The organism is Phyllobacterium phragmitis (genome assembly GCF_002980495.1).
Lineage (GTDB): Bacteria > Pseudomonadota > Alphaproteobacteria > Rhizobiales > Rhizobiaceae > Paramesorhizobium > Paramesorhizobium phragmitis.
On sequence record NZ_PVBR01000014.1, the window covers coordinates 57,224 to 107,765 of the forward strand.

At 56.7% G+C, this 50,542-nt stretch carries 79 protein-coding genes (2 of these 79 cut by a window edge); 44 read left to right on the plus strand and 35 right to left on the minus strand.

The features are described 5' to 3' along the window. From C5748_RS18075 to C5748_RS18170, 21 genes are all read right to left on the minus strand, one after another. Positions 1-596, minus strand: the 5' portion of a protein-coding gene (locus C5748_RS18075) for a hypothetical protein (RefSeq protein WP_105743334.1). Its footprint begins 64 nt before the window's first position; 596 of the gene's 660 nt are visible here — the first part of the coding sequence; the start codon lies at positions 594-596; its stop codon lies beyond the left edge, outside the window. Then, a complete protein-coding gene (locus C5748_RS18080; RefSeq protein WP_105743335.1) occupies positions 583-825 on the minus strand; it encodes a hypothetical protein in 243 nt (80 codons plus the stop codon). The genes C5748_RS18075 and C5748_RS18080 overlap by 14 nt, the downstream gene beginning before the upstream one ends. Before the next feature lie 10 nt (positions 826-835). Next, a complete protein-coding gene (locus tag C5748_RS18085; RefSeq protein ID WP_105743336.1) occupies positions 836-1,465 on the minus strand; it encodes a terminase small subunit in 630 nt (209 codons plus the stop codon). Positions 1,466-1,637: 172 nt separating this feature from the next. Beyond that, positions 1,638-2,012: a hypothetical protein gene (locus tag C5748_RS18090; protein WP_105743337.1), complete on the minus strand. Its 375-nt coding sequence runs from the start codon at positions 2,010-2,012 to the stop codon at positions 1,638-1,640. Beyond that, a complete protein-coding gene (locus tag C5748_RS18095; protein ID WP_105743338.1) occupies positions 2,012-2,923 on the minus strand; it encodes a hypothetical protein in 912 nt (303 codons plus the stop codon). Before C5748_RS18095 ends, C5748_RS18090 begins: the two co-directional genes overlap by 1 nt. Further along, positions 2,916-3,218, minus strand: a complete 303-nt coding sequence (locus C5748_RS18100) for a hypothetical protein (protein ID WP_105743339.1) — start codon at positions 3,216-3,218, stop codon at positions 2,916-2,918. The genes C5748_RS18095 and C5748_RS18100 overlap by 8 nt, the downstream gene beginning before the upstream one ends. After that, positions 3,215-3,508, minus strand: coding sequence for a hypothetical protein (locus tag C5748_RS18105; RefSeq protein ID WP_105743340.1), 294 nt, complete (start codon positions 3,506-3,508; stop codon positions 3,215-3,217). The genes C5748_RS18100 and C5748_RS18105 overlap by 4 nt, the downstream gene beginning before the upstream one ends. Next, a complete protein-coding gene (locus C5748_RS18110) occupies positions 3,505-3,894 on the minus strand; it encodes a DUF968 domain-containing protein (RefSeq protein WP_105743341.1) in 390 nt (129 codons plus the stop codon). The genes C5748_RS18105 and C5748_RS18110 overlap by 4 nt, the downstream gene beginning before the upstream one ends. Beyond that, a complete protein-coding gene (locus C5748_RS18115; RefSeq protein ID WP_105743342.1) occupies positions 3,894-4,364 on the minus strand; it encodes a hypothetical protein in 471 nt (156 codons plus the stop codon). Before C5748_RS18115 ends, C5748_RS18110 begins: the two co-directional genes overlap by 1 nt. Then, on the minus strand, positions 4,364-4,546 hold the full coding sequence (locus tag C5748_RS18120) for a hypothetical protein (protein ID WP_105743343.1): 183 nt from the start codon (positions 4,544-4,546) through the stop codon (positions 4,364-4,366). The genes C5748_RS18115 and C5748_RS18120 overlap by 1 nt, the downstream gene beginning before the upstream one ends. Then, positions 4,543-4,731, minus strand: a complete 189-nt coding sequence (locus C5748_RS18125) for a hypothetical protein (RefSeq protein ID WP_105743344.1) — start codon at positions 4,729-4,731, stop codon at positions 4,543-4,545. The genes C5748_RS18120 and C5748_RS18125 overlap by 4 nt, the downstream gene beginning before the upstream one ends. Continuing rightward, entirely contained in the window at positions 4,728-4,937 is a 210-nt protein-coding gene (locus tag C5748_RS18130) for a hypothetical protein (protein WP_105743345.1), read from the minus strand. The genes C5748_RS18125 and C5748_RS18130 overlap by 4 nt, the downstream gene beginning before the upstream one ends. Beyond that, on the minus strand, positions 4,934-6,298 hold the full coding sequence (locus C5748_RS18135) for an AAA family ATPase (RefSeq protein WP_245581855.1): 1,365 nt from the start codon (positions 6,296-6,298) through the stop codon (positions 4,934-4,936). Before C5748_RS18135 ends, C5748_RS18130 begins: the two co-directional genes overlap by 4 nt. 20 nt (positions 6,299-6,318) lie before the next feature. Continuing rightward, entirely contained in the window at positions 6,319-7,296 is a 978-nt protein-coding gene (locus tag C5748_RS18140; protein WP_245581856.1) for a PD-(D/E)XK nuclease-like domain-containing protein, read from the minus strand. 14 nt (positions 7,297-7,310) lie between these two features. Next, a complete protein-coding gene (locus C5748_RS18145; protein WP_105743346.1) occupies positions 7,311-8,051 on the minus strand; it encodes a hypothetical protein in 741 nt (246 codons plus the stop codon). Next, positions 8,048-8,221: a hypothetical protein gene (locus tag C5748_RS28255; protein ID WP_158259887.1), complete on the minus strand. Its 174-nt coding sequence runs from the start codon at positions 8,219-8,221 to the stop codon at positions 8,048-8,050. The genes C5748_RS18145 and C5748_RS28255 overlap by 4 nt, the downstream gene beginning before the upstream one ends. Then, complete coding sequence (locus C5748_RS18150; RefSeq protein ID WP_105743347.1) at positions 8,218-8,502, minus strand: hypothetical protein; 285 nt, start codon at positions 8,500-8,502, stop codon at positions 8,218-8,220. Before C5748_RS18150 ends, C5748_RS28255 begins: the two co-directional genes overlap by 4 nt. Next, the gene (locus tag C5748_RS18155; protein ID WP_105743348.1) at positions 8,502-8,768 is read right to left on the minus strand and encodes a hypothetical protein; all 267 of its coding nucleotides are present in this window, start codon (positions 8,766-8,768) and stop codon (positions 8,502-8,504) included. Before C5748_RS18155 ends, C5748_RS18150 begins: the two co-directional genes overlap by 1 nt. A gap of 78 nt (positions 8,769-8,846) precedes the next feature. Continuing rightward, positions 8,847-9,203 (minus strand): hypothetical protein, encoded by a 357-nt coding sequence (locus C5748_RS18160; protein ID WP_146119559.1) that lies wholly within the window; start codon positions 9,201-9,203, stop codon positions 8,847-8,849. Positions 9,204-9,274: 71 nt separating this feature from the next. Then, positions 9,275-9,616 (minus strand): hypothetical protein, encoded by a 342-nt coding sequence (locus C5748_RS18165; RefSeq protein ID WP_105743350.1) that lies wholly within the window; start codon positions 9,614-9,616, stop codon positions 9,275-9,277. Continuing rightward, positions 9,613-9,843, minus strand: coding sequence for a hypothetical protein (locus C5748_RS18170; RefSeq protein WP_105743351.1), 231 nt, complete (start codon positions 9,841-9,843; stop codon positions 9,613-9,615). The genes C5748_RS18165 and C5748_RS18170 overlap by 4 nt, the downstream gene beginning before the upstream one ends. Before the next feature lie 46 nt (positions 9,844-9,889). Between C5748_RS18170 and C5748_RS28260 the strand changes: the two genes are divergently transcribed. Beyond that, the gene (locus C5748_RS28260) at positions 9,890-10,348 is read left to right on the plus strand and encodes a hypothetical protein (protein WP_158259888.1); all 459 of its coding nucleotides are present in this window, start codon (positions 9,890-9,892) and stop codon (positions 10,346-10,348) included. A 19-nt stretch (positions 10,349-10,367) separates the two neighbouring features. On the opposite strand, the gene C5748_RS28265 is transcribed toward C5748_RS28260, so the two are convergent. From C5748_RS28265 to C5748_RS18190, 3 genes are all read right to left on the minus strand, one after another. Next, the gene (locus C5748_RS28265; RefSeq protein WP_158259889.1) at positions 10,368-10,538 is read right to left on the minus strand and encodes a hypothetical protein; all 171 of its coding nucleotides are present in this window, start codon (positions 10,536-10,538) and stop codon (positions 10,368-10,370) included. Positions 10,539-10,601: 63 nt separating this feature from the next. Continuing rightward, positions 10,602-10,796 (minus strand): hypothetical protein, encoded by a 195-nt coding sequence (locus tag C5748_RS18185; protein WP_210204475.1) that lies wholly within the window; start codon positions 10,794-10,796, stop codon positions 10,602-10,604. Between the two features lie 724 nt (positions 10,797-11,520). Beyond that, on the minus strand, positions 11,521-11,742 hold the full coding sequence (locus C5748_RS18190) for a hypothetical protein (protein WP_146119561.1): 222 nt from the start codon (positions 11,740-11,742) through the stop codon (positions 11,521-11,523). A gap of 238 nt (positions 11,743-11,980) precedes the next feature. Between C5748_RS18190 and C5748_RS29515 the strand changes: the two genes are divergently transcribed. Beyond that, on the plus strand, positions 11,981-12,328 hold the full coding sequence (locus C5748_RS29515; RefSeq protein WP_105743355.1) for a helix-turn-helix domain-containing protein: 348 nt from the start codon (positions 11,981-11,983) through the stop codon (positions 12,326-12,328). A 259-nt stretch (positions 12,329-12,587) separates the two neighbouring features. Further along, complete coding sequence (locus C5748_RS18200; protein ID WP_105743356.1) at positions 12,588-12,947, plus strand: S24 family peptidase; 360 nt, start codon at positions 12,588-12,590, stop codon at positions 12,945-12,947. A 14-nt stretch (positions 12,948-12,961) separates the two neighbouring features. On the opposite strand, the gene C5748_RS18205 is transcribed toward C5748_RS18200, so the two are convergent. Both C5748_RS18205 and C5748_RS18210 read right to left on the minus strand, forming a co-directional pair. Continuing rightward, on the minus strand, positions 12,962-13,369 hold the full coding sequence (locus tag C5748_RS18205) for a DUF2335 domain-containing protein (protein WP_146119562.1): 408 nt from the start codon (positions 13,367-13,369) through the stop codon (positions 12,962-12,964). A gap of 354 nt (positions 13,370-13,723) precedes the next feature. After that, on the minus strand, positions 13,724-14,530 hold the full coding sequence (locus C5748_RS18210; protein WP_105743358.1) for an XRE family transcriptional regulator: 807 nt from the start codon (positions 14,528-14,530) through the stop codon (positions 13,724-13,726). Between the two features lie 38 nt (positions 14,531-14,568). Between C5748_RS18210 and C5748_RS18215 the strand changes: the two genes are divergently transcribed. Next, positions 14,569-14,790, plus strand: a complete 222-nt coding sequence (locus C5748_RS18215) for a carph-isopro domain-containing protein (RefSeq protein ID WP_146119563.1) — start codon at positions 14,569-14,571, stop codon at positions 14,788-14,790. Between the two features lie 44 nt (positions 14,791-14,834). Here the strand turns inward: C5748_RS18215 and C5748_RS18220 are convergent, their stop codons facing one another. Together C5748_RS18220 and C5748_RS27970 are read right to left on the minus strand one after the other, a co-directional pair. After that, the gene (locus tag C5748_RS18220; protein ID WP_105743360.1) at positions 14,835-15,113 is read right to left on the minus strand and encodes a hypothetical protein; all 279 of its coding nucleotides are present in this window, start codon (positions 15,111-15,113) and stop codon (positions 14,835-14,837) included. Between the two features lie 203 nt (positions 15,114-15,316). Continuing rightward, the gene (locus C5748_RS27970) at positions 15,317-15,631 is read right to left on the minus strand and encodes a hypothetical protein (protein WP_146119564.1); all 315 of its coding nucleotides are present in this window, start codon (positions 15,629-15,631) and stop codon (positions 15,317-15,319) included. Positions 15,632-16,486: 855 nt separating this feature from the next. On the opposite strand from C5748_RS27970, the gene C5748_RS18235 reads away from it, so the two are divergent. The 16 genes from C5748_RS18235 (at position 16,487) to C5748_RS18320 (ending at position 28,551) form a co-directional block, all read left to right on the plus strand. Further along, positions 16,487-16,834 carry a hypothetical protein gene (locus C5748_RS18235; protein ID WP_245581857.1) on the plus strand — a complete coding sequence of 116 codons (348 nt, stop codon included), beginning with the start codon at positions 16,487-16,489 and terminating at the stop codon, positions 16,832-16,834. Between the two features lie 32 nt (positions 16,835-16,866). Continuing rightward, a complete protein-coding gene (locus C5748_RS18240) occupies positions 16,867-17,463 on the plus strand; it encodes a hypothetical protein (protein ID WP_105743364.1) in 597 nt (198 codons plus the stop codon). Beyond that, positions 17,463-18,047: a helix-turn-helix domain-containing protein gene (locus tag C5748_RS18245; RefSeq protein ID WP_105743365.1), complete on the plus strand. Its 585-nt coding sequence runs from the start codon at positions 17,463-17,465 to the stop codon at positions 18,045-18,047. The genes C5748_RS18240 and C5748_RS18245 overlap by 1 nt, the downstream gene beginning before the upstream one ends. A 108-nt stretch (positions 18,048-18,155) precedes the next feature. Then, on the plus strand, positions 18,156-19,523 hold the full coding sequence (locus tag C5748_RS18250) for a helicase-related protein (protein WP_105743366.1): 1,368 nt from the start codon (positions 18,156-18,158) through the stop codon (positions 19,521-19,523). After that, the gene (locus C5748_RS18255; protein WP_105743367.1) at positions 19,511-20,500 is read left to right on the plus strand and encodes a DNA-methyltransferase; all 990 of its coding nucleotides are present in this window, start codon (positions 19,511-19,513) and stop codon (positions 20,498-20,500) included. Before C5748_RS18250 ends, C5748_RS18255 begins: the two co-directional genes overlap by 13 nt. Then, positions 20,497-20,787 (plus strand): hypothetical protein, encoded by a 291-nt coding sequence (locus C5748_RS18260; protein WP_105743368.1) that lies wholly within the window; start codon positions 20,497-20,499, stop codon positions 20,785-20,787. The genes C5748_RS18255 and C5748_RS18260 overlap by 4 nt, the downstream gene beginning before the upstream one ends. Further along, positions 20,778-21,431 carry a RuvC family protein gene (locus C5748_RS18265; protein WP_105743369.1) on the plus strand — a complete coding sequence of 218 codons (654 nt, stop codon included), beginning with the start codon at positions 20,778-20,780 and terminating at the stop codon, positions 21,429-21,431. Before C5748_RS18260 ends, C5748_RS18265 begins: the two co-directional genes overlap by 10 nt. Beyond that, positions 21,428-23,251 (plus strand): DNA cytosine methyltransferase, encoded by a 1,824-nt coding sequence (locus tag C5748_RS28610; RefSeq protein WP_199194830.1) that lies wholly within the window; start codon positions 21,428-21,430, stop codon positions 23,249-23,251. Before C5748_RS18265 ends, C5748_RS28610 begins: the two co-directional genes overlap by 4 nt. Next, entirely contained in the window at positions 23,248-24,723 is a 1,476-nt protein-coding gene (locus tag C5748_RS18285) for a DnaB-like helicase C-terminal domain-containing protein (protein ID WP_158259890.1), read from the plus strand. Before C5748_RS28610 ends, C5748_RS18285 begins: the two co-directional genes overlap by 4 nt. Before the next feature lies 1 nt (position 24,724). Further along, positions 24,725-25,033 (plus strand): hypothetical protein, encoded by a 309-nt coding sequence (locus C5748_RS18290; RefSeq protein ID WP_105743371.1) that lies wholly within the window; start codon positions 24,725-24,727, stop codon positions 25,031-25,033. Next, positions 25,030-25,941, plus strand: a complete 912-nt coding sequence (locus C5748_RS18295) for a phosphoadenosine phosphosulfate reductase domain-containing protein (protein ID WP_105743372.1) — start codon at positions 25,030-25,032, stop codon at positions 25,939-25,941. The genes C5748_RS18290 and C5748_RS18295 overlap by 4 nt, the downstream gene beginning before the upstream one ends. Then, positions 25,938-26,150, plus strand: coding sequence for a hypothetical protein (locus C5748_RS18300; RefSeq protein ID WP_105743373.1), 213 nt, complete (start codon positions 25,938-25,940; stop codon positions 26,148-26,150). The genes C5748_RS18295 and C5748_RS18300 overlap by 4 nt, the downstream gene beginning before the upstream one ends. A gap of 376 nt (positions 26,151-26,526) precedes the next feature. Next, entirely contained in the window at positions 26,527-26,880 is a 354-nt protein-coding gene (locus tag C5748_RS18310; protein WP_105743425.1) for a hypothetical protein, read from the plus strand. Further along, entirely contained in the window at positions 26,877-27,644 is a 768-nt protein-coding gene (locus C5748_RS27975; RefSeq protein WP_146119565.1) for a hypothetical protein, read from the plus strand. Before C5748_RS18310 ends, C5748_RS27975 begins: the two co-directional genes overlap by 4 nt. Beyond that, entirely contained in the window at positions 27,641-28,360 is a 720-nt protein-coding gene (locus tag C5748_RS18315) for a hypothetical protein (protein WP_105743375.1), read from the plus strand. Before C5748_RS27975 ends, C5748_RS18315 begins: the two co-directional genes overlap by 4 nt. Beyond that, positions 28,357-28,551, plus strand: a complete 195-nt coding sequence (locus C5748_RS18320) for a hypothetical protein (RefSeq protein WP_105743376.1) — start codon at positions 28,357-28,359, stop codon at positions 28,549-28,551. Before C5748_RS18315 ends, C5748_RS18320 begins: the two co-directional genes overlap by 4 nt. A gap of 419 nt (positions 28,552-28,970) precedes the next feature. Here the strand turns inward: C5748_RS18320 and C5748_RS18325 are convergent, their stop codons facing one another. Both C5748_RS18325 and C5748_RS28270 read right to left on the minus strand, forming a co-directional pair. Further along, positions 28,971-29,345 carry a hypothetical protein gene (locus tag C5748_RS18325; protein ID WP_146119566.1) on the minus strand — a complete coding sequence of 125 codons (375 nt, stop codon included), beginning with the start codon at positions 29,343-29,345 and terminating at the stop codon, positions 28,971-28,973. Positions 29,346-29,440: 95 nt separating this feature from the next. After that, on the minus strand, positions 29,441-29,596 hold the full coding sequence (locus C5748_RS28270; protein WP_158259891.1) for a hypothetical protein: 156 nt from the start codon (positions 29,594-29,596) through the stop codon (positions 29,441-29,443). A gap of 136 nt (positions 29,597-29,732) precedes the next feature. Here C5748_RS28270 and C5748_RS18330 point away from each other — a divergent pair, with 136 nt between their 5' ends. From C5748_RS18330 to C5748_RS18390, 14 genes are all read left to right on the plus strand, one after another. Continuing rightward, positions 29,733-30,017 (plus strand): hypothetical protein, encoded by a 285-nt coding sequence (locus C5748_RS18330; RefSeq protein ID WP_245581858.1) that lies wholly within the window; start codon positions 29,733-29,735, stop codon positions 30,015-30,017. A gap of 349 nt (positions 30,018-30,366) precedes the next feature. Next, complete coding sequence (terL, locus tag C5748_RS18335; RefSeq protein WP_342588372.1) at positions 30,367-31,482, plus strand: phage terminase large subunit; 1,116 nt, start codon at positions 30,367-30,369, stop codon at positions 31,480-31,482. After that, positions 31,479-33,005, plus strand: a complete 1,527-nt coding sequence (locus C5748_RS18340) for a DUF4055 domain-containing protein (protein WP_199194832.1) — start codon at positions 31,479-31,481, stop codon at positions 33,003-33,005. The genes terL and C5748_RS18340 overlap by 4 nt, the downstream gene beginning before the upstream one ends. A 26-nt stretch (positions 33,006-33,031) precedes the next feature. Continuing rightward, a complete protein-coding gene (locus tag C5748_RS18345; RefSeq protein ID WP_105743380.1) occupies positions 33,032-33,811 on the plus strand; it encodes a hypothetical protein in 780 nt (259 codons plus the stop codon). A gap of 108 nt (positions 33,812-33,919) precedes the next feature. Next, a complete protein-coding gene (locus C5748_RS18350; RefSeq protein WP_105743427.1) occupies positions 33,920-34,717 on the plus strand; it encodes a DUF6651 domain-containing protein in 798 nt (265 codons plus the stop codon). Between the two features lie 104 nt (positions 34,718-34,821). Beyond that, the gene (locus C5748_RS18355) at positions 34,822-35,976 is read left to right on the plus strand and encodes a major capsid protein (protein ID WP_105743381.1); all 1,155 of its coding nucleotides are present in this window, start codon (positions 34,822-34,824) and stop codon (positions 35,974-35,976) included. Between the two features lie 60 nt (positions 35,977-36,036). Then, positions 36,037-36,318: a hypothetical protein gene (locus C5748_RS18360; RefSeq protein ID WP_105743382.1), complete on the plus strand. Its 282-nt coding sequence runs from the start codon at positions 36,037-36,039 to the stop codon at positions 36,316-36,318. A gap of 5 nt (positions 36,319-36,323) precedes the next feature. Next, positions 36,324-37,640 carry a hypothetical protein gene (locus C5748_RS18365; RefSeq protein ID WP_105743383.1) on the plus strand — a complete coding sequence of 439 codons (1,317 nt, stop codon included), beginning with the start codon at positions 36,324-36,326 and terminating at the stop codon, positions 37,638-37,640. Further along, positions 37,637-38,047 (plus strand): hypothetical protein, encoded by a 411-nt coding sequence (locus C5748_RS18370; RefSeq protein ID WP_105743384.1) that lies wholly within the window; start codon positions 37,637-37,639, stop codon positions 38,045-38,047. Before C5748_RS18365 ends, C5748_RS18370 begins: the two co-directional genes overlap by 4 nt. A gap of 3 nt (positions 38,048-38,050) precedes the next feature. Further along, entirely contained in the window at positions 38,051-38,578 is a 528-nt protein-coding gene (locus C5748_RS18375; RefSeq protein ID WP_105743385.1) for a DnaT-like ssDNA-binding protein, read from the plus strand. Then, positions 38,575-38,937, plus strand: a complete 363-nt coding sequence (locus tag C5748_RS18380) for a hypothetical protein (RefSeq protein WP_105743386.1) — start codon at positions 38,575-38,577, stop codon at positions 38,935-38,937. Before C5748_RS18375 ends, C5748_RS18380 begins: the two co-directional genes overlap by 4 nt. Before the next feature lie 260 nt (positions 38,938-39,197). Next, complete coding sequence (locus C5748_RS28275) at positions 39,198-39,359, plus strand: hypothetical protein (protein WP_158259892.1); 162 nt, start codon at positions 39,198-39,200, stop codon at positions 39,357-39,359. An 88-nt stretch (positions 39,360-39,447) separates the two neighbouring features. Continuing rightward, positions 39,448-40,494, plus strand: coding sequence for a phage minor head protein (locus C5748_RS18385; RefSeq protein WP_105743387.1), 1,047 nt, complete (start codon positions 39,448-39,450; stop codon positions 40,492-40,494). Next, on the plus strand, positions 40,494-40,949 hold the full coding sequence (locus tag C5748_RS18390; protein WP_105743388.1) for a hypothetical protein: 456 nt from the start codon (positions 40,494-40,496) through the stop codon (positions 40,947-40,949). The genes C5748_RS18385 and C5748_RS18390 overlap by 1 nt, the downstream gene beginning before the upstream one ends. Here the strand turns inward: C5748_RS18390 and C5748_RS18395 are convergent. Continuing rightward, positions 40,927-41,136 (minus strand): hypothetical protein, encoded by a 210-nt coding sequence (locus tag C5748_RS18395; protein WP_146119567.1) that lies wholly within the window; start codon positions 41,134-41,136, stop codon positions 40,927-40,929. The two genes, C5748_RS18390 and C5748_RS18395, sit on opposite strands and share 23 nt — an antisense overlap. 19 nt (positions 41,137-41,155) lie before the next feature. Here C5748_RS18395 and C5748_RS18400 point away from each other — a divergent pair, with 19 nt between their 5' ends. From C5748_RS18400 to C5748_RS29520, 4 genes are read left to right on the plus strand one after another with little or no spacing between them, the layout of a single operon-like run. Further along, positions 41,156-41,572, plus strand: coding sequence for a phage tail terminator-like protein (locus tag C5748_RS18400; RefSeq protein ID WP_105743390.1), 417 nt, complete (start codon positions 41,156-41,158; stop codon positions 41,570-41,572). Positions 41,573-41,584: 12 nt separating this feature from the next. Continuing rightward, complete coding sequence (locus C5748_RS18405) at positions 41,585-42,058, plus strand: hypothetical protein (protein WP_105743391.1); 474 nt, start codon at positions 41,585-41,587, stop codon at positions 42,056-42,058. A gap of 10 nt (positions 42,059-42,068) precedes the next feature. Then, entirely contained in the window at positions 42,069-42,443 is a 375-nt protein-coding gene (locus C5748_RS18410) for a hypothetical protein (RefSeq protein WP_105743392.1), read from the plus strand. After that, positions 42,383-42,793 carry a phage tail assembly chaperone gene (locus C5748_RS29520; RefSeq protein WP_425350275.1) on the plus strand — a complete coding sequence of 137 codons (411 nt, stop codon included), beginning with the start codon at positions 42,383-42,385 and terminating at the stop codon, positions 42,791-42,793. Before C5748_RS18410 ends, C5748_RS29520 begins: the two co-directional genes overlap by 61 nt. Positions 42,794-43,314: 521 nt before the next feature. Here C5748_RS29520 and C5748_RS18425 read toward each other — a convergent pair. Together C5748_RS18425 and C5748_RS18430 are read right to left on the minus strand one after the other, a co-directional pair. Next, entirely contained in the window at positions 43,315-43,611 is a 297-nt protein-coding gene (locus C5748_RS18425) for an addiction module antidote protein (protein WP_105743394.1), read from the minus strand. 1 nt (position 43,612) lies between these two features. Next, a complete protein-coding gene (locus C5748_RS18430) occupies positions 43,613-43,903 on the minus strand; it encodes a type II toxin-antitoxin system RelE/ParE family toxin (RefSeq protein ID WP_105743395.1) in 291 nt (96 codons plus the stop codon). A gap of 472 nt (positions 43,904-44,375) precedes the next feature. Here C5748_RS18430 and C5748_RS18435 point away from each other — a divergent pair, with 472 nt between their 5' ends. Then, a complete protein-coding gene (locus C5748_RS18435; RefSeq protein WP_105743396.1) occupies positions 44,376-44,609 on the plus strand; it encodes a hypothetical protein in 234 nt (77 codons plus the stop codon). 100 nt (positions 44,610-44,709) lie between these two features. On the opposite strand, the gene C5748_RS18440 is transcribed toward C5748_RS18435, so the two are convergent. Further along, positions 44,710-45,138, minus strand: a complete 429-nt coding sequence (locus C5748_RS18440; RefSeq protein WP_146119568.1) for a hypothetical protein — start codon at positions 45,136-45,138, stop codon at positions 44,710-44,712. A gap of 399 nt (positions 45,139-45,537) precedes the next feature. On the opposite strand from C5748_RS18440, the gene C5748_RS18450 reads away from it, so the two are divergent. The 4 genes from C5748_RS18450 to C5748_RS18465 all read left to right on the plus strand — a co-directional run bounded on the left by C5748_RS18450 (position 45,538) and on the right by C5748_RS18465 (position 47,991). Beyond that, on the plus strand, positions 45,538-46,323 hold the full coding sequence (locus tag C5748_RS18450; RefSeq protein ID WP_105743399.1) for an antA/AntB antirepressor family protein: 786 nt from the start codon (positions 45,538-45,540) through the stop codon (positions 46,321-46,323). Beyond that, positions 46,320-46,679: a hypothetical protein gene (locus tag C5748_RS18455; RefSeq protein WP_245581859.1), complete on the plus strand. Its 360-nt coding sequence runs from the start codon at positions 46,320-46,322 to the stop codon at positions 46,677-46,679. The genes C5748_RS18450 and C5748_RS18455 overlap by 4 nt, the downstream gene beginning before the upstream one ends. 134 nt (positions 46,680-46,813) lie before the next feature. Continuing rightward, positions 46,814-47,479 carry a hypothetical protein gene (locus C5748_RS18460; RefSeq protein WP_105743400.1) on the plus strand — a complete coding sequence of 222 codons (666 nt, stop codon included), beginning with the start codon at positions 46,814-46,816 and terminating at the stop codon, positions 47,477-47,479. Beyond that, on the plus strand, positions 47,476-47,991 hold the full coding sequence (locus C5748_RS18465) for a hypothetical protein (protein ID WP_105743401.1): 516 nt from the start codon (positions 47,476-47,478) through the stop codon (positions 47,989-47,991). Before C5748_RS18460 ends, C5748_RS18465 begins: the two co-directional genes overlap by 4 nt. A 303-nt stretch (positions 47,992-48,294) precedes the next feature. On the opposite strand, the gene C5748_RS18470 is transcribed toward C5748_RS18465, so the two are convergent. Then, positions 48,295-48,645, minus strand: coding sequence for a hypothetical protein (locus C5748_RS18470; RefSeq protein WP_105743402.1), 351 nt, complete (start codon positions 48,643-48,645; stop codon positions 48,295-48,297). A gap of 62 nt (positions 48,646-48,707) precedes the next feature. Between C5748_RS18470 and C5748_RS18475 the strand changes: the two genes are divergently transcribed. Then, positions 48,708-50,542 carry the 5' portion of a phage tail tape-measure protein gene (locus C5748_RS18475; protein ID WP_105743403.1) on the plus strand. The gene runs 388 nt beyond the window's last position, so only the first 1,835 of its 2,223 coding nucleotides appear in the window; its start codon is at positions 48,708-48,710; its stop codon lies off the right edge, out of view.

Below are 50,542 nucleotides of genomic sequence, written 5' to 3' on the forward strand. Positions count from 1 at the left end.
GATAGATCATCGAGCGCGGATTTCGTCTGCTCGTTTTGGATGGCGGGAACGCCGACATCCTCCCATAGTATTCGAGAGCAGATGCTGTGGAGCCGGGTGAAGCGAGCCGCTATTGCTGGATATTGCGCTTCCCGCAACTCCGCCGCTCTGGCTTCGGCTGTCTCGGCGCGACCTTCCCATTTGACAATCTCGCTGGCGCTGTTTTGCAACACGCCGATCTGCTTCAAGATTTCCAAGCCTTGGCGCTTCACGGTCTCGTTTGCTATCGCGAGTTGAGCCTCCAGCGCCGCTATCCGCTCGGCGGCTTCGGGGCCGTAAAGGGGGATGTCGACTGTCCCACTCGGCACACCAAAAATAAAGCTTGATACGTGATCCTTACCTTTGAGATGATCAAGGGTGGCCTTTGTCGTATATGCCACCGGCACCAAGTCGGCGGGGGCTTTGTCCGCCGGGGTGGCGGGGGAGATTGCCGCATTGTGCCATTGCACTATCGCATCAGCTATTTCTTGACTGGCGCAATCGGCAACCCATATCGTGCCTGCGGGATCGGCCCATATTTCGTCGTCATTGATGGTGTGCCATTTAAGCGCCTGCATCGTCGCCTCCCTCTGCCAGTGCTGCGCGGGCGGACCCATAATTCCAGTCCACAGCACGGGTGTCCGGTGTAGCAAATGCAACTCTATCGGATGAAAACACCTTCATCAGCAGCTGTGACCTATGCACTTGCATATTCCAATCGCGCGCGTTCAGGTCGCTGTCCTCCCCGTAGACGACACGAATTTTGACAAGATCGCCGGGGCGCATATAAATGGTTTTCGTCGTCATCTGTCGTTCCTCAATCCTCAACGGGCCGGAATGAGGAAGGCGCCGGGGCACCCCCACCAAGACCGGGGGTGAATGCGCCTGAAATCCCCGGCGGCGCGGCGGTCGGCCGCAATCCGCGGCCTGCAATTTCGTCGTAGAGCTTTTTGAGTGGATCGCTGACGTCGTGCTCCACCTTGTCGCGGAAGGCATTGACGGTGATGTGCTTGCCGATCAACTCGATGATGCGGGTTTTGTTCTCCCACTTCACTTCCTTGACGTAGCCGACCAGTTCGCGTTCGTCGTCGACGGTCTGGAACTCTTCGCGGGTTTTGATCGAGACGACGCCGAGCCTGGTGAAGAACGCCGGCCATTCATGGATAGGTTTGAGCGTGTCGTTTTCGTTGTAGATCTGGCGAATGTCGGCGTCGCGATATTCGAGCAGATCTCGGAGCACCATGTCGGAGTCGGCCTCGACGCGCTTGATCCTCTCGGCCTTCAGCTGCTCGATGAGCGCGGCCACCTGCGGATCCTTGAGCAGCTCGGCCGCCTCGACCGAGGCTCGCTTCTCCGAAAACCCCGCGCGGATGGCCGCCTTCGTCCCGTTCAGGTCGATCAGGTATTCATGCGCGAAGAGGCGTCGTCTTGCCGTCAGATTGCCCATCGGAGTTTCCTACCTTTCGCTACCTTCTGCGCCGCTTGCGGTTACCGTCCCGATTCCATCGCAGTCCGGGCAATCCGCGACAGCTTCATCGCCGACGTCGCCGTCGTTCGGATGCATGTAACGGTCCCAATCGGTGATGATCTCCCCGTTGCCCTGGCACGTTTTGCAGGTGTCACGCATCGTTGCCCCCCTCTGCCATTGCCGCGCGGGGTGCGTCGATACACAATCCATGATCCAGACAGGGCCAGCCACCTGCACCTATGGCAATCCCATGAACGCCGATCATGCCGCCCTTCACATGGGTAAATTCGACGGTGTAGTAGCGTTCGAGACGCGGAAGGTCGCCATCCATTGTGTAGACGTGGCATTGCCATTTACCGCTGCCGATCTCGAACCCGGCTTCAGTGAGGCGGCTGTGTCCAAATCGATGCAGTCGCTCCAGCAAGCCGGACGAGATCGTCTCGTCGGTATCGTGAAGAGTATAAGGCAGTTTGCGCCCGACCATATCGAAGCGTGCTGGTCCGCGTTTCAGGACTTCGCTCTGCATCACGTCTGCCCCCCGATGCTTTCTAGCAGGGCACGAGCGGCGCGAAATCTGTTCGCATCTTTTGCGTATACCTGTTTGATATGCGCTGGGTGCTCGCCACTTTGTATCTCTTGATCGCAGACGGCTGCTCGATAATCTAACCACTCAATTAGGTCGATCTCCGGCACTTGCGGCGCGGGGTCGATACGACCTTCCGATGAAGCAGCGGCGGCCAGTCGGTCGAGACGCTCGATTTCAGCGAGGATCAGAGCGCCAGCTTTAACCAAGCTGCGGCGGTAATTTGATGGTTTCCACCATTTAAGAGGCCACGGCCACCTGTCTACATGGCCTGTTGCGTAACAAGCCGCCGCCTTCGCTAGATCTCGATGGACATAGGCGTCATCGTGTTCCGGCGTCCAGCCTTCAACATCGATCTGCCGGCGGCGCTCTGCTGAGATATCGTCGAGGGCTTTACTGCACACCTCGTCGCGGTCGATCTCCGGTACTTGCGGAGAGACATTCGCAACAATCTCCGCGCCAGACTTCCCAGATGACTCGGCGATTAGCCGAATTTCAGCGATCCCAACGTGTTTCGAAAACTCCGCAGCATACGGTTTTACCGTTTCAAGCTCATCGATATCCGCTGCCCCAAGCTCTAAATTCCCATGATTGTCATGGTAGACGTTTGCGTACCCTAATAGCTCGGTGTTGTTTTGTACTTGCGGCGCGGGGGCTTGGGGTGTGGCAAGGGCGGCGGCTATGCCTGCCTGCCAATAATGCCAGCCAGCATTGATAACCTCGTCCTGATATCCGTCGCCACAGCGCACAAGCCCCTCGACGCGGATTTCTATTTCCAAAAGGCCGCTTTCTTTCAGCCTCTCGATGACAGCCGTTTCATAAGCCGCGCGGCTATTTTCGATGGTGTCAGTCATTGGTGCGGCCCTCCGCTTTGGCTATGATTTTCAGGTGTCGGAAGCACATTTCGCAGTCGTCGCAGAAGCAGGCAGACGTTTGCTCCTTGAGGGCACCTAGCAACTCCTTCACGCGCTCGGCCAGCCTGTCCCGCTCGGCTTGGAGGGAGCGGAGCGCGGTGGCGCAAGAAGCGGCGTAATTCGGATCAACCCAAGCCCTGACGGTATCGGGGGCAACATACTGACCGCTTCTCGCGATCCTCTCCAGCCATTCGAGCAAATCCGCCACTTCTGGCGCTGTAGGGGTGGGGGTCATGACGACTCCTTGTCGTAGGTGAGGATGGCGGAGGCGATGCGTGCCGCAACGTTAGCTCTGTCCTTCGCAATGATCGGGCTTGTCTCAATTGGTAGGCTCAAGGACGAGGCGCGCAAACGATGATCCGCTGCGTTCTTCGCTATATCCGCCGCGCGCTGGTCGCGAGCCATGAGGGCGTCTGCAATGCGCCAAGCAAGGGTATCAAATTGACGCGTGTATTGATTCACGTGAAAACGCGCTATTTCCTGAGCCAGATGCATAATCTCGTGTGGGATTTCGGTCGTGGTCATGGCTTCTGCCTCGCGTTCCGGATGATAATTTCGGCCATGGTGTTGTCGCCCTTGACACCATAGATCGCCAAAGCAACTTGAAGCGGGTCGATGCCGACGCTTTGCCAATAGGCGCGCTCGTCCATGGAGTGCTGTTTGTCGTGTTCGGCGCGGCACAAGGGCACCGCCCAACGGTCATCGGCCTTTTCCGATTTCCCGCGTTCCCGCTTGCCGTATCGCGGGTCGGCGTAGGAGACGTGGGCCGGATCGACGGGACGCACGCCGGTGACGACGCATGGCAGTTCATGCAGCCATTTCAGATAGTCGGCGTCTTTCTTGGCCGGGCGCTTCCGGTCGGTTGGCGACAGGCTGAAGGCGGTTGAGGGTCGGTTGACGGCAAATCCCATCAATTCGCTCCTTTCGGTGCAGGCAAAAGCGGCTGCATGTTTCCTGTCTCGTAGGCGGAAGCAATTCGCGGCTTTACATGCTCGGCAACGGTCATCCCGTCGGGCATTTGGATATGGGCGAGGAACGCATCTTCGAATGTCTCTATCCCGGCCTCGACGCTTTCAAGCTTGGCCTTTACGCAGAGATAGAATGCCCTCCAGCGTGCTCGGCATGCTTGCTCCCATGCGCGTTCCGCTTGTTGGTCGCTGCGCGCCCATCGCCCTGTAGGTGTCTCTGTGAACTCATTGGCGGTGCGGTCAGGTAGAGGTAGTTTCAACATCACGCGTCTGCCGCGCATCTCGAACGCAATCATCGCAGCAGTTCCGCTCTCGAAGGAAGCAAAGCTCGTCGCACCGTATTTGCGGATAACGGCTTTGATTTCACCTTCCGTCTTAGACACCGGCGCGGATGTTTCCTTGGCATACGCCATCAAACTACCTCCGCCGGAAATTCATCCGTCAACACAACGTCGAGATGCGCGGCAAGCACGTCGCCCAAAATCTCATTCGTCGTCAGGTCGCGGTTAAGGCGCTCCAGCACCGTCCGCCCACGTGAGCGCGGCGGCATCGATTTGATATGACTAGTGATGTCTGTGCGGGTGAGGGCGATCATTCGAATTTCTCCTCTCCGATAAACGTCAGAAGATGCTGGGCTGCGGCGCGGATTTCAGGCGCGAACTCCATGGCGCTGGGGATGCCGACGAGTTCGTGTTCGCCGATTGTCAGGATGCCACGCCCGAGGACGTAAACGGTCACGTGCCATGGGCGGAGGGTTGGTGCTTCCTGGATCGCGCTCATGCGTCTTCACCGATGGAAAAGAGGATGCCTTCCGGGTCTTCGCAGTTTTCCCATTTGAAGAAATCGCTGTGCCAAACCTGCTTTTGCCAGCGTCCAGGCTTCTTCATCTGGCGAGCGCCGTCCGGCTTGTATGCCTTCCAGCGGTAGGCGGTGTGAACCTCTTTGACGGTGACGAAGGTTGATCCATCTTTCGGGTAATTGGTCACTCCGCGCCCTCCACATCCTTCACGTCGATCCCGGCAATCCCGCACGCATATTCAACCGCGTCACCGCGTTCCATCGTGCCTTCACAGGCCGAGATAAACTGCTTGACGATGGTCTTTGCCTTGGCGGCCGCCAACTCGCTTAGCGGCCTTCCCTCGGCTTTGACGCCTTGCGCGGTGGCGATCACCACTTGCGGGTCAGGCCCGACCGATGCGTTTAGCCGCTTGATCAGATAGGCGAGGGACTTCCGGTCATCATCGGAAAGAGTTGCAGAGGATGGCGCGGCGCTACTGGTTACCTCGCCGGGGTTGTCGCCATCCTCTGCCGTCGCGGGGAGGTCAGTCGCCGTGGGTTGATCGTCGCCAGTTGAGGCGCTGGTGAGCGATGCGATCTGATTGCGCACATGGTCAGGGTCAAACCCTTCGCCTCTCTCTGTGGTCTCTGAAATCGATTTGGCGTGCGCGAGACGTTGGCCGGGATCACCGGCACCGACATCCATAAGATCGGACTTCATCTGGTCGGCGGCTTGCGCGACTGATTTCAGTGTATCCTTGATGCGCTCTAGTCTGGCTTTGCCGGGTTTATCTAGCGCGCTCCACCACTCGGAAAGCGCCCTGACGCCGTCATTCGCGGCTTTCATTCCTTCGCGCTTGGCTGCCTCGAAAGCCTCGTCAATCTCCTTGCCGATGTCGCTCCAAGTGCGAACAACTTCACCAACCTGGGGCGTGACGCGCTTGCCGTCTGGGAATGCATGAAGCATATCACCGGGGCATTTCAGAATGGTGGGGATGTGCGTGCCTTCGGCCAGCATCATGGAGATGGTCATCTCGTAGATGAAGCTTTTCTCCTGAACCGCGACAAAACCCTCATTGACGATCTCGGTCTTGCCGTTCGCTCCCTTGGCCTGAACAACCTTTTCCTTCACGCGGCAGCAGAAAATCAGATGGGCTCGGGTCTGCAAAAGCTCGTTCATCAGCTTCTTGTGACCACCCTTCGGCTTTGCCCAGCAATGCAGCCCGGCGCGTTTGGTGGCTTGTTCGATAGCCTCGGCTTGCTCAAGAACGCCGCCGGTGCCTTCCCATTCGTGGGAAATGCTGTCGATGATGATTGCAGGATACCCGGCTTTCTCGAATTCCTTGATCGCCTCGATATATCGGCTCGACGTGAATGGCGGGTCAAGGTCGATCACGTCAAAGCCGCCTGCCACATCCGCATAGAAGCGGGAGCGCTTGTTCTCGGTATCAATGAAGCCGATCTTTCCGTCCGGTCCAACCAAACCGCGCGCATAAAGGAGGGCGCTGTAGGTCTTGCCAGATCCAGATGGGCCGGCAATCGATGTCAACGTGAATGTCTTTTCACGCACTGCTCGTTCAATCCGCATGATTATGCAGCCTCCGCCGGGATCGAGGGTTCGTTCTCGATCTGCTTTTCAAAGAAATCGGATGGGGAAGCGGTGTACCCGCTGGAATAATAGGTGGGCCAAAAGCCCTTGCTCATGCAATCGGCGAAGATGTCGAGGGCTGCGCGGTTCTGGCGCGCGCCGTACCAGATGTATTGGTTATCGACCGGCTTGATATTGTAAGCGTATGGCCGCTTCGGCTCGATAAACAACAGAACATGGTCTGTGATCTGCCTGCCGTTCAGTATCTCGAGCGCGGTGCCGGCAAGCGCCAACTGCATATGATAGTTGTATTTCTTGATCGACGTCAGGCAGCCGCGCTCGCTGGCGTCAGCGGTCGTTTTCAGGTCCGCGATTGTGGTGTCTGCCGGGATCGCATCGGGGCGAGCCTTGATGAACAATCCCGTCTTCTGGTCACGAATGATCAAGGTGCGCTCAACTCGGCCGCCGAGATGATCGATGAAGTCACGATCATTGATGACGCGATTTGCCATTCCCTCGATCGCGATCAGGTCATCGTTCTTGAGAACTGTTTTCCCCGCCGCAATCTGCTTCGCTCGCCATGCCTTGGCGGCGTTGGTGCGATAATCGGGGAATTCATCAGGTCGAACCGCGAAGTCATCCTTGAAGCCGTCCTCGCCTAACAGGAGGGTATGCACGGCCCGACCAAGCGAGAAATGATCCTTCTCGACTTGTGGCGCGCGGTCTGGGTTTAGATAGCTGTTATCCCAGAACTTGAGCGGGCAACCTTCCGGGGGCGCAATTTCGCGCAATCCGCTGGATGATATGGAGGGAGCGACACAGCAATCCGAATGATAGACATTGATCGGAAGCTTTGCGATGATCCCAGGCTCGCTGATCCGCTTGCCATCCCAAAGGCGTTCGCCGGATAATCCCTTGACGATGCCATTCACAATCCCGCCAATCGGCTGCATGGCATCGGTGTCGATGATCTTGTTCATCAGACTGCCTCCGTTCAATATTTCAGGGTGACGTTCGGGACCAAACCGCTGACCAGATGGACAGCGATCTTTTCGGCCTGCTCCCGTGTGATTGCAGAGCATTCGATCAGTTCGGCGACGATTGCGTTGTTGACCTGCTTGCGGTGCGCCTTGTCGGCATCGCGGCGGCGCTGCTCTTCCTCTTCGGCCTTCTTCGCGGCTTCTAATCGGGTGAGAGTGTCGATCGCATCCTGCTGCGCCACGGACGCTTGTGCCGCGAATTCATCCCAATGGGCTGCACCCATTTTTTGAGCTTGGGCGCCTGCGAGAAGTTCGCGAAGTTCCGATGATGGCCGCCCGAAACCGGTCCTTGAGAGGTCAATCAGAGCCTGCAGTGCGGCCTTGTGGCCGTCGATGCGTTCTCCTTCTTTATCTTCCCATTCGGTCAGGGGCTTGCGAACGCTGGCCTTGAGTTCGTCAAGGCGATCTTCGATCGTGTTGCAGGCCGCGTTCACCTGCTTGGTCTTTACGCGCCAATCCTCGGTGAGCTTCTTTCCCTGACCGATCAGAGCCGTTTTTGTGCGCGCCACCTTGTGAGCAAGGGAGGCAATAGCCTTGCGCCCGGTTTCCGAAGACACGTCCGGCACATGCTTGCCGACGGCTTCTTTGACGCTGGAATAGAGCTTTTCAAATTCCTGCTCATCGGTGAATGTCTGCGCCGTCATTACGGCCGGTAGCTTGATGATCAGGTCGGTTGATGTGGTTTGCTGCGTCATGCTGCGGTCCTCCGCGTGAAAATTCGATGGTATTCGGCCTTGAGCGCCGCCTTGACGCGTTCGTCGGGCTCTTCGCCCATCAGGCGATTGATGCGTGCAAGTTGATCTTCACGGGGCAGGCGGGCGATACACGCCAGTTCCGTGGCTATGCTGATCTGGAGCGCGGTCATGGCTGCCCCTTCGCTCGGGCGATCACAGCGAGCATTTTCTCGTATGTTTCGATGGTTATCCGGCCAGACGTGCGGTCCGCTTCCTTGGCGGCCTCCTCAATGACAGCCAGCAACTCGCCGTAGCAATTGGCGGAATTGATAAATGCATGGGCCTCAGGACCACTGGCTTTGCCCACAATGCAGTCATCGCGATCCAATATTACGACTTCCCAATCCATCTTCCCAATCCGAAGGGGGAGGAAGAAGGTATTGGTCGGCGTATGCTTTTCCTGTTCGCTCATCACAGCACCGCCTTGATCGTGTTATCGATGTCGTTGAAGATTTCCTTGACCGAACGAACGCGCCAATCATTGGCGTGATAGATGCGGAAGTGCGCACCTTCGCCGAGGGCCCTGGCGACATATTCGCAATCGCTGCGAACTGACTTCAGGCGGCTTTCCAGCAACTCAATCCGGCGCTGCGCAGCCTCCATTGCAGACTTGGCGCCGATCATCGCCTTGACGGCTTCCTTGTCCTTGGCGATCTGTTCTTCTGATTTATCGCTCATGACAACGCTCCAATGCAGATTGATAAGGTGAAAATGAAAAGGGAGACGGCAGCAAAGGCCGTGATGTCGGATAGGAGGTCACGCATCGGACGGCACCGGAGTGGGGGAGACCGAACCTACCGGCGACGTATCGGTCAACGGATCGGCCTCCATGCTTTCCCCTGCGTCGGACTGGATTATTTCACCAGCAGGGTTCTGCATTTCTTCAGGGTCGATGCGGGAAACTTTGTCGATCCACCATGTTCCGTAGTCGCCGCCTCCCAGGTCAACCCAAAGGTGATCGTTGGAAATCGAGAGAACCACACCGCGGCACGGGTCGAGGATTTCGCCACGCAGATCGACGGTATCGCCGACTTCGATGTTATGCCGAACAATCCTGGCGCTATCCGTTTTGACATAAAGATCCGAATAGCCGCCGATCTGGCGAACCCGCATATCGCTTCCCGCGAAATTACTTTCGACAACGCATTCGACCGAAACGATGTCGCCTTTGCGAAACTGGGCCATTAGATGCCCCTCCCTGCGGAATTCGCGCTGTAAATTTCGGACGGTGATGGGCAGCGATAGTGCCCTTCGTGCTCGATCGTTTTCGTCAGCAAGCCGTCATCGGCCTCGGACAACTGGCAAATCTCGTGACCCATAAGGGCCATGAGAGGCGATGCCGTGTCGCAGAACAGCGAGACGTATTGGCTCGGTTCGCGAGGCTTGGAGACGTCAACCCGAACATCATCGATCGACAGGACCGGCTCTCCGTTATTCCAATCCAACGAGGTCGAGACTTCGCAATTGATCTCGGTCCAGGTGCGCCCGTCTGGCATTGTGAGGCAGGCTGTGAATGAGGTTTTCATGCCGCATCCTCCGCACTCTCGGCCAGACGCTTCATGTCTGCCATGGCTTCGTCGTTGGTTTCGTAAAATCGGACAGGGCTGATCTGGTATCCGCTATCGCGATAGATCAATTGCGCGGCGAGGCACCATCCATAGTGGCGCTCAAGCGCATACCCGGCTTCGCCGGCGAGATGGACAGCCCATCCGGCGCGGCAATGCGTTGTGCTGCATACGTGCGGCGTATTCATATCCAGCGCGTCCGGCTGGCTAGCAGCCTGAAAAATGCGCTCATGGATGTTTTCGATCTTCGGGATTGATGGCGGTACAAAATCGCCAGTCTCGTTTTTCTTCTCGCGGAGGGACTTGCAGCCCGAGCAGTCCGAGCAGCCCGAGCAGTACGAGCAGCCCGAGCAGCCCGAGCAGTCCGAGCAGTACGAGCAGTCCGAGCAGCCCGAGCAGCCCGAGCAGTCCGAGCAGTCCGAGCAGCCCGAGCAGCCCGAGCAGTACGAGCAGCCCGAGCAGCCCGAGCAGCCCGAGCAGTACGAGCAGCCCGAGCAGCCCGAGCAGTACGAGCAGTCCGAGCAGCCCGAGCAGTTGGTACAATTTTTACAGTCAATGAGGCTGTCTAGGGCCTTTTGCGCCGCTTCCTCGGTGCCGAAATACTCGACGCTGCACTTATTGCCGTTGGTGTCTTTGAGCCATGTGGTCATTGGATTTCCTCGCGTTAAAACCATCGGGAAATGCGCCCCGTGAGGCGGAAACCGGAGGGCTTTCATTCGTCGCCGTCGATAACTCGGTCGTAGACGAGGGACGCCGCCACCTGGGCGCACTCGTTAGCGTCATCCTCGCTCAAGCCTTCGGCGATGCAGTCGCCGTATTCCTTGGCGTGAGCGATTTTCGCCGCCTTCCGCGCTGCTTCTTTTCTTTTCGTGAGACTGATCATCGTAGTTCGCTCCATGTTCAAAACCATCTGGAACGCGGCGCGGACGCCGCTGACCGGAGGGTTTCACTCGGAGGGGAGATACTCTGACAACTCGCCAAGGTGACCGAGGAGCAGATTGGCGCGGTGAAACCGCCTGCGACCTTCCTTGGCGTCAGCCAAGGACATCTCATCGCTATCGACCACGCCGAAGAATTCCACCCATGCAGCAACTTCTGCATCGATCGCACTGTTGATCTGCGCTTCGGTGTAGGCCTTCATCATCTCTCTCCATCCATCCGTTAGTGCGATCCGTTCGGCCTTGGCCGTCTTCGTGTTCGCTTGGTATGGGGCCAACATGGCATGCAACATTATTCGTGTCAACATGAATTGTGTTGATCGACATGATAAATGTTGACGCGGGATGTTGAGTAGACCTAAAAGAAAGGCCCCGGAGCGGTGATGCTGCCGGGGCCGAATGCGGTCTAAAGTCAACGCGGTTGTAGCAAAACAAGGATAGTAACGCAACCGAAACGATCGCACCGGGCGCAGAGAATCGCAACATGTTGGGTCTGCTCGGAGGTTCCCGCCAACATATCGCTTTAGGAGCGCAGAGGCCGCGGTCTTTTTGGAATTGACCCGCAGCACCGATCACCCCGGCGCATGAATTCCATAGCGGTTGCCGGTTGCCAGGCTCTACCGGAAACAAAAATACGCTGGCTCTGTTGAGCCCATTACACCCAGCGGCCTTGAGATACCGGGCATCCCCCGGGACGGTGGAAAGCGGAATTTTTCGTCAGCGGGTTGACTTCCCGTCCGTCAAATTTCGTATCGGCGCCGAAAAAAGCCGATAGCGGAACGTGCAGGGTCAATGCACGGCCTCTCACATGTGAGGGGAAGGGATAAACGAGTACGCGGGACATAAGTCCTTCCCCTGGTCAGGGGCTTGAGGTGGCAACCCCATACCTCAAGGCGGAAAGGGCGGAGCCGTGCCCAGAGACTGGATTTAACCCTTCCGACGCTGCCGCCTTCCGGCTCTAGTCAGCGCCTCAACAACCGTAATCGCGCTCGCGACGAACTCCTCCCGGTCTGCATCATCCATCAAAGCAAGCGCTGGACGCAGTGAATCTGCAACTCTGTCGGCGCCATCGCCTACGGCCTTGCTCCACAACCATTCATTGATGATCTGATTGATGCTTTTTTCACCGCGCATCTCGTCGATGATCAATCGGAGCTCTGGAGACATCCGAACAGTGAATTTAACGGGCTCTGGTTTCTGAGACTTCGGCATCAATTGCCTATGGCAGAAAAATTAAGCCTTCGAAATCACGTCACATTGCCCCAAAGTGGTGGCATCTTTCCCCGTTATCCACAGGCGCGCTCTCTCGCGCCAAGACCGTGAGGAAGGTTTTTGAGTGCCCCGGCAAAGTGAACGAGATCGCGAGGCTCAACGTATTCTTTTGCGGATGCTGCTTGACCTTCGCCGGCTCGTCGTGGCGCGAAATAGACCGTCCGAAGAGACCTTCATTCAATTCGCAGTTCGTCTTGGAGAGTATGAGGGGAGGCCCGTAAATGCTGCTGAAATAGCAGAAATGGCTAATATGCCAAGAACATCGGTGATCCGACATTTGAATGTCCTTGAGGCTCGCGGGCGCATCCGAGCGGATAAGATTGGCCGGCGCGTGGTGAGGCGTCCGCCCCAAGAGGACTTCCCAGAGAACAAGGAGTTCTATCTAGAGCTTGAACGGATAGTCAGGCGCGCGTGCAGTGCACTGTCCAGAATGGACACTTTAGCGGCTAGACACAAAGAGTGACGATAGGTAACGTTTCGGCATCACCTCAATTAGAGGTTGATCTCACAAAATTGATGGAAGGACGGCGGGGAGCGGCGGCAGCGTGCGCGAAATTGAGAGTAGTCCATAAACGAAAAGGGCGAAGCAGTGGCCTTGAGAACCCGCTTCGCCCTTTCTGAACAAATCAAAACTCTTGAAGGAGTTTCAATATGCTGAGGCATAGTAGCATTCGTTTTTCCAATTTTGCAACACGCGCCAATAATCCGTCGGCGGCACGGGCATGAAGGATTTTTTCGCGCCATCAATTCCAGCCGATGTTCTGCAGTCGCCAGAACTCCGAGTTGTTCCAGTAATCGGGGATTCGATGCATCCGACTTTCAGGGGTGATCATGATTACGCGTTGATACGCCCGGTATCGGGATATGTCGGGGAGGGGATTTACGTGCTGGAATGCGGATTTGGCATTGAGCTATTCCGCGTCGAAAGCACCTTGGGCGGATCTCGTCAGTTGCGCCTAAGTCGCGATAACCCGGCTTATCTCGATCAGTTCCGATCGATCGAACAATTCGAAAGCCACGTTCTTGGAATTGTCGTGGCGGATATCAAGGTGAGGAACTGCCAATTGCTGGCGGCGGCGTAGGCGATGTTGTGGTTCTAGTTTTTGCTTGGGCGGTTGACCCTTACGAACGCCCAGACAACAGATCCGATAACACCACCGCCGATTATCGCCGCGACCCAATCCGCACCAACACTCGCAGCAAATGCACAGGCACTTAGGGCACCCAACACAAAAAGAAATGCGCATATCTTCCCAAGAATGGCATCCGTTGAGACCAGCGTAAGCTCTCGCCGTTCCATTTTGTGCCGGTGATCGGTTTCACGCTCCCAGGCGGCCATAATGCGTTCGGCACCATTCGGCACAACATTGTTGAACTCTTCCAGAATTTGTGGCGGCGGTAGAGGGCCCGACCACATCGCACTAACCTCGATCTGATTTGAATGGTGCGCTTCTAGTGAGCCTTGCGCAGGAGGCGCCGGGCGCTTAACGGGAGGTTTTTTCACCTTTTCGCTCTTTCACTATGGCCGCGCGCATGTCAGAGCCAATCCGAGAAAAATCCCCCCGAAGAGAATTTGTCGGATTCGCACCCTTGGATGGCGTCGATATGTTGCTTGGTCCGGCCAGAGTGATAAGCGTAGCTAGCCCAGTCACAAATCCACCAGCCAAGCCAGCGCGCCGCTGACGAGGGTGCTTGTGGAATGGGGACTGGCCCTTATTTGCTATCTTGGACATGGCCATTAATATGCATCTTGCATCAGAAAAATCAAATGAACGTTGTGTCGCAACCGGAATCCGGCATCAGGTGGCTCCAATTATGGTTATTTTTTTATTGAATGAGGCTGCCGGCGATGCGTTTGTCATCGTGTAAACCGACCGATGTATCGACCTATGATATGGATTTCTTCCAGCAATAGCGTGCGCGTGGTGTGCCGCGGATTATCCGAACTTACCGAAACTTCGACATGCTCCGCGTTCGGCCGAGAAACGACCTCAAGCCGCTTGATCACCACGCCGCCGAACTCGTCGGCAAGCGCGAATATCCCAGGCGGCGACGGCAGTCGGTGCGAGATATCAACAAACACGGCATCGCCGTCCTTGATCGTTGGTTCCATGCTGTCGCCAAATGACGGCAGAGCAACAATATTTCCGGCCGCTACATTCAACTGTGAGACCGTCGAAGACGGAAGGCGCCAATAGTCCCGGATGACTTCGGGCGCAAAGCGGATATCTGGGTTGTCAGATGAGTGCTCGACCACGAGGCCCCCTGCGCCCATGCCGGCGCGAACGTCGATCTCAGGGATATCCGCGCCTCCGGTACGCTCGCCTCCTCTTGCAGAGCCATTCTTTGCGCCGTTTGTATCGTGACGCTCGCCGTCGTTCGTATCAGGGTCGAATGACTTGACGAGAGATGGACGGTTTGGCGACGGTTGCCCGGTCAACAGATGCGCGGCTGTCGTGCCGAACTTCCGGGCGTACCGATCCGCTTCCTCCGGCCCAAACTCGTTCTGACCATTCTCATGCGCCCGGTACGTGGACACTGAAACACCAAGAGATTCAGCCGCTTTCGTTGCGGATGAATACTTTGCTGCAATGCGTGCAGCCCTCAGTCTGTCGCCCATCGATTCCATGCCGGCAACATTTGCAGAATGATCAACATAAATCATGTTGACAAGACAACATGTTTAGTGTTGATATGTTGATCATGAACACGATCAAAGACCTCTTCGAAGACCTTGGTGGAACTGGCGCCGTTGCACGGATCATTTCGGTCAAGCACTCCGCTGCATCCGAAATGAGACGGCGCGGTTCGATACCGGTCAAATATTGGCCGGCAATCATTGCGGAAGCCTCCGCGCGGGAACTCTCGGTTGATAGCGACACGCTTGTAGCCATGCATGTTTCGAATGCGGAGACGGCGGCATGAACCCCATTCCCGCTTCTCCCACGTCCCGTCAACCCCATATCCATCTAGTTCCGTGTAGCGATCTCGATGCAGAACTGAATCCGCGTCTGCTGTGTGGAATGGACGTTATGGGTGCTCGCCCACCGCATGAAGGCGGTGTGGTCGAAATCCACCTTAATGACGGCCTTCCCGGTGGATTTAGCGGCATTGACTGCTTCGTCCGCGAAAATCTTCCATTCCTGAAAAGTCTTCTCCATGCGGTCAGCATCTGCGGCGAACGCACGGACAGCAGCATACTGCTCTGGTCGATACCAGGCGACGACGACAGTCTGGACTTCCTTCATTCCGATTTCTCCTTTGGAGGCTGAAATGCCACACGAAACCAAGCCTGTTTACGCCCTTGAAAGCCTCCCCGAACTGATCGGGGAGAGACAGTTCAAGATGCTCTGCGTAGCATTGGGTATCAACACCGATCAGTCGCTTATCACTGGCGAGTACGTCGCGGGATTTATCCAGGGCGCTTATGATAGGCGCTCTCAGGATGCCGCTATTCGCCGTCAGTCTTCGGTTGATCAGCTGGTGGAAATGCTTGGATGAGTGTTTCTCGCGTCTTTTCCGGCAACCATTCCGCATTCGTGCGCGCCAGCAGAAGTAAATCCCGTACAACGATGCGGTACGCTTCGGCTTCGGCCTGTGCCAATGACATCTTGTCGGCATCGTCGTGCCTTTCTGACATCCTTATCCGCACCGTAGCTCTGTGGGAGCCGATTACGCCGAATGTGACGCGCATGGTCACAACCCACGAATTCCCTTGTTCATCGCGCTCTGCTTCGATGAGCTTGATTTCCCCATATGATTTCAAAGTTCGTTCCTTCCTGATTTCGTCATTTCGATTCTTGCAAAATCACCATGACGATAGCGGGTTGGGACGTCCAGTTCCTGCCGTACCACAAGCCCCCCTTGACGGCAGGAAGGCCGATGCGTTCCCCCGCGCATCGGCCACCCAATTCCGTGCGAAGGCATCCGAAGACAACGGCGCGACTGGATCGGCACTACCAAGGCAGCCGACCGACAGCGTGACGGGAGATGCGAGTAGGCGAGCACCGCGCGAACGGATGCTGCAACGTCTGATGATGGACGCGACAGTCGGGAGAGACCGGCACATCAGCTTCCCAAATACGCATGGCCCGCACCTTAACAGGGAGACGACGCCCTTCCTGCGCCAAGTCTGGATGCCAGCCTGCGGAAAAAGCGATGGGTTTGCGCCCGTCGTCGGCCATGTCAGCGAAGAGATGGTTCATCTACTAGGCCAATCCAGACAAGAGAGCGCCAGCGAGCCGCAGGGCGGCAATGAGGCCGTATCCGGCGGACTGGCGCGCGTCACCCATTTTACCATTTCGAGCCGTGCGGCGGAGGCACAAAGCCCCGCGCCATCTCGAAGGGGTCGTTCTGATTGTCGTGCCGCTGGCGTTTACCGACGCCTTTGGCTCGACCGATCAATTGCCTCCGCTGTGATGCGAATTCCAGCGCAGGCCAAAGTTCCAGTTGCTCTGACGATACAGGTTCCATGCGTTTCGTCGGGGCTTTCATCTTCAGACCTTCCACTCTCTCACGGGGCTCGAGTTCGCCCCATCCACGGCACCGACAATAGCCGTGGAGAAAGAGCATGTGTGTACCGAGACGGTGCAAATCCGTACCGAAACAGGGCGTTAGCGTAATGAGTACGAGTATCGCAGCAAAAGAGGCGTTCGACCTTTTGAACGCCGCGACAACAAAAGAATGGCGCGGTTGGGGCGACACCCGCACCGCCGCGCGCGACAGGGCAGCAAAGAAAGCTGGCGTAACGCCGGCACAGGCCGAACGGCTGTGGAAGAACTGGCAGACGATGAAACACCCCAACGGGGATGTCTATCGGAGCCTGCGCAACACCTACGGCCATTTGTGCGCGTGGATAGAAAATGCCGCCGACTCCGTCGAGGCAAAGCGGCTCGCAATTGAGGAATCCCATGAGGTTGATCAAAGCCCTTCGCCGCCTGGTGAAGGAAGTGTGGCAGCTCGCGACTGAGCGCCGCCGGCAACGGAGAAGGATAAATAGGAATGGCTAAGGCAGCAAAGAAGACGGACGAGACCCCCGGCGAAGGCCACAACAGCGGCGGCTCTGACATGAGCGAGAAGGACCGCAAGGTTCTCTTTTTCATCAACCGCAAGGATTGGCTTGCGGCCATGGAGGCCAAGAAGGCCGCCGACGCCAAGGTGAAACAGGTCGGCAAAGCCATCAAGGCCGATCTCGGCAAATACGGGCTCGACCAGATCAAGGCCTATGAACAAGCGCAGACGCCGGAAGGACTTGCCGAACTCAAAGCGCGGCGCGATGCCGATCTGCAGGCGATGCGGTTTGCGGGCGTTCCGGTCAACACCCAACTCGATATCTTCCTCGACCGTGCATCGGCTGCAGAGCGCGCCTTCAATGACGGTGAAGAAGCAGGCCTTCGCGGCGATACGCTCGCCAATCCGTACAACGAAGCATCACCGGAAGGGCAGGCGTTCGCCAAGGGTTGGAATGAGGGCCAAGGCGCGCTGTTCGCCGGCATCAAGCAGAAGCAGGAAGATGCGGAAACTAAAGCGGAACTGATCAAGTCCGTCCCGTTCGGTGGCGATGATGGGCCGAACTTCCCAGACGGGGAGGACGATTAATGTTCGCCGTCTCATATCGCCACACGGAATCAAGCCCGCGCTATCAGCAGGCAATCCGCGAACAACAGATGCGCGAGCGGCAGCGCATCGAGGCGGAAGCGGTCAAGCTTCTTCCCGAGCCCGTCGAAATCAAACCATCGCCCAAGGCTCTACGCGAGAAAGCCCAGCGTGAGGCGGTGATGCGCTCAAAGATGCGGTGGGGCGTGTCCACGCCGCTCGATACCATTCCAGCCATCATCGCCCGCGTGGCTCACCAGCACGGCTTTACCTATGACGACATCATCGGACTTTCCCGGTCGCGGAAGCTGATCAACGTTCGCTTCGAAGCTATTGCAGCGGTTCGGGCAGCCAGACCGAACATGACGCTTCCCGAGATTGGCAAACGGTTCAACCGGGATCACACCACGATCTTGCACGCGCTGAAGAAAATGGGCGTGAAGCAGACCGGCGCGCCCCGGCGTGTTTACGATCTCGACGCGATCAAGGAGATGCGGTCACGCGGCCAGTCGTACGAGAGCATCGCAAACGGCTTCGGCTGTTCGGCCCATACCATCAGCAGGCTTGTTGCGGAGGGCGCGCGATGATCGACGGCCCGACCCGGATAATCAACACGATAACCGTTCTGCTGGTTTATCTCGCCGTTGTTCTGCTTCTCGTGACGCCAGTTTTCAACTGGATGCGGGGGTAAGGCGATGGATGGGTATCAAGCCTTCCTTGAGCGCAAGACCCATGACGGTGCGGATCGCGGGTTTGATCCTACCTTTATGCCTGGGCAGCTATTCGATTTCCAACGTTCGATGGTTGAATATGCCGTCTCAAAGGGCCGGGCGGCGATTTTTGAAGATTGCGGCCTCGGCAAAACAGTTCAGCTCCTTACGTGGTCACAAAACGTAATCGAGCACACCAACCGACCTGTGCTCGTCTTGACGCCGCTGGCGGTCGCAGGCCAAACCATTCGAGAAGCGGAAAAGTTCGGCATCGAGGCTGCCCGTTCGTCCGACGGCAGCATTCCAAGCAAGCTTGTCGTTACGAACTACGAGCGCCTTGTACACTTCGACCCGTCCGATTTTGCCGGTGTGGTTTGTGACGAGAGCTCAATCCTCAAATCATTTGACGGCGCGCGGAAAGCCGAGATCACCAATTTTATGCGGAAGGTTCCATACCGCCTATTGGCGACGGCGACCGCTGCACCAAACGACTATATCGAGCTCGGCACATCCTCCGAGGCCCTTGGATACATGGGCCACATGGACATGCTCAATCGGTTCTTCAAGAACGATCAGAACAACAGTTCTACGCGAAGAATGTACGGCGAGGCTCCGAAATGGCGGTTCAAGGGCCATGCAGAGCAGCCGTTCTGGCGTTGGGTTTGCTCATGGGCGCGCGCGATGCGCAAGCCGTCGGATCTAGGATTTGATGACGGCGCATTCAAACTGCCGCCTCTCATCGAGAATTCACATCTGGTTGAGGCCGAAAGCCTGCCAAACGGCATGCTGTTTAGCCTTCCTGCTGCAACACTCCCGGAGCAGCGAGACGAAAAGAAGCGCACTATCCGCGAGAGGTGCGAGCGCGCAGCGGCACTTGCGAACCATGGGAAGCCGGCAATCATCTGGTGCCAGTTCAATGAAGAAGCTGATTTGCTCGAGCGCATTATTCCTGGCGCGTTGCAGGTGTCAGGATCGCATAGCGATGAGGTCAAAGAGCGCCGCTTCATGGACTTCATCGACGGAAATATCCGTGTTCTTGTGACGAAGCCGAAAATAGGCGCGCTTGGTTTGAACTTCCAGCACTGTGCCCACGTCATCTATTTCCCGTCCCACTCTTTCGAGCAGTATTACCAGGCCGTCCGCCGCTGTTGGCGATATGGCCAAACCAATCCAGTCCACGTCGATATCGTGATGACTGAAGGCGAACGCAGGATCATGGAAAACCTGCGCCGGAAGGCTGATGCCGCCGAGGTCATGTTCGCAAACCTGATTTCCGAGATGAACAGCGCAATGGCGGTCAACACGGCCAAGCATTTCGCCAAAACGATGGAGGTTCCGGCATGGGCCGCGTGATTGATCAAGTCATCACTGACGAATACGCCATATATCACGGCGATTGCGTCGACGTGATGCAGGGCCTTCCGGATGTACCCGTGCATCTGTCGGTTTACTCACCACCGTTCGGTGGGCTCTACAATTATTCCAGCGACGAGCGCGATCTATCTAACTGCATGGATTACGATCAGTTCTTTCAGCATTACGAATTTGTGGTGCGTGAGATTGCACGCGTCACGCTTCCCGGCCGATGCTCTGCCGTGCATTGCATGGACGTTCCGACGGGCAATACGGGGTCGGACGCATACATTGATTTTCCGGGAGACATCATCCGGTTGCACCAGCGGATGGGAATGCACTTCGTCGCCCGTCACGCCATCTGGAAAGAACCTCTATGGGTGCGCAATCGCACCATGCAGAAGAACCTTGCGCACAAGACCGCCGTCGATGACAGCATACGGTGCGGAGTGGCCTCGGCCGACTACGTGCTTATTTTTCGCAAGGCCGGTGAAAACCCGGTTCCCGTCGCCCATCCTGTAGGCTTTCTGGAATACGCCGGGGACGATTCCAAGATGCCGGTCGAGGTTCGCCGAATAAGGGGCTTCGAAGGCGACCAGAAGCTCAACAAGTTCTCTCACTGGATCTGGCGCCGATATGCATCCTCCATCTGGGATGACATACGCATGGGGCATGTGCTGCCCTTTCGCGAGGCAAAAGACGAAGACGACGAAAAGCACGTTCATCCCCTGCAGTTGGATGTGATCGACCGCGTCATCCAGATGCGGAGCCTTCCCGGCGAGACGGTTCTAACCCCGTTCATGGGCGTTGGATCTGAAGTCTATTCCGCCGTGACGAAAGGTCGGCGCGGCATCGGGGTTGAACTAAAAGCGAGCTACTACAGGCAAGCGGTTCGAAATCTTGCCCTGGCGAAGTTTGGCGAGCGAATTGCACCTCCCGTTCAAGAAGACATCTTCACGACGGAGGCAGCCGAATGACGCCGCGCCAGCAAGCCAAATCAATCACCCAATCGCTCGAAAACCCGCTCGACCGGGCGCTAGTCGGCTTCATGAACCAGCATAAGGGCAAATGGATCGACCGGGACCGCATCATGCATTGCGCCGGGTTTGATGACCCGAAGAAGTACAAGCACGGGGCATACGTCCAGTTTCATTGCTCGTTGATCCGCGCCAATCGAGCGCTCGCGCCGCATGGCCTGAAGATCTGCATGAGCGAAGATGGTGCAAATTTGTACAGCATGGGGAGGGCGGAAGAATGCCGGTAATCCTAGGGCTGGACCCTTCACAGAAGACAGGATGGGCCTTCTACGACACATCGGTAAACCTCTCGGCAATCAAGTCCGGGGTGCTAAAGATCAGCGCCGTCAAGGGTGAGTTCGAGGGGAATGCCGGGCAGCTAGGCAAGGCGCTCGCCAAACTCATTAAAGAGCATGGCAAGCCTGATTTTGCCGTTATCGAACAAGCTCCTCGGCGTCCGTACGGCGGTGACAAGCAGGATGACAAAAATACCGTCAAGTTCATGGGTGACGAGATGCCGGCTCAAGAGGGTGATGAGCAAGGCGGCAGTGGTCCCGGTCTGCAAGGGACGCTCTCCACAAACCAGATGGCCGCCGCACTTTGCGCAATCCTTGGCGCTTACGGCATTCCATTCGAAACGATGACAGACAGCAAATGGCGGAAACACTCTTACGGATTTGGCAAGCGAGCCGGCTGGACTAGACCAGACTGGAAGCGGCATGCGCGAGCCCAATGCGCTCAGGTTCGTATCACTGCTACCAATGACGATATGGCTGAAGCCTGTTGGATCGCCTTTGCTGGCAAATCCTGTGAAAAATTTCGCTGGATGGAAAACCAAGCCGCCGCAGGTTCTCAAGAATTTCGGATGATGAAGTCGGGGAGGGCAGCATGAGGTTCGGTTCCGTCTGCTCAGGGATTGAAGCTGCATCCGCCGCGTGGGAACCGCTCGGTTGGCAGGCGGCTTTTTATTCGGAGATTGAGCCGTTCCCGTCCGCTGTCCTCCATGAGCACTATTCGAGTGGGCGCCCGCAATTCATGCCCGATCCAGAACAGCCCGGATTGCAGCCGAAGGACAGGAAGGCGCGGGCCGCGGCGATCAAAGCCGTGAAAAGTCTTCCAGAACGGGCCAATGGCGTTCCCAATCACGGCGACATGACGCAATTCGAGGAGTGGCCAGACCATGCAATTGACCTTCTTGTCGGAGGCACCCCATGCCAAACCTATTCAATCGCGGGCCTCCGAAAAGGACTGGATGACCCTCGTGGCGACCTCATGCTCACCTATGCTGCGATTGCTCGCCGATATCGGCCCCGATGGCTGGTCTGGGAGAACGTCTTCGGTGTCCTTTCGCACGATGGAGGACGAAGCTTTGCAAGCCTTCTGGGATTGCTCTCAGGGCGGCGCGTCGAAGTCCCGGCAGGAGGATGGAAGTCTTCGGGCATTGTCGAAGGCTACAGCGGCGCATACGGCCTCTCATGGCGCGTGCTTGACACTCAATATGTCAGAGTGGACGGCGCTTCCCGTGCACTTCCCCAAAGACGAAGGCGTGTGTTCGTTGTCGGACATTCTGGAGGCGACTGGAGACGTGCCGCAGCGGTTCTATTTGAGCGCGAAGGCTTGTCGGGGAATCCTGCGCCGCGCCATGAACCGGGGAAAAGAGATGCCCCGTCAGTTAGCACAGGCGCTCGAGGCAGTGGCGACTTCGAACTTGGAGGTGGGTTGAATGCCGTGCATGTCGATGAAGCAGCCCGCTGTGACACAGCGGGCTATGCTCAACGCCTAGATTGGGAGACAGAGAACTTCGTAGCCCATGTGGCTCCAACGATGCGCGCCGGCGGCAATCAGACTGGAGGTGACCGCCCTTACGGGACAGATGTCGATACCTGCGATAGTTTGGTTGCGCATACTTTATTGGGCAAAGAGAACGATAGTCACGCCGCAGACATGGATACCTATGTCTCGCATAGCCTTCGGCCCGAAGGCTTCGACGCCAGTGAGGACGGAACTGGCCGCGGCACGCCGATCGTTCCCATTGCATGTTCAATCATGCCGCAGAACAGCGGCAAGGATTACAAGGCCCGGAAAGTCGATGTCGCGCAGCCAGTCATGGCAGGCGGACCCGTTGGAGGCAACCAGGGCGGTGATTACATTCTAGACCCGGTGGCCTTCTCATCTAAAGATCACGGCGCTGATGCTAGCGTCGGGGTATCGCCCACACTTCGTGCAATGGGGCACGGTGAAAGCCATCCTAACGCTGGGGGCCAGGTCGCCATAGCTTTTGATACGACACAGATCACCAGCAACGCAAATCGGAGTAATCCCAAGGAAGGTGATCCGTGCCATCCGCTGGCGTCTGGAGCTCACGCGCCTGCCATCGCCATTCAAGCAGGCGCGCTTCGTGAAAATCCAGCTAGCGGCCCCGATGGCGTTGGCGTTCAAGAGGGTATCGCCTACACGATAGAAGCGCGATCCGAAGTTCAGGCGATCCAAACGCAATGGGCCGTGCGCCGTTTGACGCCCGTTGAATGTGCCAGACTTCAAGGATTCCCGGACAATCATTGCAAAATTCCTTGGCGCGGCAAACCTGCAGAACAATGCCCAGACGGCCCGCAATACAAAGCATACGGCAACTCGATGTCTACAAATGTCATGCGCTGGCTTGGCGAACGGATCGAAGCCGTTGATCATATTCAATGGGAGTTCGCCGCATGAGCGCCCACGCACCCGATATTCGCCCATCTCTTCCCGATGCCGTCGAGGCAGAACAGGCGCTTTTAGGCCAAATTCTACTTGACAACGCCGCATACTGGCGTGTTGCCGGGTTCCTGAAACCCCAACATTTCAGCGAACCGCTCCATTCGCTGGTTTATGAGATGGCCGGGACGATGATTGCCGAGGGCCGGGCGGTCAACCCGATAACCATCAAGCAGTATCTTCCGGCATCTCAGCAAATCGGCGATAGTGATCTATCGATAGCGCAATACATGGCTCGCCTTGCGACGGAGGCCGTCGGCTCATTCAGCGTCTATGACTATGGGCGCGCCATTCTGGAGATATGGGCGCGCTGTCAGCTTGTTTCGCTGTCTCAGGACCTCGATACGCTGTCACGGACGATGCCGGCGGATATGTCGCCGTCCAAGCTCATAGCAGAGCACACCGGGCATCTCGTCACGATCTCCAATGAGATCAGCGAAGGCGTGAAAGCCGTTACCATGGCCGATGCCGTTGGAACCGCCGTCCAGTCGATCGATGATGCATACAAATTCAAGAAGCCTTCCGGCATCTCGACGGGCATCGCTTCAGTCGATCAGCTTACAGGACCGTGGGAGTCTGGGCAGCAGATCATCATCGGCGGAGGCACAAAGCAGGGCAAAACCGCATTGGCGCTGCAATGCTCGGTTGGCTTGGCCGCTCATGGAACGGTCTGGATATACTCCGGCGAAATGTCCGTGAAGCAGTTGGCTATGCGAGAGATATCCAGACGAACAGGCATTCCGGTCTGGAGGCAAAAGGAAGGCCGGATATCACAAGCCGAATGGGAAAAGCTCCTACAGGTCAAGGATGAGGTAGAAAATCTTCCCATCTTGATCGAAAAGCGCCGCCTTACGTTGGAACAAATCCATCAGGTCGGTCGTGAAATCAAGATGGAACGTGGCCTCGCGGCTATGGTCATAGATCACGTCGGGCTCATGGCATGGGGCAGAGATGATGCGCGAAGGGAAGAGGCAGCACTCTCGGCAAAGGCAACCCAAGGGTTGAAAGAAATCTATGAAGACCTTGGCGTTCCAGGCATTTCCCTTGTCCAGTTGAAGAAGAACACTTTCGTTCAAAATTCATATGGAACTGCGAGGAAATCATTCGAGGCTCAATTGAGGGCCGCGGCGTACAACCGGCCAAAATACACCGATCTGATGGGCGCGGTCGAACGCGATGCTGATCACGTCCTTATCCCATTTAATGCGCGGCCAATCATCGCTGGACTGGAGCCCGAGGAAGGCGGCGACGACTATTTGCTTTGGGAAACCAGAATGCAGGAACACGAGAAGAAAGCGGAAATTATCTTGGCATTGTCGAGAGAGCATACGTTCCCCCAGCGCCGTGAAGTCGAATGGCATGGCGAGACAACCAGTTTCGGGCCGGCGTTCGTCGGACGGCAGGAATCGCTATTGCCGGAGGGCTTTTGATTTGAACAAGTTTTCTGGCTACATCATCGAAACCCCAATGGGCTACCGCGCCATGCTCAGGTTTGCCCATGAAGCTCGTCCGGCGCCATTGCTCGGCCCGGGCGGCAATCCCATCGTATTCCCGACAAAGTGCGAGGCCTGGGAGTCCGTCACCAAAAACCTGCTCGCCTACTTCAATTCGCCTATGCGCCGCGACGGCGTGACGATTTCCGCGGCAACTTCGGCGGCAGATGCATTGTTCCCAAGCCTCATTCGGCAGAAAGGCGCCAGCCGTACAACGCATGTCGAGCGGCGGAGGGCGAAGGCATGAGCAATCCTTACCTCATCACCGGCCCAGCGCTGATTTCGTTCTCCGGCGGTCGCACCTCGGCTTACATGCTGCACGAGATCCTACGCGCCCATGACGGAAAGCTGCCGGACGACGTGATCGTCGCCTTTGCCAATACAGGCAAGGAACGCGAGGAAACGCTCCGGTTCGTCCACGAATGCGGTAGCCGATGGAATGTCAAAATTCATTGGCTGGAATACCGCGCCGATGAAGTTGGATTCGAACTGGTCGGCTTCAACAGTGCTTCGCGAAACGGTGAACCATTTCGGGCGCTGATAGACAAAAAGGGTTACCTGCCAAACGCGGTCACTCGATTTTGCACCAGCGAACTGAAAGTGCGCCCGATGAAGAAATATTGCCTATCCTTGGGCTGGATGCATTGGAAGAACGTTATTGGGCTTCGGTACGATGAAGGGCACCGAGTACTCAAGCAGCTTGCCAGCAATGAGGCCAAAAAAGAACGGTGGCTATCTGTCATGCCGTTGGCGTCCGCAAAGGCGAAAGCTACCAAGCGCGATGTGATGTCCTTTTGGCTGGGGAAAAACGCAGACCCGATAAATCTCACCGCACCGTTGCCTCAAGGATTTGATCTTGGATTGCGCGACTATGAGGGGAATTGCGACCTTTGCATGCTGAAATCTCGCGGAGCGCTCAAGAGGCTGATGCGAGATAACCCAGGCATTGCAGATTGGTGGAAAGATCGTGAAGCCTCCATCACGATGAAGAGCAAAAGGGCGACGCCAGCAGGTAAGCGGTTCGTTACGGAATATTCATACGCCGATCTGGAGCGTGAAGTCACGACGCAACCCTACGTTCCAGGCCTTCTTCTCGATGATGAAGAATACGATGTCGAGTGCGGCCTTCATTGCGCGGCGGAGGCAGCAGCATGACCCCGATGTACTTCTGCTACGAACGCGAAGACAACGGCCAATGGACGCCGGTTGTCTACCGCACCAACTTTGGCGAGCCGAAGATATGGCCCCCAGACCGCGAACGCACGGAACTGGTGGAAGGGCCGGATGAATGCATCGGCCCAGACCGGGAACCTCAATTCGGTGCATTGAAGGCGCGGTTCACACCACCGCGAGGTGATGAATGACAGATCGAATTCATTGCTGTGTGCCATTTTGCAAGCGCACCCGGCATAACCGGGAAGGCTTTAGCGAGTGGATATGTGCCGTGCATTGGCCGCCGGTATCCAAAACACTCAAGAGACGCCGCACACGGCTCGACAGGCGTTATCGCAAACTGTTCGGCAGCAATCCATTCTGGGCATACAAAGGCGGCTCACCGGAGCGCCTTGGGGCAGTGAGGCTCGATAGGCTTTGCAGTAAGGCATGGACGGCTTGCAAGAGACAGGCGATCGAAAGGGCGATGGGGCTATGATCGATCCACGCGTTCAAGACCTATGCGACGAATTCGAAATCCGGATTGTAGATCGTCACCGCTATCCGAGCGTTGGCGAGACAAGGGCTGTGGAGACCTTGCGCCTCATCATCGAGCGATGGGGCATTGATCATGCGCGGCTGGTCATGAGCACATTGGCGGAAACCGCCAACAACCGCATCTGCCTCGATGAAGTCGGGTTTTGGATGACCTCGGATATGGTCAGGGTCGGACGTCGCATAATCGAAGAACGAGCCAGCGATTGGCTGGCGACATGGGATGCTATCCCCGTCGGTGAATTGCAGTTCATCACCCAAGATTTGCGAGGCTTCGTAAAGCAGCGTGGCGCGTTAGGAGGCATGGTCTACGAACGCCTATACAGACGGTTCGGGCCGTTTGCTGATCAGCCCGATCTGCTCGACGATAGAAGGAGAATGGCGTGACATATCAGTCAGATAGCAGTACGGTTATGATGGATCGGAAAGGTGCTCTCGCGCCGCTGCCGATCCTAACTACGAATGATGACTGGAGCATCGGCATGCCTGAAAGTTCAATACGCCGTTCAAGCGGTCCCGGCAACTTTATCGATCTGACAGGAAAGCGATTTGGGCACCTTGAAGTGATGCAAAGGTCTGAGAATTCAGAAAAGGGCGCTACCCGTTGGCTTTGCCAGTGCGATTGCGGCAACGAGAAAGTTGTGTTCGCGGCCAATTTAGGGCGCAGCAACACGACATCATGCGGTTGCGCGCGGAGAAAGATATCTTCGGATCGCTCCAAAACCCACGGTATGCGGAAGTCGCCGGAATATAGATGCTGGGCCGGCATGCTTACGCGCTGCACCAATCCGAATGACAAGAGTTTCCTTCGCTACGGCGCTCGCGGCATTACAGTTTGTGATCGGTGGCGAAACTCATTTGAAGCCTTCTTTTCCGATGTTGGGCCTAAGCCATCACTCTTCCACACTATCGACCGTTGGCCTGATTGTCGCGGCAATTATGAGCCCGGAAACGTTCGTTGGGCGACCGATGCCGAGCAGCGTCGCAATAAGAGCAACAACGTCTTTGTCGAGATCGGGGGCGAGAGGCTTTGTTTGTCTGACGCTTGCCGCAAGTTTGGAGTGAAGCGACTGACTGCACGGAGCAGGCTATTCGATTTGGGCTGGACGCCAGAAGAGGCATTTGGCCTGCGTGAGAGGGGGTGCCCATGAACATCGGCGAAATCGCAGAGCGCTTCATCAGAGCGGCCGAGGTCGAGCGCGCCAGCCACGAACATGTCGGGCCAGCCCCGCTGCGTGCTCAGCAACTTCCCTATGTGCATGATCACGTCGACAAGAACGGATGGGGCAAGTCCCCATTGATGCGCGTCGTCAAGAAGGGGCGATTGATCCAAGGCGACTGGCTTGAAGTTGGCGAAGATCCATTGGCGGAGGAACGCAAGGCGTTCTGGGAGCGACTTGGCCTCATGCCCACCTCCGAGGAACTGTCCCAACTGGAAGGCCTCTATGACATGCTTATAAAGGTCGATGATCATGGCGAGCGCCGCGCTCTCCTTGCGTGGGCTCGAGCTAAGGTCGGAGGAAAGGCTTTTCGGCGCTGGTGCTTCCAGGTCGAAGGCATCCACCCGGAGACCGGTCGACGCCGGAAAGATCGCGCCCTTGCCAAGATTTCAACCGCGTTGGCCCGCAGCGATATCCAGAATAGCAAAACCGACTGTTCGACCCTGTTGCCATGTGACCATGAAATCAGCGATATTTTGGATACAGTCGAGGAAGACGCGGGCCGCAGAGAGGGCCTAAATAATTGGGCCGCAGACGATGCGTTTTCATCCTTCATTGCCGAACAGAAGCATGACTTTTCATGGGCGCAAAAGCGCAATGAGATGAGACGGCGCCAGCGTGAGAAGAAGCGGCAGCAGGCAGCATGAGCATTGCTCTGGCGATCTTGGGTGTGTGTCTTATGGTTTCCGGGGCGGTCATCGCAACAATTGCATTTGTGGAATCGCCTAAAGACGTAACGCCTAGGGAAGACCTAAAAGGCATTGCTTACATGTTGGGCGGGATCGTAATCGCCACCGTTGGCGCGCTTGTTTTTGTCTACGCGCATCAGTCGGCATAGAAATACCAGGGGAAGCCGCTGCGCCCCGACCTTTGACAGCGCTGGATACGCAACCAGCGCCAGCGGCCAAGCCGGGAGGGTAGCCTGGCACCAATTCGAGGCAATGCCTCACGAGATAAACCCCCGAGCGAAAAGTACGTTGGGCGGGATGGGCAATACGGCTCATCCCGCCTGCGATCGGCGGAAGAAATCAGGACGGCGACAGCGCAAGTCGGGACAGGCAGCTATTGCGAGCAAGGGCCTTGTCCAATCGGTTAAAAGGATGGGAAAATCCCGCGTAGACATCCAGCCGTTATGCGGCCCGATTACGGTCCGTTCCTGAGCAATATGCATAAAATGCACAGTGCCTTCAGTTGTTGCAAAAGGCGCAACAACTCACGCCACCCAAGCCAGAGCATCGGTCGCCGGTCTCTGGCTTTTTAAGGCTCATTGCGGATTGTCCATCGGATGCGGCTTACCGATCCGACAGCCACCCCCAACTGCTTGGCGATTTCTGAGTCCGGCAGCTTTGAAAATACCAATTCGGCGACCTTCGGCGCACGCCACCAACCGGCGGTGCGCTTGGTCTCCGCAACACGACCAACCATGGGCAGCGGCAGCACCGCACCTGAGGCTAGGGAGACATCAATTCTATCTAGGCGCACGTCCACGCGCTCTACGAGCTTTCGCACAAGACCTGTGATCTCGGCGCTTATCCTTGCTTCGGCCACAGTGTCTGTCTCGTGTGACCGCCGCTGGCGGGCAGCTTCGCGATAATCCGAAAATCCGGTCAGTTTCTCAACGAGCGCCACCACGGACGACTCAAGCTCGGGCGCGCGAAATCTGCCGGAGGGGCACGTTCCCGGTCCGTATCGCGCATCGAGTGCGGTGACGGTACAAGACCACGCGATCATTTTTCTTTCGCCGGTGGGGTAGGTTCGGGGGTATCGGAGTTCGCTGGGGCGTCGTTAGGCCGTTTGAATGCATCGGCAAGTCTGGATACGTCGAAAGTCTTTTGCTCGATCGAATCTTTCGGCAATGGGCGCTTCTCAGTTTCATTCGCCATTAGGGCCTCCCAAGTTGAAAAGAATCATAGGTAATCAATCATGGCGCGCGGTGGCAAGAGAATAGGTGCAGGGCGCAAGCCAGGAGCCGCTACAAAGCGAACGCGTGCAATTGCGGACCAGGCTAGCGCGGAAGGAATGACGCCGCTGGAGGTCATGCTGAAGGCAATGCGGGAGCATGCCGATAAGAAGGATTGGGACGCCGCGGCTTCGGTCGCCAAGGATGCGGCTCCATACATGCATGCCAAGCTGGCGTCTGTTCAGCATTCCGGGCCCAAGGGCGGACCGATCCAGACAATCGACCTTTCCAACGTGAGTGCTGATGACCTTGAACGCCTCGAAAGTCTCTTCGGTCCGCTTGCCGGTGGATCCGGCGGCGATGATGAGGGCGATACGAGCGGAAAAGGCACGCCGGCAGGCTAGCGCAGAACGGGAAAGGATTGCCAAAGATGCAGAGCGTATTCGCGCCAGATGCCAATCGCTATCCGGATTTGTCCGCGAAGCATGGCACGTCCTAGAGCCGACACAGCCATATATCCACGGCTGGCACATTGATGCGATCTGCGCCCATCTGGAGGCGATCACCAAGGGTACATTCCTTGCGATGGGGCTGTCTAACCGGCTCTTAATCAACGTGCCGCCGGGTACTATGAAATCTCTGCTGGTGTCTGTCTTGTGGCCAGCGTGGGAGTGGGGGCCGATGAGCCTACCCGGTATGAGGTTCCTATCGGCTTCGTATTCAGAGACGTACGTGAAGCGCGACAGCCGGCGCATGCGCGATCTGGTCAACTCGGAGTGGTATCAAAGCCTTTGGCCTGAAGTGAAGCTAACCCGGCTGGGTGAGGCATCGTTCGCCAATGACAAGACGGGGTTCCGTGAAGGGGTGCCGTTCCAGTCAATGACGGGCGGACGCGGAGACAGGGTTATCATTGATGATCCTCACTCGACGGAAACGGCGGAAAGCCCGGCAGAGCGACAGAGGACAACACGCATCTTTCGGGAATCGGTGCCGTCTCGTGTGAATGACCCGGAGAAGTCTGCAATCGTCGTGATCATGCAGCGGTTGCACGAAGATGACGTGTCCGGGCAGATCATAAAGCTTGGGCTTGGCTATCAGCATCTCATGCTGCCGATGAAGTACGAGACTGAGCGCCATTGCAAGACGGCCCTCGGCTTTACCGACCCCCGCTCTGCAGACGGAGAATTGCTTTTTCCTGAGCGTTTCCCTCCGGCGGTTCTTGAACGCGATCAGAAAGCGCTCACACCTTACGCCGTCGCCGGCCAATACCAACAGCGGCCGGTTCCTCGTGAAGGCGGACTGTTCAAGCGGGATTGGTTCAACGGAAAGATAATCCGTCAGGCAGCAACGGGAACGGTTTGGGTCAGGCATTGGGATTTGGCCGCCACCAAGAAGGCCACGGCAGCGCGCACGGCAGGCGTGAAGATCGGCCGGCAGCCGGATGGATCGTTCGTCGTCGGCCACGTCGTCAAGACACAGGACGAAGGCAACAAGGTCCGAACGCTGATCAAGGGCACCGCGGAAGTGGACGGCAAGGATATTGAAATCAGCCTTCCACAAGATCCGGGGCAGGCCGGTAAGGTCCAGGCTCAAGACATGATTGCCATGCTTGCGGGCTGGAAGGTGAGGGCCGAGCCGGAAACGGGTGACAAAGTCACTCGTGCCGAACCGTTCTCGAGCCAATGTGAGGCCGGGAATGTCTATCTCATCGCCGGTGATTGGAACGAGGATTATCTCGATGAGCTTTGCCTGTTCCCTGGCGGCTCGTTCAAGGATCAGGTCGATGCATCATCGGGCGCATTTGGTCGGCTGTTGAAAGCCGGCCGGACGAGCACCGCCCTATTCGGAACCTATGGAACCCGCAAATGACCGATAAGCAACCCGATGCGACGAGCAGCGATTATGATGCCATGGCTCCGTACTGGACCAAGGTGTCAACGATCCTGGCTGGCGCCGATGCGATGCGTAAGGCCACGCAATATCTGCCGAAGTTCATCCATGAGAGCGATCCTGATTATGATTTCAGGCGCCTTAACAGCAAGTTCACGAACATCTTCCGAGATATCGTTGAGAACCTGGCCGCCAAGCCTTTTTCGAAAGAGGTGGCGCTGGGAGCCAAAGCGACGGATCGGATAAAGAAGCTTGCCGAGAACATCACCGGCAGCGGGGATCATCTCCACATCTTTTCGGCCAACTGCTTCTTTCACGGGATAGCGAATGCCATTGATTGGATATTGGTCGATTACACCAAGAATGTTCCGGTCAACGCGACAATCGCTCAGGAGCAAGCGTTGGGGGTCCGCCCGTATTGGGTGAGGGTGCCGGCGCAGAACGTTCGGGCAGCCTATTCCGAAACAATCGGCGGCGTCGAAACCTTCGTACACATCCGCATCAAGGAAGATACGACAGAGCGCGACGGTTATGGCGAAAAGACCATCCAACGCGTTCGGATCCTTAACCGGGAACTGACGCGCGACGAAAAGGGCGAAGTGATCTCCGCGGCTGATGCAACGTGGCAAGTCATGGAGAAGCGGAAGGGCGCGAACGGCAAGGATGAATGGGTATCGGTCGGCGAAGGCCCGATCACCATCAAAGAAATCCCGATGGTCCCGTTCGTTACTGGACGCAGGATTGGCAATTCATGGCGGATCGTTCCGCCGCTTCAGGGTGCCGCCGATCTCCAGATCGAGCACTACCAGCAGGAATCAGGGCTGAAGTACGCCAAGGAGTTGACGTGCTTCCCCATGCTGGCCGGCAATGGCGTGACGCCGGATACCGGAGACGATGGGGCGCCCAGACCGGTTCCCGTCGGCCCAAAGTCGGTTCTCTATGCCCCAGCAAATGGTGAAGGTCAGCACGGTGAATGGAAATTCATCGAGCCATCGGCGCAATCGCTGAAGTTCCTCGCCGAAGACGTGAAGGAGACAGGGCAGCAGCTTCGCGAGCTTGGCCGCCAGCCCCTAACGGCTCAGACTGGCAATCTCACAGTGGTCACGACTGCATTCGCGGCTCAGAAGGGCAATTCAGCAATCCAGGCATGGGCGCTGAACCTCAAAGATGCGCTTGAGAACGCGCTGCGCCTTACCGCCCTTTGGCTGAAAGAGGAAATCGAAGCCGAAGTCACGGTTCATACCGATTTCGATGTCGAGACGGACAATGTTGAAGGCATGAAAGTCGTCCTCGACATGAAGAAAGAGGGCTTGATCTCCCGAAGCGCGGCCGTCGCGGAAGCCAAGCGCCGCAATATCCTCTCGCCCGAATATGACGACGAAGAGGACATGGACAAGATCCTTGAAGAGGTGCCGGGCGCGGACGGCGATGAAGATATCACCGCATCCGCCACGCCTCCGATCGATGATCCCGACGATCCGGCCCTGACGCAAGCTGCCTAAACTCATCCAATAGAAGGGAATATCTCATGCGCTTCATCAGCGTCGTGTACGCCTTGCTGTGCCTTCCGCTACTGGCGGTCGCTCTTTTCATCTCTCCGGTGATTGTACCTTCTCTCTTTTTGCTGGCGGCTGCCGTGCCTGGATTTGCAGCGTTCAAACGCACCAGCGGGAAGCGCTCTTGGAACATTGCCTCATATCATTCACCGCACAGCCTCACATGGCGATGGCTGATCGGCTTATCGCTCGGTAGCGTGGGTTCTCGACCGCGCCTCTACATGACGCCCAGCCACCATTATCCCGGCATGAAGAACCCTTTCGTGGCATTCGCCTTCAACGTTGGCTTCGCCGGGGCAAGCGCATCTACCAACAATTACGGATGGCAGTTTGGCGCTTGGATGCTCGGGGTTCACCTCAATTTCAGTCAGCAGAGGCCCATGTGGTATCGCGACATGATCCAGCGAGCGTGGAACGAGAAAGACGATGCTGCCCGCGAGGCCAGCCGCCTACGTCAAGGTGTGGATGCTTTAGCCCGCGCCGAATATCATGACGGTGTAAGCCCCGGTGCAGCTGCACGGCAAATGTGCCGCAGCCTTCCACAATCTTCGATGCTCAAGCGAATGCTCGAGGACATGCTCGCAGAAGCAAACCGAACTCATCATGACCGATATCGCATCCTCCAAGCTTTTGACGATGCCGCGCCTGATGCCGCGATGGAAGCCCGCATGGCCAGCTTTAGATACATGAACCGGATTGAAGACGAGGCGATACACGCGCCAGAACCGGGGCAACGCATACCTCTGCACTGAATTTCACTGGCCCGCATTAGCGGGCTTTTTTCATGCCCTGACGCGGATGCTGAGGGGTGGACGGGCTGGATAGCCCATAACGTAGGCCGGATGGCCGGGAAGAAGACGATGAAGCTCAAGATCATCACGATTGAAGGAAAGTCCTACGCCGAAGTGCAGGACGATAAACCTGTTTATGTTCACGAAGACGGTAAAGAGGTGGCATTCGACGCCGCAACGACCGTCGCCACGATCTCCCGGCTGAATGGTGAGGCCAAGACCCACCGGGAAGCCAAAGAAGCCGCAGAAACCAAACTCAGGGCATTCGAAGGCATTGAAGACGGCGAGGCCGCCCGTAAGGCGCTCGAAACCGTCAAGAACCTGAAAGACGGTGATCTCGTGACCGCCGGCAAGGTTGAGGAAATCAAGGCCGCAGCCAAGAAAGCCGCAGAAGAGCAGGTCGCCCAGGCGGCCAAGGCCAGCGGCGAACAGATCCAGACGCTTCAGGGCGAGCGGGACAAGCTTCGTGATGACCTCTACGGCGAGAAGATCGGCGGCGCGTTCTCCCGGTCAAAGTTCATTTCCGACAAGGTGGCGATCCCGGCTGACCTGCTTCAGGCGCAATTCGGGCAGCGCTTCAAGGTCGAGGACGGCAAGACCGTCGCCTATGACGCGGCCGGCAACAAGATTTATTCCCGCACCAAACCCGGCGAGATTGCCGAGTTCGATGAAGCGCTTGAAACCATCATCGACGGCTACGCCCACCGTGATGCCATCCTGAAGGGGACGGGCAATGCAGGCGGGGGCGCGAAACCCGGCAACGGTCAGGGTGGCGGACCAAAGACAATCAGCCGCGGCGAGTTCGAAGGCCTCGATCCGTCGAGCCGCGCTGCGAAGATGAAAGAGGGTTTCACCGTAACCGAGTGAACCCGAACTATTTGCCGCGACCCGGATAGGTGGCGGTGTGCCGGGCTGGATAGCCCAACCAACCCCAAAACATCGCCACTTCATGCCACGAAAGGGCAATCACAATGGCAAATTCGATTACGGGTCTTTTCCCGACCCTCTACAATGCACTCGATGTCATTTCCCGCGAACTGGTCGGGTTCATCCCTGCCGTTTCCTCGGATATGACTTTCGCTCGCGCCGCCGTTGGCCAGACGGTCATGTCACCGGTCGCACCGGCATCCACCGCAACCGACGTTACCCCCGGTGTCACGCCGCCCGACGACGGCGACCAGACCATCGGCAACGTCCAGATGACCATCACCAAGGCCCGGCGCGTACCAGTCCGCTGGAATGGTGAGCAGAAACTCGCTCTCGACAACAACGGCGCCAGCTACAACATCATCCTGCGCGATCAGTTCGCTCAGGCCATGCGCACGCTGTGCAACGAGGTTGAAGCCGATCTGGCCGCTCTCAACGTCTATGCGTCCCGAGCCTATGGCACGCCCGGTACGCCGCCGTTCGCCACGAACCTTGCCGACACCGCTCAGGTTCGCAAGATCCTGTCGGACAACGGCGCTCCGATGAGTGACCTTCAGATGGTCATTGACACGTCTGCCGGCGCCAACATGCGGACGTTGACCCAACTCTCCAAGGCAAATGAAGCGGCTGATACGTCGCTTCTGCGCCGCGGCGTGCTGCTCGATGTGCACGGCTTCGCGATCCGTGAATCCGGTCAGGTCAAGACTTCGGTTCCCGGCACGGGTGCGACTGCCACCACGGATGCCACCGGTTACGCTGCGGGCGCGACCGTAATTACTCTCGCAGCTGCCGGCACCGGTACGATTGTCGAGGGCGATGTGGTCACGTTTGCGGGCGACACTAATCAGTACCTCGTTGCTTCCGGCGATACCGATGTCTCCGCCGGCGGCACGATCACGTTGGCTGCTCCCGGCCTTCGCCAGGCCATCCCTGCGGCCGCTACCGCGATCACCATCGCTGCCGGCTCTGCTCGCAGCCTTGGCTTTGCTCGTTCGGCAATCGCACTGGCGACCCGTGCCCCGGCTCTCCCCGAGCAGGGGGACATTGCCCGTGACCGCACACTGGTCACCGACCCGGAGTCAGGCCTCACCTTCGAAGTCGCGATGTATCCGCAGTACCGGCAGATGCAATACGAGGTGTCGCTGGCCTGGGGCGTCAAAGCCATCAAGCCGGAACATATGTGCGCTCTGCTGGGCTGATCAGACCAATGGCCGGGGCTTCGGCCCCGGTTCCTCCCTCTCAAATCATTGGAGCTCTCAATGCGCAATGAAACCATTCACGTGAAGCCATGGTCTAAGGATCAGGGTGAATACGTCATCATCAACAAGGCCGACTTCGACCCGAAGCGCCATGAGCTTTTCGAGGAAGCCGCACCGGTTAGTGTACCCGCATCGACTTCCGATTTCGTTGACGGTGAGGCTTTTTCCGACGATCAACTCCGAGACATCATCACCAAGGCCAGCGGAGCCGCGCCGCATCATCGCACAGGCCGTGACAAGCTCATTGAGCAGTTCAACGAACTCCAGGCGAAATCGGAGTAGCCGATATGACAACCTTATCCGCTGGTAATAGCCAGACACAGACGCTGCCGGCCTATGACACGCTGACCTTGATCACATCGAGCGAAGGCGTTGGATCGGTTGTTCGCCTCGGCGACACTCCCGGTCAAGAGGTGCAGGGGATCACGGCTGTTGCAGCGGGTTCGCCTGTCATCATCGGCCCATATGCCGCCTTGACGCGATACAATATCATTTGCCGCGCAGGTTCCATCTCATACGAGATTGCACGGGCTGATTTCGCGACTGAGGGTGAGATCGGACAAATTCCATGGGATGACATTCAGGATAAGCCTGACTTCGGCACCGCGGCTGAGGCTGACACCGACGACTTCGCCACAGCGGCGCAGGGCGCGCTTGCGGAAAGTTCCGTTCAGGTTGGCGGCCAAGCTCCGGCATCGGCCCTTGTGCTCGGAACGACCAATGAGCAGGGCGTCACGGTATTGGTGAATGGCAATGAAATGCTGGTCATCGACCCGATCGGGAATGTCGGTATTGGTGTATCTGATCCTGAAGCCCCTCTTGCGGTGGCTGGCGCGATTACGGTTGAAGCGGGAGCCGTTGCAACCAAGTTTGATCCGACATCGGGAGCCGATCTTTCTGTCGGCACCGTATCGAGCCATCCCGTCCATATCATTACGGGCGGCACTACCGGTCTGTCTGTGCAAGATGGTCTGTCCGTGTTCGCAACGCCATTCATGGGCGGCGGCTACATGGGCATCACGGGGGGCTCTGAATTCCCCACTATTCCGACGAATAGCGGCGTATGGGCAGTCTCTGGTGACGGCACAAGTCAGCTTATCCTCTCCGATGCCACGTTAACGGCCGGCAATCAGCGCGCCGTATTCCAGTGGAGTGCGTCAGCAGCTTCGCTTGGGTTCCTGAATGAAACGGATGGAACGGTAGTTTCTGCCATTACCTTCAATGGTGGCGCGGCGTCCGGCATCGCTAGTCTGACCCTCAATAGCGCTGATGGTCAAATATCGGCTGCCGCTGGCTATACGCCGGATGCCGACCAATCGATTGCCACGAAGAAATATGCCGATGATCTAGACACGGCAAATGTCAAGCTTACTGGCGATCAGACAATTGCCGGCGTCAAAACGTTCTCAAGCGTGCCTGTGCTCCCATCGGCGGATGCATCTACGGACGATGAGGCGGTTCGAAAGGCGTTGCTTGACGCTCGGTTAAGCGCCGCACAGCGAACGGCGATCGATGCCCTTGTTTCTCCCGTTACTGATTACGCAGATTTGGCGGCAGCAACAGCAGCCATCAAGAGCGTTATCGACGCCCTGAAGGCCACATGAGCAACGTTGTATCATTTCCCGCAAAGGACACCGACCGGGTGGTTTGGCGCTGCAATTGCGGTTGCTTGACGCATTTCGTGCGCGCTGATTACGAACTTGAATGTGCTCAATGCGGCAATCTCTCAACTTCAATTTCGGGCGAGTGGCGCAAGAACGTGCCTGACGTGCCGGCAGTCGTGGCGGATGTCGAGGCCCGCGACATCAAGGTAACTGATCTCAATTCATCAGAGGCAGCCATCAGGCGCGTTCTGTTGAAGGCCGATCCGGATACGCTCGCCGTGCTCGTCACGCTCCACAAGGACGGAACCATGTCGGTTTGGGGCATCGATCTAGACACGCCGGAAGAACAAGCATGGTTCGATGCCCAAATGGCCGCCGCCAAGGCGATGCTGACGCCGAAAGGATGACGAATGCCATTCATCGTTGAAACCGGTTCAGGATCTACCGACGCGAACGCCTTCTGGGGTGTTGCGGAGATCGATGCTTATCATCTGGAGCGTGGCAATACGGAATGGACCGGCGATGTTGCGGACAAGGAAGCCGCGATTATCCGTGCAACGTCGGTCCTGTCGAACTCCTACCAGTGGCAAGGATACAAGCGGAACGGTCGTCCCCAGGCATTGGCATGGCCTCGCGTCGATGTTGTCGATTGCGAAGGATGGGGCGTGGCCTTTGATGAGGTGCCGAAGGAAATCAGGTACGCGACCGCCGAAATTGCACTGCGCGAGTTGATCACGCCGGGAATTATGACGCCGGATTTCGTCGCCTCCGAACAGGTAAAGCGTGAGAAGGTCGGGCCGCTCGAGGTGGAGTATCTCAATTCCAACACGTCAGAAGATGCCGCGCGGCCGGTCCTGCTTATCGTTCGCGATCTGATCGGGTGCCTCCTGGGCAACAGCGGCGGGAATTCACTGGTTGGGCAGGCGTACCGGGTATGAGCAAGTTCAACTATCCAAAATCACAGGCCACCGCAGATCGTCTGCTCAAGAAGTTCGGTCAGAATGGGCAGATCGTCCGGGATGTTCAGGCCGGCGGCGATCCGTGGAACCCGACCGATCCGACAACGGAGACATATCCCTGCACGCTGGCGGTGCTTGTTTATGACGACAAGGATATTGACGGAACGCTGATCAAGGCCACCGATAAGAAAATCTATATGTCCTCGAAAGGCTTGGCGATCGAGCCGACGACAACCGACAAGATCGTGATCGGTGGCGCGTCCCATACCATCGTGAAAGTGAAGCCGCTTAATCCGGCGGGGTTGGTCGTTTTCTACGAGGCCCAGGTTCGCCGCTGAAAAGGTTCTGTTCATGCTCCGTTAACAATCAAAGGCGCACCACTCGGCGGATCGTTAAAAGGAGTTGACTATGAAGAGGTTCGTTTCTCTATTTGTTGCAGGAATTATGTCGGTCTTCATGGGGCTGACTTCGCTTGGCGCGGCATCAGCGGCGCCGGCCTCGGTTCAGGTCACTGCTGCTTCGAACGTTGTCCAGGTTCAGCATAGCGAAAAGCGCCGCTATGGACATCGGAGCGTGAGAAAGAAGCATTGGGGGCGCCATGATCGTCGCGATCATCGCTATGAGACCCGTCGTGATCGTCGCGGGTACTGGAATGGCCACCGTGGCTACCGCAACCAGCGCCGCGGCTATCGTCGCCACCGCGATGGATATTGGTACCCACGGGCGGTATTTCGCCGTTACAACTGATCCTCAGCTCTGAGGTATGCGAAGGCGGTCCATGTGGGCCGCCTTTTTCGTATGGAGAGATGAATGCGCACGCACCCTTTCAATCCTGAGAAGGTTAGCTAATGGCGAGCAATCGGAGCATCTTCGATCAGCTGCTCGACAAATACGACCGAGTTCTTGCGGAAGCGTTCTTTCAGGGCGTGGACGCGATCAAATCCGCTATTACCCTTCGCATTGTGGTGGAGCGATTGGAGCGCGGGGATGTAGCCGGCGCAGTCGAAGCAATGCATCTTGAGCCCGAGGCATTCTCGGCTTTGGAACTGGCTTTCACTGAAGCCTATAACAACGGCGGCATCAGCCTGGTTGAAAACCTGCCGCAGTTGAAAGACCCCGAGGGAAACCGGGTGGTTTTCCGCTTCGGCGTTCGCAACTTTGCCGGTGAAGCATTCTTACGGGATCACTCCGCGCAGTTGGTGACGCGGATTATCGAAGATCAACGCATTGCAATCCGCGCCGCTCTGGAAACCGGTCTATCGGAAGGTCGCAACCCTCGCTCCACGGCTCTTGATGTTATCGGGCGCATAAATAGAACTTCAGGCAGGCGTGAAGGTGGCATAATCGGCCTGACGAGCCCACAGGAGCGTTTCGTCGCCTCGGCGCGTGCGGAGTTGCTTTCTGGTGATAGCGCGCTCCTACGCAACTACCTGACACGCCAACGCAGGGATAAGCGGTTTGACCGGTCAATTCTCAAGGCGATTGCCGAAGAGGCTCCGTTGCCCGCAGATATGGTGAACCGGATCGCCGGTCGCTATTCCGATCGATTGCTTGAACTCCGCGGCGAGATGCTGGCGCGAACGGAGACCATGGCCGCACTCGGAACGGCAAGAGAGAACGCCATGCGCCAGCAGATAGATGCCGGGAAAGTTGCCGAACAAGACGTGCAAAAGATATGGCGATCGGCCGGCGATAGTCGCGTGCGACATACCCACCGTGTGCTCAATGGCAAATCTGTCGGATTTGATGAGACATTCCTGAGCGTTTCAGGCGCTCGATTGAGATATCCAGGCGATCCGAAAGCGCCAACGAGCGAAATCGTCGGCTGCCGTTGCCATATCGAATATCGCGTCGATTATTTCGCTTCCGTTGTCCGAAACTATAGGGCGGCGTGATGGCAAAGCTTTCATTCAGCGCTCAGGTTGCAGCCTTTGCCGAGAAGATACCAGGTGCAGTGGAGTCCGTGTTTAAGGAATCGGTGCAAGAGGTCGTTGCCGAAATGCAAACACCGAAGGATGCGGGCGGCAGAATGCGCGTCCATACGGGCTTCATGAGAGCATCTTTAATGGCTTCAACGGCTGCAATGCCATCGATCAATCCATCGGCACGTCCACCGGCTGGAACTGAGCCGAAATCCATCCCCTACGTTGAGGATTCAATAGAGGCGGTGATAACTGGCGCCGACATCAACGACACGCTTTATTTCGGATATACCGCCGCCTATGCCGGCTACCGGGAATACGGCACAAATGGACAGCCGGCGGATGCATTCGTTCGGCTTGCCGCGCAGAACTGGTCAGAAATAGTGGATAGGAAGGCCAAGGAGCTTAAGGGCCGTCTGGGTCTTTAATAGCGACATTCTTATCGCTGTCGTCATCCATAGCCTTAAGCAAGCCCATTTGCAGAAGCGTCAGCGCGCGCCGCGCAGCCTTCAAACTCGTATCGCCACGAACGGTTTCACCTTCTTCCTTGCCGATGGCGAGAAGGGCGGAATGTAACCGGTCGTAGGCTTGCTCATCATTCAATTTATCGGCCATTGCCGGAAGGATTACCACGATGGCCGAGACGGTAGAAGCCTCAATTGCCGATATGCTGTTCGCTCATCTGGCCGGATTGGTTCTGAACCCGGTTCTGCCGGTTACATATCCTGGCGTTTCGTTCACGCCTCCAGACGGTGCGTATATCAAGGCTGATTTCATTCCGAACCGAACCGGCAACATCGGATTGGCCGACGATGACGACGCCCTTCACAGGGGCATTCTACAGGTATTGGCGATCTATCCGGTCAATGTCGGCGTGGTCAGGCCAACAGATACAGCGGGTTTGGTTGCTGCACACTTCGCCAAGGGAACCGCCCTCTATGGTTCAGGCGTCAAGGTGAAGATTTACCAGAAACCCTCTGTAGGTGCCCCGATGACCGAACCTGACCGGATCAATGTCCCGGTCACGATCTTGTATCAATCCTTCAACTAGCAGGAGACAATCATGGCAAACTCAAACGCCGGCAGCAAATTCTATTGCTGCGTCACTCCACAGCCTACCGATCTCACGCAGGCTGAATTTGAAGCCCTGACATGGGTTGAGGTGAAAAACGTCGGGTCCGTCGGTGAAACGGGCCTCAATACGAACGTCCTGACCTATGACACGCTCGATACCGATGTAAGCCAGAAGTCAAAGGGAATCTCTAATGCAGGCGATCCGGCCATTGAGGTGGCTCGTGTTGCTGCAGATCCCGGTCAGATGGCGATGCGTACGATTGCGGCAACTCGCTACTACTATCCGTTCAAGCTCGAAAAGGCTGACGCACCGACGGCGCTGATGACCAATACCATTGTCTATAACCGCGGGCTTATCACCGGCCCGACGCGCCCGAACGGTCGAAACGAAGATTTCGACCTTGAGATTTTCACGCTGGGCCTTGTCCAGAAGGAAGTCGTCGTTGATCCCGCGACAATTTGAGGACTGAGACATGGACATTCTATCAATTCAGCCCGGCACTCTGTCGGTCGATATCAAGCACCCCGCGACCGGAGAGCCTATCGGGCTTTCGGTGCAATGCGTCAGTCTCGAGGATGACCGGGTAAAGCTCGTGGAGCGCCAGATCAAGAACAAGGCGTTTCGCAGCGGTCGCAGCACGGTCACGGCCGAGAAGATCGAAGACAACACCATCGAAATCTTGGCGGCGGCTATCGTCGGCTGGACTTGGGCGGAAGGCCTGGCGCTTGGCGAACTGAAGAACCCACCGCTGAACAAGCCCAACGTCGGGAAACTTCTGTCGGTGACGTGGATTGCCAAGCAGATCGATACGGCGCTGGGAGACGAAGCCGCTTTTTTTACGACATAGAGGATGCGCTATCCAGGGCGATAGCTCATCACGTCAGATATGAATTCGAGGACAAAAACGGGGAAACCCGGCGAGAGCGCAACATTCGCTTCGGTCGGGACGATCTAAACCCGGATATCGAGATCCAAGAAGATCACGGCCATCTCTGGGATTGGTTTTGGGACTTGAGTTCATCCCGATCCATTGGGTTCAACGGACCTAACCCGATCTCTGTCACTGACATTGCTAATTGGGCGGCTCTTACGGGCACCATAGTACGCCGGGAGGAAGTCGGAATCATCCGGGCGATGGATGCCGCTTACATCAGTGCTGTTGCCGAAGAGCATGCGACTGAAACCGGAAAGGAATGAACATGACCAAAAAGAGAAAGGCGCCCGTTGAGGCGCCATTCGTGATTAAGGACGGAGCCATCTATATGACGGTCGCCAGATTTGAGGTGAGGTTATCAAAATGAAAGTAAGAAAATGCGGTGCGAACCTCTTTGTTGAGGATGGCGAAACTGCGCACATCCTACTCTTTTCGGGCGAGCCCGGAGCGAGTAGCGCCTATAATACCCTGAAGGACTCGGATACCTATCCCGAGACTCTCAGCCTCGGCGTCGATGGAAATTCCTTGGGTGATAGTCCCCTTAGCCTCGGTGATTAGCTTTCTCTCAAGATCATCTAACCAGGGTCCTGGAGCATTTCCGTGATCTAGCGCCATTGTTTCAATGGTCTGGCGAAGCGCAGTCCCCATAATTGCGCTGATTGCTTCATAATTCGGGACGGTCCGCGCAAACTGAAAATGAGCGAACGGTGTTGGTTCTGACATAATAGCCCCCATAGGTTGAAACAGGGGCAGATAAGCAAATCAAAAGGCGAGAGTCGAGAGGCTAAGCCGCTTCGTTTTTCGGTGTCACATTCAGATGAATGCCGAGTGCCTTAACGACGCCGAGCAGGGTAGAAAGCCGCGGGTCACCTTTCTCACTGAGCGCCTTGTAAAGGGCCTCGCGGGTGACGCCGGCCTCCTTGGCGACAGCTGTCATTCCAACGGAGCGGGCAACGTCGCCGAGGGCATTGGCAATCAGGGATGCATCGCCATCTTCAAAGGCAGCCTCAAGATAGGCAGCGCGCTCTTCCGGGGTCTTGAGGTGGTCGAGTACGTCGAAACGAGTTGTTTCAAGGGGCATTTCAAATCTCCTTTGCCATCTGCTTCGCAAGCGCAATGTCACGGCTCTGCGAGGATTTGTCGCCGGCGCACAACAGGATGACAACGGCCTTTCCTGCCGTGACAAAGTACACCCGATAACCTGGGCCGTAGGTGATCCGCATTTCGCTTACGCCTTCACCAACGGCTTTTACGTCACCCGGATTGCCAAGCTCCATGCGACGGATGCGCGTGACGATCCGAGCGCGCGCGTTGTGGTCACGAAGCTCGCTGAGCCATTTAACGAATGTGGTGGTTTGGCGGACTTCGATCATGTGTAATTTATAGTTCACACCATGCCGAGCGTCAAGGGAATTGTAAACTATAGATTACATGCCGCAATGATCGGATACTGGCCGCAGCTTGAGCGGCTCTTCCCACCAATCAGAGCGCCCTACGGGGCGCTTTTTCATTTCTTGAGGTAGCTGCGAATTGTTAGCCAGTCGCGGCAACGATGAGGCTCATGGGGTTACAAGCCGATCCTCTTTATCGCCACAAACGTCGCATTGCCAAACCTCATCCTTGGCACCCAAGCTACCGAATGGCCCTTTCGACGGAACGGATGACTTACGCCGAACGGCTGGTTCACCACACGCGGGGCAGATAGCACCCGGCGCCGTCTTTGGCGCTCCCATCAAGATATCGATCCGGGAGCGCAACTCCCGGTTTTCGGCTTCCAGCGCATCCATACGCCTGGGAAGCTCTTTCACCGTTCTCCAAATTGGAACCTGATCAAGGATTTTCAGAATGTCCGAAACAGAAATCAAAACTCGCCCCCGCGAAATTGGAATAGACCCTGAGTTGCAGGCGATGCTGGACTATTTCGGCGAACGAGTCGAGACGGTGATTATCGAGCATGAAGCAAATGGGATGACAGCCAGGTCCATCGTAAACCTCAAGGCCCCTAAAGCCGCCGATGAAGGGCAGGCATCCTCTTACGATACCTTCGAGGGCGACTTAGAAGAATATATGGTTGCGTGAGGATTATTTTTCGCCCTTGATGCCGCCCCGAGCCATCAGCCGCTTAACGATCATGTCGGCGAGCGTTGACGGCGGTCATTTGTCGGAGTTGCGGCTCGCGCTAGAATGGGATTTCGTCATCCAGATCCTTGGCGGACTTCTTGTCTGCCGAGTATGGCGGCCATGGAATTGTGTTGTACTCGTCCTCAATGCTTACGGTCCCGTCGGTCTGAATGCTGATGTTATATCCATTGGTCATTCGAAACGTAATAGAATCTCGCTCAAACTTAAGTTCTGTAATGAGCGGGTGACCCACAAGCACGTCCCTCGCTACCTCGGCAGGCATCCGCAGCGCTTCCAGGCGTGAGAGAAATCTCTTTATGATGGTTTCGTAGGTGTCTCGGCTTTTAAGCGCCTCATCTAGCAGCTTTCGAACCGCTTCTACCTCTGATCCGTAACCCTTCTCATTTTGAAAGGCGACGATCCTATCAACAAGCTCTTGCGGCAGCACGTAAACGCGCCGAAGAGTGGCTTCTTTTTCCTGTACCATCGCAATCCCCAGATAAATGCACATTCCAATTGACATGCGCTTGACACGATTGCAATTGTCAGCCAGATTAACATTGCAATGTCACAGGAGGTTGCAATGACTACGCCGTACCAAGCAGCACAAAAGCACAACCGCCCGATGGAGCGGATCGTGTTCCACCTCCCAGCGGAAGAAGTCGAGGCTTTGGATGCGTGGGGCGTGCCGGCAGGAATGCCGAGCAGAGCAGAGACGATACGAACTCTGCTTAGAAAGGGTCTGGAAGCAGTCGCAGGAGAAGACAGCTAACCCGGAGAACGATGGCGGGACGTACGGTCTTTGAAGCCAGTCCCGCCATCGTTTCACTGAAAAACCGCTCTGACCAGCGGTCCTTCCCTTCAACCCGGTAAAAGAGGTACCGAGATGAATACAGATATCAATAATCCATTCCCGGCAGTTGGAAAAGGCCAAATCGGCGGACAACTCGTGCAGACGGTTAATGCACGTGAGTTGCATGCCTTCCTTAAGGTGCACACCCGTTTCAACGACTGGATCAATAATCGCATTCGCGAGTTCGGTTTCGTTGAAAATCAGGACTATGTGTCGCTTACTGAAAATTTAGTAAGCGGGGGCTCGCGGAAGGAATATTACATCACCCTCGATATGGGTAAAGAGCTTGGCATGGTCGAACGCACGCCAAAGGGCAAGGAGGTGCGTCAGCACTTCATTGAATGTGAGCAGCAGCTAAAACTCGGGACCGCAATTCCCACCACGGCTGAAGCATTTGCCAGCGCCTTCCAGATGATCGCCAACGCCGAGCGTACACAGACGCAACAGGCCAAGGCCATCAGCAGGCTTGAGCAGCAGGTGGAAAGGGTTGAGATCGCGCAGACCGTATTGAGGCAAAGGCCATCAAACGCGGAAGGTATAACGCACATCCGTTCTCGGATTGGCCGGTTATACGGGCTCTCGGCGAATGTAATTGATGAGGTCATGCGCCAGTCGCCTTACGCGCCAAAGCCTGCCGGAATGGTCCGCAACGACCATGGAGACGCCGACGGCTCACTTTATGCCGTATTTTGGCAGAAGGACATCACGAAGACGTTCGACCGGTTCGTAGATGAATGTAAGCCTGATACGGCGTTCCTGTTCACCCATCCTTTCATTGAAGGCCGCTTTCGCGTGGCCAGAAAGCCTGTGGTGGCATGATGGACTTTTTCGCACCTACGATCCAGGCAGACGTTCTGCAATCACCTGACCTTCGTGTTGTTCCCATCCTCGGCGACAGGATGACCCCCACATTAAAAGGTGATCGGGATTACGCCTTGATGCGCCCTGTCTCGACATATCGCGGCGAAGGCATCTACTGCGTTAGCGATGGCATTGGCTTCGACTTCTTCAGGGTTGAAGCGACAATGGACGGAAAACGGGGATTGCGTCTGTTCGGCGACAACGAGATGTACGCCGATCGGTTCTACACCATTGAAGAATTTGACTGTTGCGTCCTCGGCATTGTCGTCGTGGACCTAAAAGTCAGAAACGAACGGCTGCTCGCGGCAGCCTGACCATACCAACAACTGAATACCCTTGACCAAAGGGATTAGGCGCGAACATCGAGACCTCCTTGGGCCTCGGTTTCGCGGAAGCGAACCACTGCGCCTAGTGGCTTGGTCGGCCGGGCGCTCAAGGAGACCAGATCATGGCTATTGCAAAGAAGCAGGAAATTGGAATTGAACTGCCGAAGCTTGATATCAGGCTTATGGAAGTGACGATTGTCGGCGACAGCCCGCTTATCGTCCACGCGTGGTCCGAAAAGGCCAAGCGCGAAATGCTCGGCAAACAGATGAAGGAAGCTAAAGGCGCAAAGGAAGCCAAAGATCCGAAGGCGGATTTCGATAGCTCGCTCTATCGCCTTTCGGATGGAGGTTACGGCTTTCCTTCGATCGGCTTCAAGGCAGCGGCGGTCACGGCCTGCACGTCCGTTGCCGGAATTACCAAAATTGCCGCTCGACAGGCCTTCCACATCCTGGGTGAGGATGTTGACGTTCAAGGTGCTTTCGAAGGGACAAAGGCGCGTAACAATCTGGTTCGCATCTATGGCGGTGAGCCATCTATGCGTGAAGATATGGTTCGCGTCGGAATGGGAACTGCGGATCTTCGATATCGAGGCGAGTTCGCCGACTGGCACGCTAAGATATTGGTCCGCTACAACGCCAATGTTTTGAGCGAAAGCCAAATCTTGAACATCATCAATGTTGCGGGCTTCGCCGTCGGCGTAGGCGAGTGGCGCCCTGAGCGAGACGGCATGTCGGGAATGTTCCACGTCGCTAGCGAGAGTGACCTTTCGAAGCTGGAGGCTGCATGATGAGGATCGCCGGTTTCGAATTCGCCGATGGCGCCCGGTTCCAGCCGGGCGCTGAGAGGAACGCAAAACTCGTTGGTGGGCATCTGGAAATGCTCCGAAAGAAGTTCAAGGGCGAACTTACGCCGGAGGACGTTCTCGCAGATGCCAAACACGACAATTCCCCGCTCCATTCATTTTTCGAGTGGAGCGATACGGAGGCTGCAAATCAATTTCGCCTCCAACAGGCGAGGGGGCTCATTCGGGCAGTTGTCGCGATCTACGTCAGCGACGACAAACCCGCGGTTCGGCAAAAGGCCTATGTTCATATCGCTGAGCCATCGGCACCGCATTACCGCGAAGCGTCCCACGCTATGAGCCAGAAAAAGACGCGGCAGCTTGTGCTTCAAAGAGCGTGGCGGGAACTGCAACAGTGGAAGCAGCGGTACAAGGATATGAAGGAATTCAGTGACTTATTCGAGGTCATTGATGAAGTTGAAAAGCATCTTCCGGCATCGTCAAAATCAGCGCACTGATGCATCGAGTTATGCCGAGAGTTCTCAAAATCAACCTCGGGCGCTAAGATGGCGGATATGGCAGGCGTGGCACGGTAGGGCTAGTTCAGGCGGGGCGACGCGGGGAATGGCTGGCGCGGCAAGTTTTGGTCAGGCTAGGCAAGGCTTGGCAAGGTGTGTTGAGGCAGGCATGGCAAGGTAACGAGCGGTGGGGCAACGCTTGCAATGGCATGGCAAGGAGGTCTTGTTGAGGCAGGCAACGCATGTTGAGGCGAGGCTGGTCAAGTTGGGGACTGGCACGGCTGGCGAAGTGGAAAGGGCGCCCTAAGGGGCGCCTTTTTTCATAGCGCCATCATACAAAGCGCAGGAAACAGGCCCAAGTAGCTCGGGTTTATCTCCCGGCTTATCGGCTATTGCCTGCGCAACAAACTCTTCCGCTTCTCCTTCGGTGTATCCCTCGCCCATGAGCCTGGGTTTAGCAACGTTGATGGCCTTTTGAACCAAGGTATCGTCATCCCTCTGGATTGAGCATTCCTTGGCTGTGACTAGGAGAAATGCAGATTCAACAGTGGCCCGTTCCCTCGGGGTAGCTGTTTCAGGATCATAGGTTTTGGTTTGAGCGGACGCTGCAGATGTGGCCGCCGCCACAGCGATTAAAATCCATAAAACACGCACTGTTCATCCCCCGATTTCAGATCGGCGGGACGCTACAGCACGTTTGAATGTAGGTAAAGCACATGACCGACATCGCAACCCTAGGTATCGAAGCGAAAGCATCTGGCGTAGATCAGGCGTCAAAGTCGCTCGACAAACTGACGACGGCCGCCAAGCGCGCGGAAGCTGCTACGGAATCGCTCGGTCCGACAGCGAGTAATTCGGGTAAGATGGCGGCGAACGCGGCCAATGCGTCGGCAAATGCACTGAATGCAGAAGCGTCCGCGGCTAACCGGGCGGCCGGCGCACTGCGCGCCCACAGTCAGGCGGCGAACCAGAACACTCGGGGACTTGTCAAGACGCACAACACGGCCAATCTTGCCGCCCAAGGCTTCGATATCTTCACGACAGCAGCAGGCGGCATGAGCGCCGGTTTGATCGGCATGCAGCAGGGTTTGCAAATAGCCCAGGTCGCGATGACATCGACCGATGGATTTGCCAAAACCTTGGCTGCATCGTTTGCAGCGATGCTCTCTCCCGTGACGTTCATCGCCATCGGTTTGACGACGTTGGTTGCTGCCGGAATCCAGATGGTCGATTGGGCAAAGGCCGGATCGGCTGCGCTCGTAGGCATTGCCGATGGTCTTGAAGTGATCGCGCCTTACGCAACAGCCGCAGCGGGAGCGCTGGCGCTGATCTATGCGCCGTCAATCGTTGTTGGAATGATCAACATCATTGCCCTTCTGGCGCGCATCAGTGTGGCTGCTCTTGCGATGGCGGCATCATTCACCGCGGCTTGGCTGGCTGCTCTGGGTCCCGTCGGTCTGCTCATCACGGGCATCGCAGCGGTTGGAACGGCAGCGTACCTCCTCCGGGATGAAATCAAGTCGGCAATCGGCGTTGATGTTGTGGCGATAATTCGAGACAGCGCAAACTTCATCGTTAACTCATTCGAGGCTGTATATTCCGACATCAAATTCTTATGGATGAATTTTCCAGCCATAGTTGGCGCGGCGGCTTATGGGGCCGCCAATCTGTTCATCAAGGGCATCAACCAGATGATGCAGAAGGCGGCCGAAGCAATTGATTGGCTGACTGGGAAGGCAAATAAAGCCACCGGAACACTAGGAATAGCTCCGATAGCGCCAATCGGGAAAGTTGAGGGAATTAGGGAACTCACTAACCCTTACACAGATGGGCTTTCCACCGAGAACTCCACTCACGCCGCCGAGATAGCCCGCATCATGAGCCAAGATCGCCTTAGCCAGTTCGGTACGGCGATAGGTGAGGGTGCTTCCTTCGCGTCGGGTAAACTCAAAGAACTCGCCGGGTGGATGACAAGCGTTGACGAGAAGGGAAAGAAGAAGCGCGGCGGCAGGACCGACTCCGAAAAATACAAAGACATCGTTGACGGCGCCAATCGACGCATAGCTTCGCTGAATGCCGAACAGATGGCGGTTGGGCTCACGGAAGAAGCCGCGGCAAAGCTCCGCTATGAGCAAGATTTGCTCAATCAGGCCCAGCGCGCGGGGATCGAACTCACGCCGAAGCAGACCGCCCAACTCAAGGGGCTTGCCGCCACCATGGCCGCGACCGAAGCAGCCACCTTGAAAGCGCAGGAAGCGCTCGACTTCGCAAAAGACGCCACCGGTGGCTTTTTCTCCGATCTGCGTAGCGGACTAATGAATGGCGAGGGCTTATGGAAATCGTTTGCCAACGCAGCCACGAATGCCCTGGATATGGTGATCGAGAAGATCCAGACGCAGCTTATTGACGCGATATTCCAAGTGAACAACGCGGCGTCTGGCGGCGGCGGATTCTGGTCTAGCCTCTTTGGCGGTTTTCTTGGCGGCGGCGCAGCATTCGCCAACAGTGGCCAGCTTGCCAAAGGTTTCGCTGCTGGCGGCGGTCTGTACGC

What these genes read in the sequence shown, in the direction of transcription:
- C5748_RS18080 (WP_105743335.1), bottom strand. Translation starts at nt 825, where the DNA reads ATGACGACGAAAACCATTTATATGCGCCCCGGCGATCTTGTCAAAATT.
- C5748_RS18085 (WP_105743336.1), bottom strand. Translation starts at nt 1,465, where the DNA reads ATGGGCAATCTGACGGCAAGACGACGCCTCTTCGCGCATGAATACCTG.
- C5748_RS18090 (WP_105743337.1), bottom strand. Translation starts at nt 2,012, where the DNA reads ATGCAGAGCGAAGTCCTGAAACGCGGACCAGCACGCTTCGATATGGTC.
- C5748_RS18095 (WP_105743338.1), bottom strand. Translation starts at nt 2,923, where the DNA reads ATGACTGACACCATCGAAAATAGCCGCGCGGCTTATGAAACGGCTGTC.
- C5748_RS18100 (WP_105743339.1), bottom strand. Translation starts at nt 3,218, where the DNA reads ATGACCCCCACCCCTACAGCGCCAGAAGTGGCGGATTTGCTCGAATGG.
- C5748_RS18105 (WP_105743340.1), bottom strand. Translation starts at nt 3,508, where the DNA reads ATGACCACGACCGAAATCCCACACGAGATTATGCATCTGGCTCAGGAA.
- C5748_RS18110 (WP_105743341.1), bottom strand. Translation starts at nt 3,894, where the DNA reads ATGGGATTTGCCGTCAACCGACCCTCAACCGCCTTCAGCCTGTCGCCA.
- C5748_RS18115 (WP_105743342.1), bottom strand. Translation starts at nt 4,364, where the DNA reads ATGGCGTATGCCAAGGAAACATCCGCGCCGGTGTCTAAGACGGAAGGT.
- C5748_RS18120 (WP_105743343.1), bottom strand. Translation starts at nt 4,546, where the DNA reads ATGATCGCCCTCACCCGCACAGACATCACTAGTCATATCAAATCGATG.
- C5748_RS18125 (WP_105743344.1), bottom strand. Translation starts at nt 4,731, where the DNA reads ATGAGCGCGATCCAGGAAGCACCAACCCTCCGCCCATGGCACGTGACC.
- C5748_RS18140 (WP_245581856.1), bottom strand. Translation starts at nt 7,296, where the DNA reads ATGAACAAGATCATCGACACCGATGCCATGCAGCCGATTGGCGGGATT.
- C5748_RS18145 (WP_105743346.1), bottom strand. Translation starts at nt 8,051, where the DNA reads ATGACGCAGCAAACCACATCAACCGACCTGATCATCAAGCTACCGGCC.
- C5748_RS28255 (WP_158259887.1), bottom strand. Translation starts at nt 8,221, where the DNA reads ATGACCGCGCTCCAGATCAGCATAGCCACGGAACTGGCGTGTATCGCC.
- C5748_RS18150 (WP_105743347.1), bottom strand. Translation starts at nt 8,502, where the DNA reads ATGAGCGAACAGGAAAAGCATACGCCGACCAATACCTTCTTCCTCCCC.
- C5748_RS18155 (WP_105743348.1), bottom strand. Translation starts at nt 8,768, where the DNA reads ATGAGCGATAAATCAGAAGAACAGATCGCCAAGGACAAGGAAGCCGTC.
- C5748_RS18160 (WP_146119559.1), bottom strand. Translation starts at nt 9,203, where the DNA reads ATGCGGGTTCGCCAGATCGGCGGCTATTCGGATCTTTATGTCAAAACG.
- C5748_RS18165 (WP_105743350.1), bottom strand. Translation starts at nt 9,616, where the DNA reads ATGAAAACCTCATTCACAGCCTGCCTCACAATGCCAGACGGGCGCACC.
- C5748_RS18170 (WP_105743351.1), bottom strand. Translation starts at nt 9,843, where the DNA reads ATGAATACGCCGCACGTATGCAGCACAACGCATTGCCGCGCCGGATGG.
- C5748_RS28260 (WP_158259888.1), top strand. Translation starts at nt 9,890, where the DNA reads ATGTTTTCGATCTTCGGGATTGATGGCGGTACAAAATCGCCAGTCTCG.
- C5748_RS28265 (WP_158259889.1), bottom strand. Translation starts at nt 10,538, where the DNA reads ATGATCAGTCTCACGAAAAGAAAAGAAGCAGCGCGGAAGGCGGCGAAA.
- C5748_RS18185 (WP_210204475.1), bottom strand. Translation starts at nt 10,796, where the DNA reads ATGAAGGCCTACACCGAAGCGCAGATCAACAGTGCGATCGATGCAGAA.
- C5748_RS29515 (WP_105743355.1), top strand. Translation starts at nt 11,981, where the DNA reads ATGCTGCTTGACCTTCGCCGGCTCGTCGTGGCGCGAAATAGACCGTCC.
- C5748_RS18200 (WP_105743356.1), top strand. Translation starts at nt 12,588, where the DNA reads ATGAAGGATTTTTTCGCGCCATCAATTCCAGCCGATGTTCTGCAGTCG.
- C5748_RS18210 (WP_105743358.1), bottom strand. Translation starts at nt 14,530, where the DNA reads ATGATTTATGTTGATCATTCTGCAAATGTTGCCGGCATGGAATCGATG.
- C5748_RS18215 (WP_146119563.1), top strand. Translation starts at nt 14,569, where the DNA reads ATGAACACGATCAAAGACCTCTTCGAAGACCTTGGTGGAACTGGCGCC.
- C5748_RS18220 (WP_105743360.1), bottom strand. Translation starts at nt 15,113, where the DNA reads ATGAAGGAAGTCCAGACTGTCGTCGTCGCCTGGTATCGACCAGAGCAG.
- C5748_RS18235 (WP_245581857.1), top strand. Translation starts at nt 16,487, where the DNA reads ATGAGTACGAGTATCGCAGCAAAAGAGGCGTTCGACCTTTTGAACGCC.
- C5748_RS18240 (WP_105743364.1), top strand. Translation starts at nt 16,867, where the DNA reads ATGGCTAAGGCAGCAAAGAAGACGGACGAGACCCCCGGCGAAGGCCAC.
- C5748_RS18245 (WP_105743365.1), top strand. Translation starts at nt 17,463, where the DNA reads ATGTTCGCCGTCTCATATCGCCACACGGAATCAAGCCCGCGCTATCAG.
- C5748_RS18250 (WP_105743366.1), top strand. Translation starts at nt 18,156, where the DNA reads ATGGATGGGTATCAAGCCTTCCTTGAGCGCAAGACCCATGACGGTGCG.
- C5748_RS18255 (WP_105743367.1), top strand. Translation starts at nt 19,511, where the DNA reads ATGGGCCGCGTGATTGATCAAGTCATCACTGACGAATACGCCATATAT.
- C5748_RS18260 (WP_105743368.1), top strand. Translation starts at nt 20,497, where the DNA reads ATGACGCCGCGCCAGCAAGCCAAATCAATCACCCAATCGCTCGAAAAC.
- C5748_RS18265 (WP_105743369.1), top strand. Translation starts at nt 20,778, where the DNA reads ATGCCGGTAATCCTAGGGCTGGACCCTTCACAGAAGACAGGATGGGCC.
- C5748_RS28610 (WP_199194830.1), top strand. Translation starts at nt 21,428, where the DNA reads ATGAGGTTCGGTTCCGTCTGCTCAGGGATTGAAGCTGCATCCGCCGCG.
- C5748_RS18285 (WP_158259890.1), top strand. Translation starts at nt 23,248, where the DNA reads ATGAGCGCCCACGCACCCGATATTCGCCCATCTCTTCCCGATGCCGTC.
- C5748_RS18295 (WP_105743372.1), top strand. Translation starts at nt 25,030, where the DNA reads ATGAGCAATCCTTACCTCATCACCGGCCCAGCGCTGATTTCGTTCTCC.
- C5748_RS18300 (WP_105743373.1), top strand. Translation starts at nt 25,938, where the DNA reads ATGACCCCGATGTACTTCTGCTACGAACGCGAAGACAACGGCCAATGG.
- C5748_RS18315 (WP_105743375.1), top strand. Translation starts at nt 27,641, where the DNA reads ATGAACATCGGCGAAATCGCAGAGCGCTTCATCAGAGCGGCCGAGGTC.
- C5748_RS18320 (WP_105743376.1), top strand. Translation starts at nt 28,357, where the DNA reads ATGAGCATTGCTCTGGCGATCTTGGGTGTGTGTCTTATGGTTTCCGGG.
- C5748_RS28270 (WP_158259891.1), bottom strand. Translation starts at nt 29,596, where the DNA reads ATGGCGAATGAAACTGAGAAGCGCCCATTGCCGAAAGATTCGATCGAG.
- C5748_RS18330 (WP_245581858.1), top strand. Translation starts at nt 29,733, where the DNA reads ATGACGCCGCTGGAGGTCATGCTGAAGGCAATGCGGGAGCATGCCGAT.
- terL (WP_342588372.1), top strand. Translation starts at nt 30,367, where the DNA reads ATGCGCGATCTGGTCAACTCGGAGTGGTATCAAAGCCTTTGGCCTGAA.
- C5748_RS18340 (WP_199194832.1), top strand. Translation starts at nt 31,479, where the DNA reads ATGACCGATAAGCAACCCGATGCGACGAGCAGCGATTATGATGCCATG.
- C5748_RS18345 (WP_105743380.1), top strand. Translation starts at nt 33,032, where the DNA reads ATGCGCTTCATCAGCGTCGTGTACGCCTTGCTGTGCCTTCCGCTACTG.
- C5748_RS18350 (WP_105743427.1), top strand. Translation starts at nt 33,920, where the DNA reads ATGAAGCTCAAGATCATCACGATTGAAGGAAAGTCCTACGCCGAAGTG.
- C5748_RS18355 (WP_105743381.1), top strand. Translation starts at nt 34,822, where the DNA reads ATGGCAAATTCGATTACGGGTCTTTTCCCGACCCTCTACAATGCACTC.
- C5748_RS18360 (WP_105743382.1), top strand. Translation starts at nt 36,037, where the DNA reads ATGCGCAATGAAACCATTCACGTGAAGCCATGGTCTAAGGATCAGGGT.
- C5748_RS18365 (WP_105743383.1), top strand. Translation starts at nt 36,324, where the DNA reads ATGACAACCTTATCCGCTGGTAATAGCCAGACACAGACGCTGCCGGCC.
- C5748_RS18370 (WP_105743384.1), top strand. Translation starts at nt 37,637, where the DNA reads ATGAGCAACGTTGTATCATTTCCCGCAAAGGACACCGACCGGGTGGTT.
- C5748_RS18375 (WP_105743385.1), top strand. Translation starts at nt 38,051, where the DNA reads ATGCCATTCATCGTTGAAACCGGTTCAGGATCTACCGACGCGAACGCC.
- C5748_RS18380 (WP_105743386.1), top strand. Translation starts at nt 38,575, where the DNA reads ATGAGCAAGTTCAACTATCCAAAATCACAGGCCACCGCAGATCGTCTG.
- C5748_RS28275 (WP_158259892.1), top strand. Translation starts at nt 39,198, where the DNA reads ATGATCGTCGCGATCATCGCTATGAGACCCGTCGTGATCGTCGCGGGT.
- C5748_RS18385 (WP_105743387.1), top strand. Translation starts at nt 39,448, where the DNA reads ATGGCGAGCAATCGGAGCATCTTCGATCAGCTGCTCGACAAATACGAC.
- C5748_RS18390 (WP_105743388.1), top strand. Translation starts at nt 40,494, where the DNA reads ATGGCAAAGCTTTCATTCAGCGCTCAGGTTGCAGCCTTTGCCGAGAAG.
- C5748_RS18395 (WP_146119567.1), bottom strand. Translation starts at nt 41,136, where the DNA reads ATGGCCGATAAATTGAATGATGAGCAAGCCTACGACCGGTTACATTCC.
- C5748_RS18400 (WP_105743390.1), top strand. Translation starts at nt 41,156, where the DNA reads ATGGCCGAGACGGTAGAAGCCTCAATTGCCGATATGCTGTTCGCTCAT.
- C5748_RS18405 (WP_105743391.1), top strand. Translation starts at nt 41,585, where the DNA reads ATGGCAAACTCAAACGCCGGCAGCAAATTCTATTGCTGCGTCACTCCA.
- C5748_RS18410 (WP_105743392.1), top strand. Translation starts at nt 42,069, where the DNA reads ATGGACATTCTATCAATTCAGCCCGGCACTCTGTCGGTCGATATCAAG.
- C5748_RS18425 (WP_105743394.1), bottom strand. Translation starts at nt 43,611, where the DNA reads ATGCCCCTTGAAACAACTCGTTTCGACGTACTCGACCACCTCAAGACC.
- C5748_RS18430 (WP_105743395.1), bottom strand. Translation starts at nt 43,903, where the DNA reads ATGATCGAAGTCCGCCAAACCACCACATTCGTTAAATGGCTCAGCGAG.
- C5748_RS18435 (WP_105743396.1), top strand. Translation starts at nt 44,376, where the DNA reads ATGTCCGAAACAGAAATCAAAACTCGCCCCCGCGAAATTGGAATAGAC.
- C5748_RS18440 (WP_146119568.1), bottom strand. Translation starts at nt 45,138, where the DNA reads ATGGTACAGGAAAAAGAAGCCACTCTTCGGCGCGTTTACGTGCTGCCG.
- C5748_RS18450 (WP_105743399.1), top strand. Translation starts at nt 45,538, where the DNA reads ATGAATACAGATATCAATAATCCATTCCCGGCAGTTGGAAAAGGCCAA.
- C5748_RS18455 (WP_245581859.1), top strand. Translation starts at nt 46,320, where the DNA reads ATGATGGACTTTTTCGCACCTACGATCCAGGCAGACGTTCTGCAATCA.
- C5748_RS18460 (WP_105743400.1), top strand. Translation starts at nt 46,814, where the DNA reads ATGGCTATTGCAAAGAAGCAGGAAATTGGAATTGAACTGCCGAAGCTT.
- C5748_RS18465 (WP_105743401.1), top strand. Translation starts at nt 47,476, where the DNA reads ATGATGAGGATCGCCGGTTTCGAATTCGCCGATGGCGCCCGGTTCCAG.